The 56,880-nt window shown below is 70.1% G+C and carries 49 protein-coding genes and 1 pseudogene (1 of these 50 cut by a window edge); 30 read left to right on the plus strand and 20 right to left on the minus strand.

Going from position 1 to position 56,880, the window contains the following annotated elements:
- The 6 genes from E6A21_RS13910 to malQ all read right to left on the minus strand — a co-directional run.
- Positions 1-733, minus strand: the 5' portion of a protein-coding gene (locus E6A21_RS13910; protein ID WP_138444761.1) for a 3-oxoacyl-ACP reductase. The gene continues 47 nt to the left of window position 1, outside the view; 733 of the gene's 780 nt are visible here — the first part of the coding sequence; its start codon is at positions 731-733; its stop codon lies beyond the left edge, outside the window.
- 79 nt (positions 734-812) lie between these two features.
- Complete coding sequence (locus E6A21_RS13915; RefSeq protein ID WP_138444762.1) at positions 813-2,207, minus strand: aldehyde dehydrogenase family protein; 1,395 nt, start codon at positions 2,205-2,207, stop codon at positions 813-815.
- Position 2,208: 1 nt separating this feature from the next.
- Positions 2,209-3,591 (minus strand): glutamine synthetase family protein, encoded by a 1,383-nt coding sequence (locus E6A21_RS13920; RefSeq protein ID WP_246036517.1) that lies wholly within the window; start codon positions 3,589-3,591, stop codon positions 2,209-2,211.
- An 11-nt stretch (positions 3,592-3,602) separates the two neighbouring features.
- Entirely contained in the window at positions 3,603-4,331 is a 729-nt protein-coding gene (locus E6A21_RS13925) for a FadR/GntR family transcriptional regulator (RefSeq protein WP_246036518.1), read from the minus strand.
- Between the two features lie 9 nt (positions 4,332-4,340).
- Complete coding sequence (locus tag E6A21_RS13930; RefSeq protein ID WP_138444763.1) at positions 4,341-5,888, minus strand: amino acid permease; 1,548 nt, start codon at positions 5,886-5,888, stop codon at positions 4,341-4,343.
- 152 nt (positions 5,889-6,040) lie between these two features.
- Entirely contained in the window at positions 6,041-8,251 is a 2,211-nt protein-coding gene (gene malQ / locus E6A21_RS13935; RefSeq protein WP_138444764.1) for a 4-alpha-glucanotransferase, read from the minus strand.
- Positions 8,252-8,351: 100 nt separating this feature from the next.
- Here malQ and E6A21_RS13940 point away from each other — a divergent pair, with 100 nt between their 5' ends.
- The 3 genes from E6A21_RS13940 to E6A21_RS13950 all read left to right on the plus strand — a co-directional run bounded on the left by E6A21_RS13940 (position 8,352) and on the right by E6A21_RS13950 (position 11,615).
- Positions 8,352-9,116, plus strand: a complete 765-nt coding sequence (locus tag E6A21_RS13940; RefSeq protein WP_246036519.1) for a dienelactone hydrolase family protein — start codon at positions 8,352-8,354, stop codon at positions 9,114-9,116.
- A 211-nt stretch (positions 9,117-9,327) separates the two neighbouring features.
- Positions 9,328-10,302, plus strand: a complete 975-nt coding sequence (locus E6A21_RS13945) for a C-terminal binding protein (protein ID WP_138444765.1) — start codon at positions 9,328-9,330, stop codon at positions 10,300-10,302.
- A complete protein-coding gene (locus tag E6A21_RS13950; RefSeq protein ID WP_138444766.1) occupies positions 10,299-11,615 on the plus strand; it encodes an alpha-hydroxy acid oxidase in 1,317 nt (438 codons plus the stop codon). Before E6A21_RS13945 ends, E6A21_RS13950 begins: the two co-directional genes overlap by 4 nt.
- A gap of 122 nt (positions 11,616-11,737) precedes the next feature.
- Here the strand turns inward: E6A21_RS13950 and E6A21_RS13955 are convergent, their stop codons facing one another.
- A complete protein-coding gene (locus E6A21_RS13955; protein WP_138444767.1) occupies positions 11,738-12,658 on the minus strand; it encodes a hypothetical protein in 921 nt (306 codons plus the stop codon).
- 249 nt (positions 12,659-12,907) lie between these two features.
- Between E6A21_RS13955 and E6A21_RS13960 the strand changes: the two genes are divergently transcribed.
- Complete coding sequence (locus E6A21_RS13960; RefSeq protein WP_171041412.1) at positions 12,908-13,807, plus strand: SMP-30/gluconolactonase/LRE family protein; 900 nt, start codon at positions 12,908-12,910, stop codon at positions 13,805-13,807.
- Positions 13,808-13,846: 39 nt separating this feature from the next.
- Here the strand turns inward: E6A21_RS13960 and E6A21_RS13965 are convergent, their stop codons facing one another.
- The 3 genes from E6A21_RS13965 to E6A21_RS13975 form a co-directional block, all read right to left on the minus strand.
- On the minus strand, positions 13,847-15,001 hold the full coding sequence (locus E6A21_RS13965) for an MFS transporter (RefSeq protein ID WP_138444825.1): 1,155 nt from the start codon (positions 14,999-15,001) through the stop codon (positions 13,847-13,849).
- A 127-nt stretch (positions 15,002-15,128) separates the two neighbouring features.
- The gene (locus E6A21_RS13970) at positions 15,129-16,814 is read right to left on the minus strand and encodes an ABC1 kinase family protein (RefSeq protein WP_138444768.1); all 1,686 of its coding nucleotides are present in this window, start codon (positions 16,812-16,814) and stop codon (positions 15,129-15,131) included.
- Between the two features lie 3 nt (positions 16,815-16,817).
- Entirely contained in the window at positions 16,818-17,072 is a 255-nt protein-coding gene (locus E6A21_RS13975; RefSeq protein ID WP_138444769.1) for a GntR family transcriptional regulator, read from the minus strand.
- A 1,040-nt stretch (positions 17,073-18,112) separates the two neighbouring features.
- Here E6A21_RS13975 and E6A21_RS13980 point away from each other — a divergent pair.
- The 6 genes from E6A21_RS13980 (at position 18,113) to E6A21_RS14005 (ending at position 25,065) form a co-directional block, all read left to right on the plus strand.
- Positions 18,113-20,623, plus strand: a complete 2,511-nt coding sequence (locus E6A21_RS13980) for a beta-glucosidase family protein (protein ID WP_138444770.1) — start codon at positions 18,113-18,115, stop codon at positions 20,621-20,623.
- Positions 20,624-20,737: 114 nt separating this feature from the next.
- Positions 20,738-22,015: an MFS transporter gene (locus tag E6A21_RS13985; RefSeq protein WP_138444771.1), complete on the plus strand. Its 1,278-nt coding sequence runs from the start codon at positions 20,738-20,740 to the stop codon at positions 22,013-22,015.
- Positions 22,016-22,168: 153 nt separating this feature from the next.
- The gene (locus E6A21_RS13990) at positions 22,169-22,786 is read left to right on the plus strand and encodes a TetR/AcrR family transcriptional regulator (RefSeq protein ID WP_138444772.1); all 618 of its coding nucleotides are present in this window, start codon (positions 22,169-22,171) and stop codon (positions 22,784-22,786) included.
- 75 nt (positions 22,787-22,861) lie between these two features.
- On the plus strand, positions 22,862-23,365 hold the full coding sequence (locus tag E6A21_RS13995; RefSeq protein WP_138444773.1) for a DUF456 domain-containing protein: 504 nt from the start codon (positions 22,862-22,864) through the stop codon (positions 23,363-23,365).
- Positions 23,366-23,388: 23 nt separating this feature from the next.
- Positions 23,389-24,306: a hypothetical protein gene (locus E6A21_RS14000; protein ID WP_138444774.1), complete on the plus strand. Its 918-nt coding sequence runs from the start codon at positions 23,389-23,391 to the stop codon at positions 24,304-24,306.
- A 297-nt stretch (positions 24,307-24,603) separates the two neighbouring features.
- On the plus strand, positions 24,604-25,065 hold the full coding sequence (locus tag E6A21_RS14005) for an Lrp/AsnC family transcriptional regulator (protein WP_171041414.1): 462 nt from the start codon (positions 24,604-24,606) through the stop codon (positions 25,063-25,065).
- A 19-nt stretch (positions 25,066-25,084) separates the two neighbouring features.
- Here the strand turns inward: E6A21_RS14005 and E6A21_RS14010 are convergent, their stop codons facing one another.
- Positions 25,085-25,555 carry a hypothetical protein gene (locus tag E6A21_RS14010; protein WP_138444776.1) on the minus strand — a complete coding sequence of 157 codons (471 nt, stop codon included), beginning with the start codon at positions 25,553-25,555 and terminating at the stop codon, positions 25,085-25,087.
- Between the two features lie 224 nt (positions 25,556-25,779).
- Here E6A21_RS14010 and E6A21_RS14015 point away from each other — a divergent pair, with 224 nt between their 5' ends.
- Together E6A21_RS14015 and E6A21_RS14020 are read left to right on the plus strand one after the other, a co-directional pair.
- Positions 25,780-26,805 (plus strand): LLM class flavin-dependent oxidoreductase, encoded by a 1,026-nt coding sequence (locus tag E6A21_RS14015; protein WP_246036521.1) that lies wholly within the window; start codon positions 25,780-25,782, stop codon positions 26,803-26,805.
- Between the two features lie 47 nt (positions 26,806-26,852).
- Positions 26,853-27,101, plus strand: coding sequence for a hypothetical protein (locus E6A21_RS14020; RefSeq protein WP_138444778.1), 249 nt, complete (start codon positions 26,853-26,855; stop codon positions 27,099-27,101).
- Positions 27,102-27,149: 48 nt separating this feature from the next.
- Here E6A21_RS14020 and E6A21_RS14025 read toward each other — a convergent pair whose 3' ends face one another.
- From E6A21_RS14025 to E6A21_RS14035, 3 genes are read right to left on the minus strand one after another with little or no spacing between them, the layout of a single operon-like run.
- Entirely contained in the window at positions 27,150-27,779 is a 630-nt protein-coding gene (locus E6A21_RS14025) for a hypothetical protein (RefSeq protein ID WP_138444779.1), read from the minus strand.
- The gene (locus E6A21_RS14030) at positions 27,779-28,360 is read right to left on the minus strand and encodes a TerD family protein (protein ID WP_138444780.1); all 582 of its coding nucleotides are present in this window, start codon (positions 28,358-28,360) and stop codon (positions 27,779-27,781) included. Before E6A21_RS14030 ends, E6A21_RS14025 begins: the two co-directional genes overlap by 1 nt.
- Positions 28,360-28,878, minus strand: a complete 519-nt coding sequence (locus tag E6A21_RS14035) for a hypothetical protein (protein ID WP_138444781.1) — start codon at positions 28,876-28,878, stop codon at positions 28,360-28,362. Before E6A21_RS14035 ends, E6A21_RS14030 begins: the two co-directional genes overlap by 1 nt.
- A 95-nt stretch (positions 28,879-28,973) precedes the next feature.
- Here E6A21_RS14035 and E6A21_RS14040 point away from each other — a divergent pair, with 95 nt between their 5' ends.
- The 4 genes from E6A21_RS14040 to E6A21_RS14055 all read left to right on the plus strand — a co-directional run bounded on the left by E6A21_RS14040 (position 28,974) and on the right by E6A21_RS14055 (position 32,750).
- Positions 28,974-29,411: a MarR family winged helix-turn-helix transcriptional regulator gene (locus E6A21_RS14040; RefSeq protein WP_138444782.1), complete on the plus strand. Its 438-nt coding sequence runs from the start codon at positions 28,974-28,976 to the stop codon at positions 29,409-29,411.
- Between the two features lie 49 nt (positions 29,412-29,460).
- The gene (locus E6A21_RS14045) at positions 29,461-30,045 is read left to right on the plus strand and encodes an isochorismatase family protein (RefSeq protein ID WP_138444783.1); all 585 of its coding nucleotides are present in this window, start codon (positions 29,461-29,463) and stop codon (positions 30,043-30,045) included.
- Positions 30,042-31,481: an MFS transporter gene (locus tag E6A21_RS14050; RefSeq protein ID WP_212745945.1), complete on the plus strand. Its 1,440-nt coding sequence runs from the start codon at positions 30,042-30,044 to the stop codon at positions 31,479-31,481. Before E6A21_RS14045 ends, E6A21_RS14050 begins: the two co-directional genes overlap by 4 nt.
- An 81-nt stretch (positions 31,482-31,562) precedes the next feature.
- A complete protein-coding gene (locus tag E6A21_RS14055; protein ID WP_138444784.1) occupies positions 31,563-32,750 on the plus strand; it encodes a hypothetical protein in 1,188 nt (395 codons plus the stop codon).
- Between the two features lie 83 nt (positions 32,751-32,833).
- Here E6A21_RS14055 and E6A21_RS14060 read toward each other — a convergent pair whose 3' ends face one another.
- Positions 32,834-34,033: a toxic anion resistance protein gene (locus tag E6A21_RS14060; RefSeq protein WP_138444785.1), complete on the minus strand. Its 1,200-nt coding sequence runs from the start codon at positions 34,031-34,033 to the stop codon at positions 32,834-32,836.
- A 458-nt stretch (positions 34,034-34,491) separates the two neighbouring features.
- On the opposite strand from E6A21_RS14060, the gene E6A21_RS14065 reads away from it, so the two are divergent.
- The 7 genes from E6A21_RS14065 (at position 34,492) to E6A21_RS14095 (ending at position 44,975) form a co-directional block, all read left to right on the plus strand.
- On the plus strand, positions 34,492-35,241 hold the full coding sequence (locus tag E6A21_RS14065; protein ID WP_138444786.1) for a hypothetical protein: 750 nt from the start codon (positions 34,492-34,494) through the stop codon (positions 35,239-35,241).
- A 219-nt stretch (positions 35,242-35,460) separates the two neighbouring features.
- On the plus strand, positions 35,461-36,963 hold the full coding sequence (locus E6A21_RS14070) for a DUF3375 family protein (RefSeq protein WP_138444827.1): 1,503 nt from the start codon (positions 35,461-35,463) through the stop codon (positions 36,961-36,963).
- Complete coding sequence (locus tag E6A21_RS14075; RefSeq protein ID WP_138444787.1) at positions 36,960-37,805, plus strand: DUF4194 domain-containing protein; 846 nt, start codon at positions 36,960-36,962, stop codon at positions 37,803-37,805. Before E6A21_RS14070 ends, E6A21_RS14075 begins: the two co-directional genes overlap by 4 nt.
- Positions 37,802-41,284, plus strand: coding sequence for an ATP-binding protein (locus E6A21_RS14080; protein ID WP_138444788.1), 3,483 nt, complete (start codon positions 37,802-37,804; stop codon positions 41,282-41,284). The genes E6A21_RS14075 and E6A21_RS14080 overlap by 4 nt, the downstream gene beginning before the upstream one ends.
- Before the next feature lie 106 nt (positions 41,285-41,390).
- Positions 41,391-42,785 (plus strand): LCP family protein, encoded by a 1,395-nt coding sequence (locus tag E6A21_RS14085; RefSeq protein WP_138444789.1) that lies wholly within the window; start codon positions 41,391-41,393, stop codon positions 42,783-42,785.
- A gap of 65 nt (positions 42,786-42,850) precedes the next feature.
- The gene (locus tag E6A21_RS14090; RefSeq protein WP_138444790.1) at positions 42,851-43,690 is read left to right on the plus strand and encodes an SGNH/GDSL hydrolase family protein; all 840 of its coding nucleotides are present in this window, start codon (positions 42,851-42,853) and stop codon (positions 43,688-43,690) included.
- Between the two features lie 64 nt (positions 43,691-43,754).
- On the plus strand, positions 43,755-44,975 hold the full coding sequence (locus tag E6A21_RS14095; RefSeq protein WP_138444791.1) for a multidrug effflux MFS transporter: 1,221 nt from the start codon (positions 43,755-43,757) through the stop codon (positions 44,973-44,975).
- A gap of 30 nt (positions 44,976-45,005) precedes the next feature.
- On the opposite strand, the gene E6A21_RS14100 is transcribed toward E6A21_RS14095, so the two are convergent.
- Entirely contained in the window at positions 45,006-45,365 is a 360-nt protein-coding gene (locus E6A21_RS14100; protein ID WP_138444792.1) for an antibiotic biosynthesis monooxygenase family protein, read from the minus strand.
- A 98-nt stretch (positions 45,366-45,463) separates the two neighbouring features.
- Between E6A21_RS14100 and E6A21_RS14105 the strand changes: the two genes are divergently transcribed.
- The 5 genes from E6A21_RS14105 (at position 45,464) to E6A21_RS14125 (ending at position 51,554) form a co-directional block, all read left to right on the plus strand.
- Complete coding sequence (locus tag E6A21_RS14105) at positions 45,464-46,249, plus strand: nuclease-related domain-containing protein (protein ID WP_138444793.1); 786 nt, start codon at positions 45,464-45,466, stop codon at positions 46,247-46,249.
- Between the two features lie 141 nt (positions 46,250-46,390).
- Positions 46,391-47,764, plus strand: coding sequence for an ATP-binding protein (locus tag E6A21_RS14110; RefSeq protein WP_138444794.1), 1,374 nt, complete (start codon positions 46,391-46,393; stop codon positions 47,762-47,764).
- Between the two features lie 244 nt (positions 47,765-48,008).
- The gene (locus E6A21_RS14115; protein WP_138444795.1) at positions 48,009-49,106 is read left to right on the plus strand and encodes an App1 family protein phosphatidate phosphatase; all 1,098 of its coding nucleotides are present in this window, start codon (positions 48,009-48,011) and stop codon (positions 49,104-49,106) included.
- A 91-nt stretch (positions 49,107-49,197) separates the two neighbouring features.
- On the plus strand, positions 49,198-50,346 hold the full coding sequence (locus E6A21_RS14120) for a type III polyketide synthase (RefSeq protein ID WP_138444796.1): 1,149 nt from the start codon (positions 49,198-49,200) through the stop codon (positions 50,344-50,346).
- Entirely contained in the window at positions 50,343-51,554 is a 1,212-nt protein-coding gene (locus E6A21_RS14125; RefSeq protein WP_138444797.1) for an FAD-dependent oxidoreductase, read from the plus strand. The genes E6A21_RS14120 and E6A21_RS14125 overlap by 4 nt, the downstream gene beginning before the upstream one ends.
- On the opposite strand, the gene gluQRS is transcribed toward E6A21_RS14125, so the two are convergent.
- On the minus strand, positions 51,541-52,440 hold the full coding sequence (gene gluQRS / locus E6A21_RS14130; protein WP_138444798.1) for a tRNA glutamyl-Q(34) synthetase GluQRS: 900 nt from the start codon (positions 52,438-52,440) through the stop codon (positions 51,541-51,543). The two genes, E6A21_RS14125 and gluQRS, sit on opposite strands and share 14 nt — an antisense overlap.
- Positions 52,441-52,523: 83 nt before the next feature.
- On the opposite strand from gluQRS, the pseudogene E6A21_RS14135 reads away from it, so the two are divergent.
- Positions 52,524-52,997, plus strand: a pseudogene (locus E6A21_RS14135) (MarR family winged helix-turn-helix transcriptional regulator); the annotation flags it as partial.
- Between the two features lie 92 nt (positions 52,998-53,089).
- Positions 53,090-53,857: an SGNH/GDSL hydrolase family protein gene (locus E6A21_RS14140; RefSeq protein WP_138444800.1), complete on the plus strand. Its 768-nt coding sequence runs from the start codon at positions 53,090-53,092 to the stop codon at positions 53,855-53,857.
- A gap of 139 nt (positions 53,858-53,996) precedes the next feature.
- On the opposite strand, the gene E6A21_RS14145 is transcribed toward E6A21_RS14140, so the two are convergent.
- Genes E6A21_RS14145 through E6A21_RS14155 form a run of 3 tightly spaced genes read right to left on the minus strand, consistent with a single transcriptional unit; the run spans position 53,997 to position 56,879 of the window.
- A complete protein-coding gene (locus E6A21_RS14145) occupies positions 53,997-54,857 on the minus strand; it encodes an FAD:protein FMN transferase (RefSeq protein ID WP_246036522.1) in 861 nt (286 codons plus the stop codon).
- Positions 54,850-55,452 (minus strand): FMN-binding protein, encoded by a 603-nt coding sequence (locus E6A21_RS14150; RefSeq protein ID WP_138444801.1) that lies wholly within the window; start codon positions 55,450-55,452, stop codon positions 54,850-54,852. The genes E6A21_RS14145 and E6A21_RS14150 overlap by 8 nt, the downstream gene beginning before the upstream one ends.
- Positions 55,449-56,879 carry a ferredoxin reductase family protein gene (locus tag E6A21_RS14155; protein WP_138444802.1) on the minus strand — a complete coding sequence of 477 codons (1,431 nt, stop codon included), beginning with the start codon at positions 56,877-56,879 and terminating at the stop codon, positions 55,449-55,451. The genes E6A21_RS14150 and E6A21_RS14155 overlap by 4 nt, the downstream gene beginning before the upstream one ends.
- Between the last annotated feature and the right edge of the window lies 1 nt (position 56,880).

Here is a 56,880-nt window from a genome sequence, read left to right on the forward strand (position 1 = left end):
CGCCGTCGACGAGGAAGTCCGTGGCGGTGATGAAGCTGGACTCGTCGCTCCCCAGGAAGGCGACCGCATTGGCGATCTCCTCCGGCTCGGCGAAGCGGCCCATGGGGACGTGGACGAGCCGCCGTGCGGCCCGCTCGGGGTCCTTGGCGAAGAGCTCCTGGAGGAGCGGCGTATTGACCGGGCCCGGGCAGAGCGAGTTGACCCGGATTCCCTTGCGCGCGAACTGCACGCCGAGTTCGCGGGTCATGGCGAGCACGCCGCCCTTCGAGGCCGTGTAGGAGATCTGGGAGGTGGCAGCACCCATGATCGCGACGAATGAAGCCGTATTGATGATGGAACCGCTCCCCTGCTCGAGCATGTACGGGAGGACCGCCTTGCAGCAGAGATAGACGCTCGTCAGGTTCACCTCCTGCACCTTGCGCCACGCGTCGATCCCGGTCTTCAGGATCGAATCGTCGTCGGCGGGGGAGATGCCCGCGTTGTTGAAGGCGATGTCAATGCGCCCGTAGGTCTCCTTCGCGTGGGCGAACATCGCGGCGACGTCTTCGGCGTCAGTGACATCCGCCCGCACGAAGGAGCCGTCGATCTCGTCGGCGATCTCCTTGCCCCGGGCCTCGTCGAGGTCGCCGATCACCACTTTCGCGCCCTCGGCCGCGAACTTCCTGACCGTCGCGAGGCCGATCCCGCTGGAACCGCCGGTGATGACGCCGACCTTGCCGTCGAGCTTTCCCATGTCCGTGCCTTTCGTTGAGGAGCTTCTGTCCAATGAGGAGCTTCTGTCCAATGAGGAGCTTTTGAGTGAGGAGCTTTTGTCAGATGTCGGTGGAAATGAAGACGTTCTTCACTTCTGAGAAGGAATCCGGCGCGTCAGGTCCCAGTTCGCGGCCGAGGCCGGACTGCTTGAAGCCCCCGAAAGGGGTCCAATAGCGGACGGAGGAATGCGAATTGACGGACAGGTTTCCGGATTCGACGCTCCGGGCCACGCGCAGCGCCCGCCCCAGGTCCCGGGTGAAGATCGACCCGGAGAGCCCGTACTCCGTGTCGTTGGCCTTGGCGATGGCGTCCGCTTCGTCCGTGAAGGGCAGGACGGCGACGACCGGGCCGAACAACTCGTGCCGCCACACGTCGTCGTCCGTGCCGCGCGGGAGGACGACGCGGGGTGGGAGCCAGAAGCCGGAGGACGCGTCGACCGTCTGGCCAGTGATGGCGACGTCGGCATTCTTGAGGTAGGCGGCGACGGAATCGCGCTGGCGGGCCGAGATCAGCGGGCCCATCTCAGCGTCGGGCCGCGAGGGATCCGTGACCTTGAAGCGCTCGACGGCTGGCTGGAGCAGTTCGAGGAACCGCTCGTACACGGTGTGCTCGACGAGGATCCTGGACCGCGCGCAGCAATCCTGCCCCGCGTTGTCGAAGGCGCCACCAGGGGCACTCGCCGCGGCCTTCTCGAGATCGGCGTCCGCGAAGACGATGTTGGCGCTCTTGCCCCCGAGTTCGAGGGTGAGCCGCTTGACCTGGTCCGCGCAGCCCCGCATGATGCCCTTGCCCACGGCCGTGGACCCCGTGAAGCACACCTTCCGCACGAGCGGATGCGTGACGAAGCGCTCTCCCACCACGGAGCCCTTGCCCGGGATGACGGTGAAGACACCCTCGGGGAGGCCCGCCTCGAGCGCGAGCTCCGCGAGCCGCATCGCCGTGAGGGGGGTGAGCTCGGCGGGCTTGAGGACGACCGTGTTCCCGGCTGCGAGGGCTGGCGCGAACCCCCAGCCGGCGATGGGCATCGGGAAGTTCCACGGCACGATGACCCCGACGACGCCGAGGGCCTCGTGGAACGTGACGTCGATCCCCCCGGGTACGGGAATCTGCTTTCCGAAGTGGCGCTCGGGAGCCGCCGCGTAGTAGTTCAGGACGTCGCGGACGTTGCCGGCCTCCCAGCGGGCATTGCCGATCGTGTGGCCAGCGTTGGCGACCTCGAGCAACGCGAGTTCCTCGAGGTGTTCCTCGACGACGGCGGCAAAGTTCCGCAGGAGCCGGGCGCGGTCGGCGGGGGCGACGGCGCGCCAGGCGGGAAACGCCCTGTGGGCCGCCTCGATCGCGGCGTCGGTCTCGGCGAGGTCGGCGAGGGGCACGTCGGCGATCGGGTCCGCCGTCGCAGGGTTCAGCACGGTGACCGTCCCGCCTGCGCCGAAGGCGGTGGTGGGGATGCGCATGTCAGAGCCTTTCGAAGCCGCGGCGGAGTTCCCAGTCGGTGATCGCGGCGTCGAAGGCTGCCAGCTCGACATCCGCGTAGTTGAGGTAGTGCTTGACGACATCCTCGCCGAACGCCTCGGCGGCGATGGCCGAGGCCGCGAGGGCGTCCCGCGCCTCGCGCATGGTGGAGGGTACCGTGGGCGCGCCTGAGGTGTAGGCGTTCCCGACCGTCTGGGGCTCGAGAGGAAGCTCGTTCTCGATTCCGTAGAGGCCGCCCGCGAGCATGGCCGAGAGCGCGAGGTAGGGGTTCACGTCTCCGCCCGGAAGACGGTTCTCGAGCCGTGCGCTCTGGCCCTGTCCCACAAGGCGGACGGAGCACGTCCGGTTGTCGAGGCCCCACGCGACCGCGGTCGGGGCGAAGGAGCCCTTGACGAAGCGCTTGTAGGAATTGATGTTGGGCGCGTAGAAGAGCGAGAACTCGCGCATCGTGGCGAGGACACCCGCGATGAAGTGGTCGTAGAGCGGTGTCCGCCTGTGCGCCGACTGGTCCCAGAAGACGAGGGAATCGTCGAGGCCCCTGAGCGAGAGGTGGATATGGCAGGAATTTCCTTCTCGCTCGTTGGGCTTCGCCATGAACGTGATGGACTTCCCGGCCTGGTGCGCTATGTCCTTCGCGGCGGTCTTGTAGACGGAATGGTTGTCCGCGGTGGTGATCACGTCGTCGTATTTGAAGGCGATTTCGTGCTGCCCCAAATTGCATTCGCCCTTGGCGGACTCCACGTTCATCCCGGCGCCGTACATCGCATTGCGGATCTCGCGGAGGAGCGGCTCGACCCTCGCCGAGCCCAGGATCGAATAGTCGACGTTGTACTGGTTGGCGGGGGTGAGGCTGCGGTAGCCGCTTGCCCATGCCTCCTCGTAGCTCGTGTCGAAGACGATGAATTCGAGTTCGGTTCCGGCGAGGGCCTTCCAGCCGTGCTCGGCCGCGCGGTCCGCCTGCGCTCGGAGGATCGAACGGGGCGAGACCCGCACCGGCGTTCCGTCCTCGAGGGCGAGGTCGCACTGGATCATGACGCTTCCGGGGCGGTGGGGGAGGCGCCGGATGGTCGCGAGGTCCAGTTCGAAGACCATGTCCCCGTAGCCCTTCTCCCACGACGTGATGTCGTATCCGTCCACCGTGTTCATGTCGACGTCGACGGCAAGAAGGTAGTTGCACCCTTCGGTTCCATGGTCGAGGACCGAATCGAGGAAGAACCGCGCATGCAGGAGCTTGCCCTGCAGCCTGCCCTGCATGTCGGTGAAGGCCAGGGTCACCGTGTCGATCTCGCCGCCTTCGATGGCGGTCCGGAGTTCTTCGACGGTGAGCATGCGCTCGTTGCGTGTGGTGAGAGTGGACAGATTCATGGCGAGGGAACTCATTTCAATAGACCCTTGAGGAGAGCAGCGGTCGCGTCGCAGTGCTCGTGCATCACGAAGCGGGCGCGTTCGGCGTCGCCGTCGAGAATTCCGTGCACGATCGTGTAGTGCTGCTCGTCCGAATTCGCGATGTTCTTCTGGAGGAAGGGGATTTCCGCCAGGAACTGGTGCACCTTGGCCTGGACGAGGCTGCATGCCTTGGACAGTTCGTCGGAGCCGCAGACCGAGGCGATGGCAAGGTGGAGACGGGCATCGGCCTGACGGTAGTCGGCTGGGCTCGTGACCTGGTTGAAATCGTTGAGGCAGTCCGTGAGGAGAGCACGCTGCTCGTGGTCGAGCGGGCTCTTCGCGGCGCGGTAGGCCGCCCCGGGCTCGATCACGGAGCGGAACACGACGATGTCCTCGATCTCGGCGTGCCGTTCGCCGGCCGGATGGGCCCCGCCGGGCCATTCGCTCGCAATCGACTCGACGATGGTTCCGCCCCCGCGTCCGCGGGTGGTCGAGACGAACCCCGCGGCGCGGAGAGCGCTGATGGCCTCGCGGAGCGTCGCGCGGGAGACGTTGAGGCGCTCCGCGAGGTCCCGCTCGTTGGGCAGCTTGGACCCCGGCCTGAAGATTCCCAGCTGGATCGCCGAACCGAGCTGTTCGACGCACGATTCGAAGGCCATGTGGCCCCGAACGGGGTGGAGCATCGCGTCGATGAGGGGTGCATCAGTCGTGCTGGTCATGGCGTCAGGCTATTCCTCGAGGAGCTGCTCGGCTTGGACGGTCAGGTGCGGGGCCTCTTCCGGGCTCATGAAGTGCTTCCGTCCACGGGAGAGCCAGAGGATCCCGGCGAGCGCGGCGACTGCGACGACGGCGATCGGTGCGTAGTTGAACGTGTCGACGGTGATCGGGTACACGGGCGGGAGGACGAACAGCACGACGATGAAGATGACCCAGACGACGGCGATCCAGCCGATGACCGGGCTCCACTTCCCGAGGTTCCACGGCCCCGGCTTGAAGTCCTTGTCGAGGCGCCGGAGCAGGACCGGTGTCACGTAGGCGATGTAGAGGCCGATGACGGCGATGGACGTCACCGCGAGGTACGCCGTGTAGTTGAAGAGGGCCGGTGCCGCGAGGACGATCGAGATGCCGACGCAGAGCCAGATCGAGTTGGTCGGGGCTCCCACACGCGGGTTCACCTTGGCCCAGAGCCGAGAGCCCGGGATGGCGTTGTCGCGCGAGAACGCGTAGCTCATCCGGGAGTTCGCCGTGACGGAGGCCATGCCGCAGAAGAACTGCGCACCGCACACGAGGAAGAGCAGGAACTTCGCGACCGTCGGGTTGTTGAGCGCGTCGAGGAAGACCTGGGCCGGGGGCAGGCCGGTTGCTGTTCCGGCGAGCTTGGTGAGGCCCGCGTCGCTCCCGTCCTGGATGGATGCCGTGATCGAGTACAGCAGGATCCAGCCGCCGATGATCGAGATGAGCACGCTCATCACGATGCCGCGCGGGGCTGCCGTGGACGCGTTCTTGGTCTCCTCGGCGACGTGGGCCGAGGCGTCATAGCCCGTGTAGGTGTACTGCGCCATGAGGAGCCCCATGCAGAAGACGTAGGGGCTGAACGACCAGCCGGTCTGGTTGTGCCACGCCGTGAATGTCCACGCCGCCGACTGATGCGCGGTGGGCAGGATCCAGAGCGCGCCCACGATGACCGCCGCGCCGACGATGTGCCACCAGGCCGAGACGTTGGAGAGGAAGCTCACGAGCTTCACGCCGAAGGTGTTCAGGAGGCCGTGGATCACGATGAGGACGACGAAGAGGACGAACGTGCCGACGGGAGTGGGCTCGACGCCCCAGGTGAGGTTCGCGAACGCCAGCATGGTCACGGCGGCGCCGTAGTAGATGGCCGCCGTCACGGCAACTTCCCCGAGGAAGTTGAACCAGCCGACGAACCAGGCCCACTCTCGCTTGTTCTTCTTCGCGAGCCGGCCAGCCCAGAAGTAGAGGCCTCCGGCCGTGGGGTATTTCGAGCAGACCTCGGCCATCGCAAGGGCCACGCAGAGCACGAAGGCCCCGGCGAGGGGCCAGCCGACATTGATGGCCGCCGGCCCACCGGACGTCAACGCGATTCCGTAGGAGGTCACGCACCCGGCGAGGATCGAGATGATCGAAAACGAAACGGCGAAGTTGGAGAACCCCGACATGCCGCGGTGGAGTTCCTGTTTGTAGCCAAGCTCCGCGAGCACAGCCGCGTCGCCGTCGACAGCGGGCGTGGCGGAAGCGAGGGTTTCTTCTTCTCTCATGGGTCTTGCTGCCTATCTCGAGGAGGGAGCAGAACGCGATGGAGCAATGGTGGTCTGCATCACAGATAAATGTCAATGGCCTGACTCTAGGCCTTTGACCTTTTGCGTCCTCGAGACGGCAGCTGGCCCCTCCTGGGAACCCGGGGGAAGCTCTAGTCCCGGCCTCCTCCCGCTGCTTCTGGGGTCTCCCCGTCGAGCAGCGCGTCGCGCACCGTTCCGAGCAGCGAGGTGAAGCGCTCGTTGCGGGGGAGCTCGTCGAGCAGGATCGCCTCTCCGTCGGGTCCGGCGAGGGGGATCCGCCAGTTCGGGTACTCGGTGTCGGTGCCGGGCTGATTCTGAGTGCGCCGCTCTCCCACGGCGTCCACGAGCGCGACGCCGAGGAGGGCGGAGGGGGTGAGGGCGGTGAACGCGTAGAGCGCCTCGACGGTGCGCTGGACATCATCCCCAGCCACCGAGGCGGCGGCGCCCTGGTTCCCGACGGCTGGCAGGAGGCCGCGCTCGCGGACGCGTTCGAGGACGGACTCCTGCTCCGCCGCGTCCGCGGCGCGCTCCTCCTCGACGGGTCGGCGCAGGAGCCCGAGCGACTCGCGCAGGGTGACGTGTTCGCCGGCCAGATAGCCCGCGGTCGGGGGCAGGTCGTGCGTGTTGACGCTCGTCAGGCACGCCCGCCGGTACCGCTCGGGTTCGAGCGGGCCGTCGTCGTCGCGCTCGAACCACAGGATCGACGTGCCGAAGACGACCCGTTCGGCAAGGTAGTCGCGCACCCACGGCTCGAACACGCCCAGGTCCTCGCCGACGACGATGGCGCCCGCGCGCTGCGCCTCGAGGGCGAGGATCCCGATGAGGGCCTCGTGGTCGTAGTAGACGTACGTGCCCTCCTCGGGGCCGCGGCCCTCGGGGATCCACCACAGGCGGAAGAGGCCGAGGATGTGGTCCACCCGGATCCCGCCCGCGTGCCGGAGGATCGTGCGGAGCATGTCCCGGTACGGCGCGTAGCCCGCCGCGGCGAGGCGCGAGGGGTGCCAGGGCGGCTGATTCCAGTTCTGGCCCTGCTGATTGAACACGTCCGGCGGCGCGCCCACCGTGACGCCCTTGGCCAGGACGTCGGAGAGCATCCAAGCGTCCGCGCCGTCAAGCTTGACCCCCACCGCGAGGTCATGGACGATCCCGATCTCCATGCCGGACTGCTTCGCACTCCGCTGCGCCCGTTCGAGCTGCTCGTCGCAGAGCCACTGGAGCCAGCGGTGGAATTCGATGCGGTCGGCGTGCTCTTCGCGCAGCTCGTCGGCCCGGGGCGAAGAGGGCGACGACGCCGCGGCCCAATCCGGGGAGGACGGAGGCAGGGTCTCGGCGAGCGCGCACCACAGGGCGAAGTCGTCGAGGCCGCGGCCCAGCTCGGCGCGGAACCGCTCGTACTGCAGCTCCCGGGACGGGCTTCTCGGGACAGCGAAGACGAGGCGGAGGGCGGCGAGCTTGGCGTCGAAGGCCGTGGTCCGGTCGAGCAGGTCCGCAACGCGGTTGGCGGCGTGCAGCCTCGCGGCGAGCCGCTCGACCTCCTCGCGGGCCGCGGACTCGAGATAGCCGTATTCGGGGATGTCCTCGATCCGGAGATAGAGCGGATTGAAGAACCGGCGGGTCGCGGGCAGGTAGGGGGAGTCCTCGACGGGAGGCTTGGGCTCGGCCGCGTGCAGCGGGTTGACGAGGACGAAGCTCGCACCCTCGGCCCCCGAGATCGCGGCGAGGTCGTCGAGGTCGGCGAAGTCGCCGATGCCCCACGAGCGCGAGGACCGCACGGAGTAGAGCTGCGCCATGAGGCCCCAGCGGCGGCGGTCCTGGAGCTGCACGGTGGTCGCGAGCCGTGCCGGGGTCACGATGAGCGGGCACTCCGCGACCTTGCCGTCGCTCTCCGCATGCAGGGTGTGCCAGCCGAGCGGGAGCTCGCGGGGGAGGGCAAAGGCTAAGCGGTCCGTCAGGACGCCGTCGACCTCTCGAGGGCGCTCCGGGTCATCCTCCTGCGCGGCGTCGAAATCCCGGCCGTCCTCCGCCGAGATCCAGACGCGGACCCCGCTTGCGTGGGGGACGTGAAGGTGAACGGTGTTCGCCTGGCCTTCGCGTACGACGACGACGGGCGGCAGGATCCGGCGCCACGGCTCGAGGGCGGCTTCGGCCAGGGCGCTCTCGACCTCCTCGGGCGTGTTCGCCTGCACCCCGAGCGCGCCGAGGACTATGCGCAGGGTCCTGGGCGAAACTGCTCGTTCGGCACCGTCGAAGCCATGGAAGGAGGTGGCCACGCGATATGCGGAGGCGAGCTCGCGGAGGAGGGTGTCGGTACGGTCGTCCTGGATCTGCTCTGTTCCGGCCATGGCCCCACTCTAGGCTGCGCGCGCTCCACGGAACGAGGACGACGCAACCGGGACGACGCAACCGGGGGGCGCGCAACTGAGGAGAGTAGCCTGTGCCTCTGTGACTTCCGTGAACAGCATGAAGGCAGAGATCCCCACCGCCGACGGCGTCGCCGACGCCTACTTCACCCATCCGGACGACGGTGCGCCGCACCCGGGCGTCCTCTTCTACATGGACGCGTTCGGGCTTCGGCCGCACCTCGAGGCGATGGCCGATCGGCTCGCCGAGGCGGGCTACGCGGTCCTCGTGCCGAACGTGTTCTACCGCACCGGGCCGAGTCCCGTCTTCGACCTTCCCGAGTTCATCGACATGTCCCAGCGGACGGGCATCTTCGACCAGATCGGCCCCGCCATGCGGGAGCTCACCCCGGAGCGGGCGGTGAGCGACGCCGGGGCGTACCTCGCGTGGCTCGAGTCGCGGCCCGAGGTGGCAGAGGGCCCGGTCGGGGTCACGGGCTACTGCATGGGTGCGCGGCTCTCGCTCCGGACCGCCGGCGCCTTCCCGGAGCGGGTCGCCGCGGCGGCCGGCTTCCACGGCGGCGGACTGGCAACCGAGGATCCCGACAGCCCGCATCTCGTGGCCGACCGTGTCAGGGCCGAGCTCTACTTCGGGCACGCCGACAATGACCACTCGCTTCCGCCGGAGCAGATCGACCGGCTCAACCAGGCGCTCAGCGACGCGGGGGTCCGGTTCCGTGCCGAGGTATACGAGGGTGCAGGCCACGGCTACACCCAGGCTGACACTGCCTCCTACAACCGAGACGCGGCAGAGCGCCACTGGAAGGAGCTCTTCGCCCTCCTCGAGCGGACACTTCCGCAGAGCTAGTCCGCTCCCCCCTTGGTTCGTTCCCTCAATGCACCGCGCACGAGGCCCCGCAACGGAACTCCCTGTTGCGGGGTCTCGTGCTGCCGGGGGCCTTCATTTGCAACGGGCGCAAGGCGGTTCCTATTGGATATAGGATTTATGGGGTTTGGGCTGGACTGTCCGTGCGCCGTCGGACGCGGTAGCAGCCAGCCAAAGAGGGAAGGAATGCTTCGTGGATGGGAAGCCCCGCGTCGTTGTGACCGACTTGGATCAACCGTCGCTCGCCGAGGAAGAAGAGATCAGTGCCGCCGAGGGATTCGAGCTCGTCCGCGCTGAGTGCCGCACCGAGGACGACGTCATCCGTGAGGCCGAGGGTGCGGACGCCCTGATCGTCCAGTACGCACCCATCACGCGCAGTGTCTTCAAAGCGCTGCCGGGCCTCAAGGCTGTGGCCCGCTACGGCGTCGGCGTGGACACGGTCGACCTCGATGCTGCGACGGAGTTCGGCGTCGCCGTCTGCAACGTGCCCGACTACGGCACCGAGGACGTCAGCGACCACGCGATCGCCCTCGCGCTGAGCCTCGCGCGCGGCGTCGTCGGCCTCGACCGCGAGATGCGGGGCGGCAACTACTCGCTCGCCCCGGTCCAGCCGCTGCACCGCATCGCAGGGCGCGTCTTCGGCGTCGTCGGCCTCGGGCTCATCGGCGCTGCAACCGCGCGCAAGGCGCGCGGCGTCGGCTACAAGACCATCGGCTTCGATCCCGTCCACGAGCCCGGCACGACGACCCCCGACGGCACCGAGGTCGTCGGCTTCGACGAGCTGCTCCGCCGCGCAGACGTCGTCTCGCTCCACGTCCCGCTCAACGCCCACACCCGCCACCTCGTCAACGCCGACGTCCTCGCGGCCATGAAGTCCAGCGCGGTGCTCGTCAACACGTGCCGGGGCGGCGTCGTCGACACCGAGGCGCTCGTCGAGGCGCTGCGCTCGGGCCGGCTCCGCGCCGCGGGCCTCGACGTCTTCGAGCAGGAGCCGCTTCCGAAGGACAGCCCCCTGTTCGAGCTGCCCAACACAGTGCTCACCCCGCACGCGGCCTGGTACAGCGAGGAATCGCAGGTCGAGCTCAAGCGACGCACGGCGCAGAACGTCGCGGACGTGCTGGCGGGACGCAAGCCCAGGAACATCGTGAACCCGGAGGTATTGGCATGACGACGATGAGCCCCAACCCGACCCCGACCGCAACCCAGGCCGAGGTGAGCCACAAGCCCGGCAGCGCGCCCGCCTTATCGGCGCCCGACGCGCGGGTGCCCGTGCGGCGCCAGCTGCCCAAGGTCTCCGAGGTGCGCGAGCTCCTCCAGTTCAGGGCGCCCGTCCTCGACCCGGTCCGGCGCCGCCTCGAGGGCGCGCTCACCATCGAGGACCTCCGCAAGATCGGCCGCCGGACCACGCCGCGCGCCGTCTTCGACTACGTCGACGGCGCCGCCGAATTCGAGGTCACCGCCCAGCGCAACCTCGCTGCCTTCCGGAACGTCGAGTTCGTTCCCGAGACGCTCAACTCGGTGGCCGACCCCGACCTCTCGACCGAGCTGTTCGGCGAGCGCATCGCGTTCCCCCTCGTGTTCGCGCCCACTGGCTACACGCGCATGATGCACCACGAGGGCGAGGCCGCCGTCGCCCGCGTCGCCGAGCGGAACGGCCTCCCGTACTCCCTCTCGACGGTCGGCACGACGACCATCGAAGAGGTGCGGGACGCCGCCCCGAACGGGCAGAACTGGTTCCAGCTCTACCTGACGAACAACGAGGCGCTCAACGAGGAGATGGTGGGCCGGGCGCTCGACGCCGGCTGCAAGACGGTCATCCTCACTGTCGATACCGCCGTGGCCGGCGGCCGCCACAAGGACACGCGCAACGGCCTGACCATCCCGCCGTCGCTGACCGTGAAGACGTTCCTCGACATGTCGCGCTTCCCGTACTGGTGGTTCAACAAGCTCACGACGCCGCCGATCAACTTCGCGCTCCTCCGGGACTACCCGGGAACGTCCGCCGACGTCGCCGCAATGCTGTTCGACCCGGGGCTCAACTACGAGGATCTCGAGTGGCTGCGCAAGGCGTGGCCGCACAATCTCCTCGTCAAGGGCATCACCAACCCCAAGGATGCGGCGCGCGTCGTCGAGCTCGGCGCTGACGGCGTCGTCGTCTCGAACCACGGCGGACGCCAGCTCGACCGGACCCCGGCGACCCTCGACGTCCTTCCCGCCGTGCGCGACGCCGTCGGTGCCGAGGCGACGCTTCTGCTCGACAGCGGCGTCCGGAACGGCCAGGACATCGTTGCCGCCATCGCGCGCGGGGCGGACGCCGTGATGATCGGACGGGCCTACCTGTACGGCCTCATGGCCGGGGGCGAGCGAGGCGTCCAGCGGGCCGTCGACATCCTGCGGACCGAGTATCGCCGCGGGCTCCAGCTGCTCGGGCTCAAGGAGACCCGGCAGATCGACGCGCGCCACTTGCGGACGAGGGCCTAGCTGACCTCGAACGGCGGGGCACCCGACGGGCGCCCCGCCCGACCAAACCCCGGCGAAGCGCCGAAACCCCTTGTCAGCGGCGGGGGTTTCGGCAGCTGGCCGGGGTTTCGTCGTCGATAACGTCAGGCGGCGGTCTTGAGGACAGCGGCAATGCGTCTCCGGAGGACCGTCTCGTCGAACAGGTCGCGCCATTCGATCCGCAGTAGTACCCATCCCTCTTCCATGAGCGCCCGTTCGCGCTTTCGTTCCCGCAGGAGCGCCTGTCCGGTCGGCTCGTACGCAAAGTACTTGACGTCGCCGTCGAACTCGAGCCCGACCTTGAGCTTTACCCATGCGAAATCGAGACGGTATCGGCCAAGCCGCGTGGACACCTCGACCTGCTGATCGGGCATCTCGAAAGGCATGAGGCTTAGCAGGTATCGAAGGAGGCTTTCGCCGGGTGATTCGCACAGTTCCGAGGCGAGTTCCCAAGCAGCTCGTGCGGTTCTAATTCCTCTCTTGCCGCCTGCCGAGGCCAGCAGGACGTCGACCGCCTGACGGTCTGCACCGAGTCTGAGCCCGTGATCAAGGAGGATCTGAGCCTGGCCGCCTCGCAGGATGCGGGCGGAATCGACGAGGGTCCGTTCGAGGGTGGTTGCCGGCAGGCCCCGCTGGGTGTGCAGCTCGGAAGGAAGCAGGATCCCGCCGTGGCTCCTCACATCTTCGGCGCGGGCGCTCCGTCCCGGGCACTTGGGCCTGGTGACGTGAATGGCGTCGTCGGCGTTCCACAGGTGGAGTCCATGAAGACGGGCCGCGCTGATGTGGCTGTAGGCGAACACCGGCTCCTGCCGCCGCGCGGCCTCCTCATAATGGGCGGTCAAGACCATGAGGTGTCGGTCGTCCGGCGAGAGGCGGGCCCACGCGGTTGCCTCGTAGTAGGCCCCTCGCCTGATTCGGACCACAGTCCTCGCCTCTAGCAGGCGATCGGCGGCCTTCGAGGAGCCAAAGCGGTCATTCAGCTGCGAGGTCAGCCACGGGCCGGGGTGGGGCAGGACGAGTTCCATGCATCGAATCTCGCAGGCTGGAGGCCCAGGCGGTCGCCGAGAACAGCTCGATGTGGATAACCCGCGAGGCGATCCGTGCCACGTAGCTCACGGGCCACGGTCACGAGCCCTACGGGAACCGCCGAAACCACCTGATAGCGGCGGGGGTTTCGGCGGCCCGCCGGGGTTTCGTCGCAGAGATGCGGATCGGCGTGGGGCGTGGGCTAAGGTCGATGGAAACTGATTCGTTCACTACGGGCAGGGGGAGCTATGCGCGCAGAATCACCCGCCGTCGGGCTCATGGGTCCACTCGAGCTCCTCTTCACAGGCACGGTCTGGGCCGAGGGGCCCGTGTGGGTCCCTTCGTCCCAGACCGTCCGCTGGAGCGACATCCCGAACGATCGGATCCTCGAGTTCGACCCGGCCACGGGGGCGACCCGGGAGTACGCGACGAACGTCGAGTTCACCAACGGCCGCACGCTCGACGTCGACGGGAGCGTCGTGCAGTGCAGCCACGGGCGGCGTCGCGTTGAGCGGGACGACGACGGCGAGGTGAGCGCCGTCGTCGACTCGTTCGAGGGGCGACGCCTCAACTCGCCGAACGACGTCGTCGTCGCCCGAGACGGCACGATCTGGTTCACCGACCCGCCGTACGGCATCCTCCCCGGCACGAACGAGGGCCACGAGGGGGAGCAGGAGTACGGCGGCTGCTACGTGTTCCGCTGCGGGCACGGGGGCGAGGGCCTCACCCCCGTGGTGACTGACCTCGTGCACCCGAACGGCCTCGCGTTCTCGCCGGACGAGTCCCTTCTCTACGTCGCCGACACCGCGGGCCTCCGCCACAGCGTGCCGTTCCGCATCGCCGTCTACGACGTCGTCGAGGGGGCCTGCCGCAACGGCCGGACGTTCGTGGACCTTGACGACGCTCACCCGTCGGACGGATTCAGGGTCGACGTCGAGGGGCGCGTCTGGACCTCGGCGGGGCCGTCGGTGCGTGTCTATTCGCCCGAGGGCGCGCTCCTCGCCGAAACGGAGCTGCCCGAGACGGTCTCCAACGTCTGCTTCGGCGGCCCGGACGGGCAGGACCTGTACATCACCGCCACGTCGGGCCTCTACCGCCTGCGCACCGCCACCCGTGACGCTGCGCAGCGGTCCGGCGCCGGGGCCTGAGCCCTACGGCGGCCGGGGCCGGCGCCGAGTCCGGTCGGCCTAGCCGACGTTGGCGTGCTCGTCGCGGCGAGGCACTAGCGGTATCGCGGCGAGCGGTGCGGCGGCGACGAGGCAGAAGGCGAGCGGGTACCCGAGGGCCGCGACCAGGGCGCCGACAGCCGGTCCCACGCCCGACGCCGCGATGAACTGCCCCGTGTTCTGTGCGCCGAGCGCCTTGCCGGACCAGCGCGGCCCCGCCGCCTCCGCGACTGACGTGAACGCGAGGCCGTTGTCCGCCACGCTGACGACCGTCGCGACCATGAACGCCGCGATCGCCGCGGCACGCAGGGAGGCGAGGTCGGTCGCGGCCGCCAGGGCCATGGTGGCGGCGGCCGCAACCGCGACCCAGCGGAGGAGCCGCACCCGGCTTCCGAGCCGGTCGCTCCACACGCCGACCGCGATCCGCCCGAACGCCCCCACGACCTGTGCGATGCTCACGACCGCCCCGGCGGAGACGCTGTCGAGCCTGACGTCGGCGATGAGCCACACGAGCCCGAAGGTCGAGAGCGTGAACTGGGGAACGACGAGGAGCACCGAGACGGCGTGGATGCGCCACAGAAAGGAGCCCGTCCGGTACGGGTTGGGTGGGTCACCGGGCTCGGTTCGGCCTGAGGGCCGGGGCGGATTCGCGAGGCCCACCGCGCACAGGATGGCGAGCGCGGCGTTGAACACGAGCGGGAGGACGAGGGCCGCACCTGGCCCGTGTGCCGCGGCGATCCATGGCACGGTGAGCGCAGCCACGGTCACGCCGAGCGGCTGGGCCATCTGCCGGATCCCCATCGCCAGCCCGCGGCGGTTCCGCGGGAACCAGCCGACGACGACGCGGCCGCTCGCGGCGTTGCTGCTCGCCGCTGCCGCTCCCCCGAGGAGGCCGAAGACCCCGAGAGCGGTGTAGCCGGGGACGGCGACTGCGCCGACTGCGGCGAGGGCGGTCAGCGCGAGCCCCGCGGAGATCACCCATCGTTCGCCGATGCGGTCCGCGAGGGCGCCCCATGCGATGAGGGTGAGGACCATGCCGACGGTCGGGGCCGCCGCGAGGAGCCCCGCCTGCGCGAGTGGCATGCCGCGTTCGGAGTGGAGCACCGGGATGAGGAAGGCGGGCGCACTCACGAAGGCGGTCCCCGCCGTCTGCGCCCCGACGCCCAGCGCGAGCATGCGCCACGCCGTCGCGTTCGTCGTCGCCCGATCTGCTTTGCTCTCCACGCTGCCGTGCCCCTTCCGTCACGGTCATCGTGCTCCAGAGTCCACGTAGTGAGCACTTTTGTCTCACACAGTGGAACGGTCAGCCGCGGGGCTGGTTGGGCCCCCCACGCCTCCGCCTCGCGGCAGCGCTCCACGCGAGGTAGCCGCCCAGCCCCCCGAGGGCTGTGAGGCCCGTGCGCATGAAGGGGGCCCGCCAGCCGGTCCACCGCTCCCGGTCGAGCGAGACGAGGTCTCCGACCCCGCGGATGAAAGCCGCCGCGATCACTCCCGCGACCACCCGGTCGCCGATCTTCTCGGCACGGATCAGGAGCGGCTCGAGTTCGGCCGCGCGCAGGCGGACCTCGAAACCGCCCGAGTCCACGATCCGCACGAGCCCGTCGACGAGGTGCGGGAGGTCCTCGACGAGGTCCATCGCCCCCAGCCCCGCCTCCTTGAGCCCGTCGAGGATCGCCTGCGGGGAGTGCCTCGCGACGAACAGCTCGACGACGTACGGCTGGAGCGCGTGGCTGAGTCGGAAGCCCGGGTCGAGGACGCGGCCCAGGCCTTCGGCCATGACCACCATCTTCGCGATGACGGCGATCTCCTCGGGCAGCTGCAGCCGGTGCTTCCGGACGACCGCGAGAAGCTGCTGCACGAGCCGGGCCGTGTCCACATCCTGCAGGTCCACGCGGTCGTAGAGCCCGATGAATTCGGCGACGTCGTCGGCCAGCTCCGGGAGATCGGACTCGTGCCGGCCGGAGGACATGTCGAGGAGCGTGCGCGCGAGCCGCCGGGCGTCCTTGCGGGCGAGCGCGAGGAGGAGGCGGCTCAACTGGTCGTGCAGCCGCTCGTCGATCTCGCCGACCATGCCGAAGTCGATGAGCGCGATCGCCCCGTCGCTCTGGACGAACATATTGCCCGGGTGCGGGTCGGCGTGGAAGAAGGCGTCCTTGAAGACCATCTGGGCGAGGGCGCCGGCTGCGTTGAGGGCGAGCTCCGAGCGGTCGAACCCCGCCGCGTCGAGGGCCTCGATGTCGTTGATCTTGAGCCCCTCGACCCGCTCGATCGTGAGCATGCGCGACGTCGTCGTCTCCCAGTAGACCCGAGGGATCCGGATGCTCGCGTTGTCGGCGAAGTTCTCCGCGAAGCGCTCGGCGTTGCGGCCCTCCTGGAGGTAGTCGAGCTCCGCGAGGATCGTGCGGCCGAACTGCTCGACAAGGCCCACGACGTTGTAGTCCGCTGCCGCCGACCACTGTCGGCTCGCCGACGCGGCGAGGTTCCGGAGGATTTCGAGGTCCTCGCGGATCCGGTCCACCGCCCCCGGCTTCCTCACCTTCACCACCACGCGCGTGCCGTCCGCGAGGCGAGCGCCGTGGACCTGACCGATGGACGCGCTCGCGATCGGCTCGTCGTCGAACGTCGCGAAGGCCTCCTCCGAGTCGATGCCCAGTTCTTCGCGGACGACGGCGCGGATCTCCTCGGGCGGGACCGGCGGCACTGCGTCCTGCAGCTTGGCGAGCTCGAGCTGATACGGCTCCGGAAGGAGGTCCGGTCGGGTCGAGAGGATCTGCCCGAGCTTCATGAACGTGGGCCCGAGTTCCTCGAGGGCGAGGCGAAGGTGCTCGGGGCCGCCGGCGGTCGCGTCGATGGTCTCGCCGAGCAGGTTCGCGGGGGACCAGCGCCCGAGCCCCGCCGCGTGGAGAAGGTGGCCGAGGCCGTGGCGGGTCAGGACCTCGCCGATCTGGGCGTAGCGGGCAGCGCGTGCGCCCGAGATTCCGAAGGCCATTCTCTACTCCCGGAGTCTTCCGGCCAGGCCGTCGATGACGGGCTGGCGGCCAAGTTCGACGTGTGCTGCAGCCAATGATTCGGCGAGCTGGGCCCGGCCGGCGAGGATGGCCTCCTTGGCGAGCGTGAGCTGGCGGACGACGGCGCCCCGCCGCGGCGCGGCGACGATGAAGCCGTCCTGCTCGAGCCGGTGCAGGGCGTCGCGCACGGGGATCCGCGACACGCGGTGCTCGGGGGCAGCCTGCACGGGGGTCTCCATGATGGAGACAATACGCGACGGCGCACCTTTGCCACGACGGCGCACCTTTGATGCGGAAGCGGACGACTATGCGCGGTGAAACGTGCGCCCTCGTAGGAAGCTTGCGCCTTCACCTTGTGCGGGGAGGGGCTCCGCGACGAAACCAGTAGCGCTCAGGCATGAAGAACCAGAAGAGGAACACGACGGCTAGGAGCATGAGGCTGAATGGACCTGGCTGAGGACCTGATTCCCCAGTGAGAAGCCAAAGCAGCCATTGAGCCGACCAGAGGCCTCCGACAAAGGCGACGTAGGTAAATGCCCTGCCCGCGATCGTTCGGGGTGTTTTCGCGTCGCGGAGGTGGATAGTCACGATGCGCTCCTTTACCTCCCCTGGGCATCGCGGGCGACCGAGAAGGCCCTGCCTTTGATCGCCTTCACGAAGGCGCGAGCCTGCTCGTCCGTGAGAAGGGCCGCTAGCCCTTCTATTCCCCCGGCTTCTGGCGAACCGGCTTGAGCCGTAAGGAAAGAGGTGAACTCGGGGCTGCCCTTCAGGGTTTTCAATCGACGATTGAATCCTGAGGGGTCATCCCGATTTGCGTCTTGGATGATCTGTTTGATCGGTCGGCCCTCAGGGGCATCGAGTGACTCTTGATCCACAGCCGGGCTGGTGGCAATGCTCGCGCGAGCCACGGTAGTGCTGGTAACAGACCGAATTGCAGATGGCTCAAAGATAAAAGGCACCTTTGGGCCTACGTGGTGGGTTACCGCCGGCTCTGCGTGGGCACGGCACGACACGTGCCCCTCACCTCGGTTCGTCAGCCTCGGGAGGAGATCGGGGCAATGGCGGTGCGAATCATCGAAGAAGAACGCCTCGAGGGAAAGGAACAGCGTCATATCCGCCTCTACCCCGAGCTCGTCATCAGGGCTTCCTCCTGAGGTGAGCGCGGGTGTCCTTGAGCGACTGCGACGAAGCCGGTCGACAAGGCCGGCTTGCCGGTTGTGACCGGCGTCATATCCTAGCTTGGACGAGCAGGTGAGACCCGCGACCGAAAGGCCTTCCCATGACCGACCTCATTGACGAGCGCGAGTCCGAGAACCAGCCCGGCGAGGAAGCCCTCCGGGAGCGCGTGAGCCGCCTGAGCCTCGAGGAGAAGGTCCGCCTCCTCACGGGAAGCTCGTTCTGGTCCATCGAGGCGGAGCCGAAGGTCGGGTTCCGCCGCTTCGTCGTCTCGGATGGACCCGTCGGCGTCCGCGGCGAGACCTGGGACGACCGTGACTGGTCTGCCAACGGGCCCTCGCCCACCGCCATCGCGGCCACGTGGGACCCCGAACTCGTCAGCCGGATCGGCCACGCGATGGGAGCCGAGGCCCGCCGGAAGGGCGTCGACGTCATCCTCGCCCCGACCGTGAACCTGCACCGGACCCCCGTCGGCGGGCGCCACTTCGAGTGCTACTCGGAGGATCCCGTGCTGACGGGGGCAATTGGTGCGGCCTGGGTACGCGGCGTGCAAGCCCAGGGCGTGGGAACGTGCGTCAAGCACTTCGTCGCAAACGACCAGGAGACCGAGCGCATGGGCGTCGACAACGTCGTCGACGAGCGCACTCTCCGCGAGCTCTACCTCGCGCCGTTCGAGGGCATCGAGCGCGAGGCGAAGCCGTGGTCGTACATGGCCGCCTACAACAAGGTCAACGGAACCCCGATGACGGAGTCCCCTCTCCTCGACGAGGTCCTGAAGGGCGAATGGGGCTCGGACGCCGTCGTCATCTCCGACTGGTTCGCCGCCCGCTCGACCGTCGAATCCGCGAACGCCGGCCTCGACCTCGTAATGCCGGGCCCGGACTCGCCCTGGGGGCAGGCCCTTGTCGACGCCGTGCGCGGTGGCGAGGTCGAGGAGTCGAAGATCGACGAGAAGCTCGTCCGCCTCCTGCGCCTCGCCTCGCGGACGGGTGCGCTCGAGGGCTTCGAAGCCCGCGAGGCCGAGCCCGTCGCCGAGGAGCAGATGGACGCGCTCCTCCGCGAAGCGGCAGCGGCCGGCTTTGTGCTCGTGAAGAACGAAAGCGCCGCGGCGGACCGCCCGGGCCGTGACCCCGTCCTCCCGCTTTCCGGCGTGAGCTCGCTCGCCGTCATCGGACCCAACGCGGTGCGCGGCCGGATCGCCGGCGGCGGCTCGGCTTCCGTCATGCCGAAGCACGTCGTCCATCCCGCCGAGGCGCTGGCCGCGGCCCTGCCGGGCGCCACCGTGCGGACGGCCCGCGGCGCCCGGTCCACCGATCGCGTCGGCATCCTCGAGGGGGCCGAGGCCCAGCTCCCCGACGGCTCGGGGAACGGGATGCTCGTCGAGTTCCTCGACGCCGACGGGGCCGTACTGGGAAGCGAGCAGCGGCGCATCGGGCAATTCGTGTGGATGGGCGACTTCGCTCCCGGCATCCCCGCGGACCGGGTAGCCGCGGTGCGGACGACGACGCGCGTCACCGCCGCGGCCTCCGGCACCCACCGGTTGGGCGCGTCCGGGGTCGGTCACATCACCGTCGCCCTCGACGGGGAGGTTGTCGCCGACGAGGAGGTGCGGCTCCGCGAGGGCGCCGACATCGTCGAGGGCCTCATGCTGCCACCGCAGCTCCTCGCCGAGCGCGGCCTCGAGGAGGGTGAGTCCGTCCTCCTGACGACGACGTTCTCCGCCGTCCCGGATCCCGCCACCGGCGCGCACTTCTGGGCCACCCTCGTCAACGCGGATGGCCCCCACGGGACGGACGACGAGGAGATCGCCGCCGCCGTCGAGCTCGCGCGCTCCTCGGATGCCGCCGTCGTCGTCGTCGGTACGACCGAGGAGGTCGAGTCCGAGGGCTACGACCGTGAGTCCCTGGCCCTCCCCGGGCGGCAGGACGAGCTCGTAGAGGCCGTCCTCGAGGCGAATCCGAACACGGTCGTCGTTGTCAACGCGGGTGCGCCCGTCCTGATGCCGTGGCTGGGGAAGGCGAAGGCCGTGCTTCTCGTGTGGTTCCCGGGCCAGCAGATGGGGACCGCGCTCGCGGACGTCCTGACAGGCGCCGTCGAACCTGGCGGCCACGTGCCCACGACGTGGCCCGCCCCAGACGGCGTCGTGCAGCCCGAGAACATCCCGGTGGACGGCACCGTTCGCTACGACGAGGGCCTGAACATCGGCTACAAGGCCTACCTCGAGCACGGGATCGAACCCGCTGTGCCCTTCGGCCACGGCCTCGGCTACACGTCCTGGGCCCTCTCGGAGGCAGAGGTGTCGGGAGACGGAGAGGCAGTGAGCGTGACCGTCGCGAACACGGGCGACCGCACCGGCGCACACGTCGTCCAGGTCTACGTCTCGCGGCCGGACTCCGCCGTGGAACGCCCCGCTGCGTGGCTCGCCGCGTTCGCAAAGGTGACGCTCGGGGCGGGTGAGACGCGGCGCCTCGAGATCCCTCTCCCGCGGCGGGCCTTCGAGCACTGGGACACCGATGCCCACGACTGGGCCGTCGAGCCGGGCGAATTCGTCGTCGAGGCAGGGCCGTCCATCGCCGAGCGGACCCGAGCGGGGGTCGTGGAGCGCGGACGCTAGGGGTCACGGCTGACGCACCGAGGTGCTGGGGCGGGAACCGCGGCATTCTCGGATTACCCTGAGTCCGGATGCCGCCTCCCGCCCGAGGGGGCCACGATCGCCCGGGAGCCACGCATGAGTGCAGACGCCTCGCCCCAGCCTGTTCCCCAGTCCGCGCTCGCCGAGCCCGTCCAGCGCGTCGGCCCGCTCTGGATCACGGGCCTCGTGCTCGTCAACGTCGGGGTCAACGCCGCGTTCTTCGGCCCCATCCAGGTCCTCCTCGGGCTGCAGGCGCAGGCCTTCGACGCGAGCCAGAAGGAAGCAATCCTCGCGCTCGTCACGGGCGCCGGTGCGGCCGTCTCGCTCGTGGCAAACCCGCTCTTCGGTGCGTTCTCAGACCGCACATGGAGCCGCTTCGGCCGGCGTCGCCCGTGGGTCTTCATGGGCGCGCTTCTCGGGGCCATCGCCCTCGTGGCCCTCGCGGGGGCGCCCAACGTCGCTGCGGCAACAGCCCTGTGGTGCCTTGTCCAGGCGGGCTGCAACGGCGCCTACGCCGCGGTCACGGCGGCCATCCCGGACCGGGCGCCCGTCGAGCAGCGCGGCATCGTCGGCGGCCTTGCCGCGATGGGCCAGACGGCGGGGATCCTCCTCGGCGCGGTGATCGCCGCCGTCGTCTCCGGGAGCTTCGCCCTCGGCTACGTGATCTGCGGCGTCGCACTCATAGCGGGGGTCGTCCTCTACCTCACGACGGCGGCCGACGATCCCCTTCCGCGTGCAGCGGTTCCCCCCTTCTCCCTGGGCCGCTTCTTCGCGTCATTCTGGGTCAGCCCCGCACGGTACCCAGACTTCGGGTGGGCCTGGCTCACCCGCCTCCTGGTGAACGTGGGCAACCACATGGTGACGCTCTATCTCCTCTTCTTCCTCGGCGACGCGGTGCGGCTCAAGCAGACGCAGGGCATCGAGCCGGCGACCGGCGTCCTGATCCTCACCGGCCTCTACGCCGTGTTCGTCATCATCACGAGCGTCATCGGCGGGAAGCTCTCCGACCGGCTGGGCCGGCGCAAGCCGCTTGTCATCGGGTCGTCGGTCATCATCGCCATCGCGTCCCTCACGATCGGCTTCTTCCCCGTGTGGCCCGGGGCGATCGTGGGTGCGTGCGTGCTCGGAATCGGCTTCGGCACGTATCTCGCGGTCGACTTCGCGCTCATCACCCAAGTCCTCCCGACGGCCCGCGACCGAGGCAAGGATCTCGGCGTCATCAACATCGCCAACTCGCTCCCGCAGGTCATTGCGCCCCTCATTGCCTACCCGTTCGTCACCTACTGGGGCGGGTACATTTCGCTCTACGTGGCCGCGGCCGTGATCGGGCTGCTGGGGGCCGTGTTCGTGACCCGCATCCGCAGCGTGGACTGACGGGCTCGGCGCAGACCAGACGGCCCGGAGGGCCTCGCCTTCAGGCCGATCGGGCTCGCGCGCTATAGTTGATGAGACCCATCGCGCCACGAGCCAGGGCGCAGCCATGGGTTCGGACCGTGCCGGACAACCGCCGGAAAGAGGCTTCTGCGAGTGCTCGAACTGCCCAAGGACCTGGTGTCGATGGAGGCTCCACCGACCACACCTCGCCTGGCCGAGCGTTACAGCAGACTGCTCGAAGCCGCTGCCGAGTTCGCCCGTCTCGAATATCCAGAGGTGGAGGTGTCCGCGGTCGCCACCCGTGCCGGTGTCTCACTCAGCACGGCCTACCGCTACTTCCCGTCGAGCGCCCATCTCCTGCTCGCGCTGCACCGCCGCCAGCTCCTCGAACTCCGCGAACGCGTCGAGGTCCGGGCCAAGAACGCGCGAGGCCGCGGGCCCGAGGAGCGTTCGAGGCAGCTCGCGGGCGCAGCCATCGAGCTGCTCCAGATGCGGCTCTCGCAGCCGGCGGTCAACAGCTGCCTCGACGAGCTCGTCGTTCCCGCGGACCACGAGCTCGCCCGCATGATCGGCGAGGTCGACGAGCTCTCGTGGTCCGTCCTCGGCCGTCTCGGGGGTGGGGCCGCGCGGGGCAGGAGCATCGTCCTCATGGTGTCCGGGCTCGTCTCGGGAATCCGCACGGGCCGCCTCCTGCCCTACGAGGCGGAGCAGCAGCTCAAGGATGCGTGCGCCCTCCTCGAGTCGAGGCCGTCCGCCGCGCGGCTCGCCTGATCGCGCCTGGGCTCGAGCCGCAGGCTGCGCCCGAGTCTTCGCTGCGGGATCGGGCTCCCGCTAGGCTGGGGTCCCGTGGATGGACCCGCTCTCGCAGCCCTACTGACCGGTCTCGCCCTCGCCGTCGCGGTGGTCGGAACCATCGTGCCGGTCCTTCCCGGAAGCGTGCTGGGGATCCTCGCGCTCCTCGAGTGGGCCCTGTTCGGCCGCTCCGGCTCGGCCGGGTGGATCGTCTTCGCCATCGGCACCGTGCTGTTCGCGGCCGGAATGGCGGCGTCCTACGTCATCACAGGCCGGAAGCTCGCCGCCCGGCAGGTCCCGAACAGCTCGATCCTCGCGGCGGCGGTCGTGGGCGTCGTGGGGATGTTCGTCGTGCCGGTGCTCGGCCTGTTCATCGGCTTCGCCGTGGGGCTCCTCGGGAGCGAATGGGTGCGGACCCGGGACTTCCGGTCCGCGTCGTCGTCCTCGCTCGCGGCCCTGAAGGCCCTCGGCATAGGCCACCTTGTGGAGTTCGCCTGCGCGGCCACGGCTGTCACGATCTGGGTGATTGCCGCTTGGGTCTACTTCTCGTCGCGGTGAGCACCTTCGTTAGCATGGAGGCCATGGCTTCCAGCGAGGTGGACCGCCTGCATTCGTTTCACGACCAGCGTGTCCTCACGCCCTTCCGCGGCGTGAGGGTGTCCACGCCTGTCCACGGGGTCCTGGACCGTTTCTCCCGGCGGCCGGGCAGCCCCCGCCTGAGGAGGTTCCCTCCCAAGACCGAGCGGGCCGTGTTCGACGCCGTCTTCCGCTCCCAGGAGCCCGAGCGGCTCGTGGTCCTGGCCCACTCGCATGCCGGGTGGTCGGGGCTCTGCTACGTCATGGCAGGGCTGCTCGCGTACCGGGAGCATCAGCACGCGCAGGCGGCTGAACTCCTCCAGCGCGGACTCGCGGGCGAGAACGAGCACGCCGCGGCGCAGTTCGCCGCCGACTACCTCGGCGCCTGGTCGCAGTGGGTCGAGCTGTCTGAGGGCGTGAGCGTCGAGGTGCTGTTCAGCGAGGAGGCGGTGTGCCTCGCGCTCGCCCACAGCCTCCGCGAGATCGGCCACCCGGCTGACGCCCTCGGTGCCCTGGCCCCGCTTCCGCCCTCTCTGCCGACCTCGCTCGCGGCCGCCCGGCTCGCCGAGATCCTCGGCCGGCCCGCGGACGTCATCTCATGGACCGAGGGGCTCACGAATCGCGACGACCTCGCCGCCGCCCTCCTCCTGCTGAGGGCAAGGGCTCTCCGTTCCCTCGGCCGCCGGGCGGACGCCCAGGATGCGGTGCGAGAGGTGACGCGCCGCCGTCGTACGTCGGTCCTGCTGCGCCAAGCGGCCCTGACCGAGCGAGCCCTGCTGCTCGTCGGCCTCGGGCGCCGCTCCCCGCTGCGGAAGATGCACGGCGGCGGGCGGCTCCCCGACACGAAGCGGACGCGGGACGAGGAGGTGCGCGAGCTCTGGCTCCGCGACTTCGAGCGGCTCGCGGGGGAGCGCCCGGAATAGCAGCAGCGCCTCCGCAGACGCCGAGGGCCCCTGATCCGACCGCATCGTGCGGTCAGGTCAGGGGCCCTCAGCTGTGTGAACAAGAAGCTGCGAATGCGGCCGGGCCGGTGGGTGCCCGTTGGTCCGGCTCCCTGACGGTGGTGTGCGGCGGGGCCGTAGCCTGGCTCAGCGGTCTCGTGAACCGTCGAGCGGATTGCCAGCATTCCAGCAGTTGAGGAGCACTCCGTGCAATAGTCTCGGGATAGACTGGTCGATCTGACCAATGTCGATGTCCTCGTTGTAGGAGAAGTGATCAGATTGCCGCAGATCGATGCGACCGACCGGAGGATCCTGCTCGCGCTCGACGCCGACCCCCGCATGCCGATCATGGTCCTGGCCCAGCGCCTCGGACTGGCGCGGGGCACGGTTCAGGCCCGGCTCGAGCGCATGACGACGAGCGGCGCCCTCCGCCCGCACAGCACGCGGGTCGATGCGACCGCGCTCGGCCGCGGCGTCTCCGCAGAGGTCGCGGCCGAGCTCGACCAGAGCCACCTCGACGAGGCGATTGCGGCACTGCGCGAGATCCCCGAGGTCCTCGAATGCCTCGCCCCTGCGGGCGACACGGATCTCCTGATCCGCGTCGTCGCGACGAGTCCCGATGATCTGTACCGCGTCTCGGAGGAGATCCGCCTGTGCCCCGGGATCACCAGGACTTCGACCCGGATGATCCTTCGTACCGTCATCCCGTACCGGACGACGGCGCTCCTCGCCGAGGGCTGAGCGGCTGGCAGGCTCGGCGTCAGCCAGCCTTGACGAGGGGCTGGGTACCTGTGCGGGGCGGGGTGCGGTCCGAGAAGGCGAGCGTGAGGCCGCCCTTCTCCGCGACAGCCTTTGCGCGGGCCGCGGGCGACATCTCGGCCTCCGTCGAGGCTGCCCGGCGCATGCGCTCGGCCTCCTCGGCCTTGGCGGCAGCCGCTGCGTGCTCAGCCTGCTGCCGCGAGGCCGCGAGGATCGCGTCCGCCTTGGCGAGCACGGCGTTCCGAACGTGCGCCGGCGTGGTGTCCTCGACCGCCGTCGTCTGCTCGGGCCGGTACACGAACAGGCGCGAGCCGAGCTTGACGAGGGAGATGAAAGTCTGCGCAACCCCCGCGACGAGCATGGTTCCGACGAGCGAGACGAAGATGATGAGCAGCATGAGGCCCCCGATCATGAGCGTGCCGCCATACACGAGGTTTGCCACAACGGTTCCGTCGTCCACGCTGTCTCCCATCCCCAGAGAAGTGTGCAAGGAAAGCCCTGAGTGCCGACCGCGCCCCGGGACAAGATCCATTGTTGCGTACCCCGTCAGGTGGTTTTCAACGGTATGACTGGGATGTTGTGGAAAAGCAATGGAGCCGTTATCCAACGTGACATATGTCTCGCAGGGGAAGTGAAGCCGACCACATTTCCAGTCGAGAGGGGAACAAGACCCGCGGTCCCGCGGTTGCCCAGACTGTGACTGCGCTTTCCGTCCTCGACCTCGCCCCCATCGTCCAAGGCTCCTCCGTCGCGGATGCCCTCTCGAACGCCACGCTCTTCGCGAAGGCCATCGAGGAGGCCGGCTACGAGCGGCTCTGGTACGCGGAGCACCACAATACCGAGGCGCTCGCCTCGAATGCGACGGCCCTGCTCATCGCGAACGCGGCGGCGAACACGCAGACCCTTCGGATCGGCTCGGGCGGGATCATGCTCCCGAACCATTCGCCCCTCGCTGTCGCGGAGGCCTTCGGCACGCTCGCAAACCTCTACGGTCCGCGCATCGACCTCGGACTCGGCCGGGCGCCGGGCACGGATCCGCGGACTGCCGCGATCCTCCGGCGGGGCGCGAGGGACGACGACGAACAGCACTTCGCGCGGAGCATCCAGCTGCTCGCGTGGTACTTCGGGGAACAGGAGGACGATGCCGAGTCCGTCCAGCTCTCCTTCGGCGTGCACGCGGAGGTCGCGCGCAACACCCACGTCCCGCTGTGGGTCCTGGGCAGCTCGACGGCCGGTGCGGCGATCGCGGGCCAGCTCGGCCTCCCCTACGCGGCGGCCAGCCACTTCGCGCCGTTCCAGCTGAGCGAGGCGATCTGGACGTACCGCCAGATGTTCAACCCTTCGGCTCCTACCGCCCAGATCGAGGAGCCCTACGTCATGGCGGGCGCCAACCTCATGGTCGCCCCCACCCACGAAGAGGCCGAATACCTGTTCACGTCGCACCAGCAGATGTTCCTCGGGATCCGCCGCGGCGAGCGCGGGCCCATCAGGCCGCCGGTCCGCGAAATGGACTGGGCGCCCCACGAGCAGCAGATGGCCGAGTCCGCCCTGCGCGTCTCCGCCGTCGGTACCCCCGCCGAGGCGGCCGAGTTCCTCAGGACCTTCGCGGCCTCGTATGGTGTGGACGAGATCATCCTGACGGGCTATTCTCACGACCCCCGCGTGCGTGAGCGGAGCTTCCGCCTTCTCGCCGAGGAGTGGGGAATGGTCCCCGCAGCCTGACCGCTCGGCGTCTTGCGCGGGCCGGACGGCGGCGGTTACCACTAGGGATGCGCGATGAGCAGCTCGCCGTCCCTGCCTACCGGACCATCATGGCCCGCCTCCGGGACCTGCAGCAGCGGGGTTCGCCCCAGCAGCGGGTCGAGGCCGAGATGTGGCAGCCCATCGCGGCGAACCACCGTCCCTCGGGCCAGTACACGGGCCAGCCGTGCAGCAAGTGCGGGGATCCCTGGCCTTGCCTGGCGATCCGCGAGATGGTCGCCGGAGGGTTTGTTCCTCCGATGCGGGCGGAGACCTAGCCCGCTGCGGGTGTGCCGAGGGTTCTGGGCCGGAGGGATTGCGTCGCGTCAGCGACGCCGCACGAGCCCTATCGTCATCGTGAACCCGAACTCGCGCCAGATCTCCCCGTCGTCCCATTCCCCGGGCACCGACTCGGCGCGCAGCTCGAGGACCGAGCCGATCCGCAGGAGCGTCAGCACCGTGCGCTGGCCCTGGGCGAGGGAACCGGCGACGGCGGCAGTCGAGCCGTCGTACGTCTGCACTGCGAGCGCCCCGGAGCCAGCGATGAAGAGCGCCCGCCGCAGCTCCCGCACGTGCCGCAGCGCGACGACAGCGTCCCGGTTCACGTAGCCCACAAGCGGGCGGCCTCCAGCGGTCTGGAGGATCGTCCCGATCTGCTCCCGGTGCACGCTCTGGGCGCCCGTGACGCGCATGTTGTCCTCCCACGCCGTGCCGCGCGACCCCGTGACGAAGAGCGAGCCGATCGCCGACTGCCTCGGGTTCAGTCGGACGACGGCGTCCCTTTCCGTGAGCTGAGGCAGGACGCCGAACCCTGGGGCCGGGTAGAGCCGCGGTTCGGGGGGCATCGAGGCAAAGCCCGCGCCGCCCGCGCGGGGGAGGGTCAGGCCGTCGTCGTGCTGGCCTGGGGGGAGGCGGCGGGTGAGGTACGGGAAGTCGAGGGGGTGCTGTTCGGGCATCACACATCCAGCCCGAACTCGGCGCCGACTCCCGCGAGCCCGTTCTCGTACGTGCGGCCGAGGGCGCGGAACGCCCAGCCGTCCTCGTAGCGGTACAGCTCGCCGCACACCACGGCCTGAGCCTCCTCGGGGTTTGCCGGAGAGGCATCGAAGCGCACGAGCTCCGAGCCGTCCGGACGCACGACGCGCAGGTGCAGCCCCTCGACGCGGGCGAAGGAGCCGCTTCCCCGGACCTCCGGGTCGATGTAGGTGACGAACGCGATGCGGGCGACGTCGGGTGGCACCTGGGAGAAGTCGACGTCCACCTGCTCGGCATCGGCCGGGCGTCCGGCCGCCGCGGCCCCGGAATCGGGGGCGGCGAAAGCGACGCCGGGCGACGCCGTCGTGAGCTGGTTGAAGAACACGAGGTGCTCGGGAGTCAGGGCCCGCCCGTCGTCGCCGCAGAGGATGGCGAGCGGCACCGGCTCCGGCTGCGGTCCCATCGCCGACTCGACCGTCCAGCCCATGGCCACCATGACCCCGGTCAGAGCCGGGTCCTGACCCGTGAGCGCTACGCTCTCCCCGGCCCCCAGCGTTCCCATCAGTGCGCCTCCTTCGCCCCGGGGTGGATGCGGACGCCGTCGACGTCGAACCTGTCCCGCAGGAAGCGGCCGTGGGCGCTCAGCTCCGCGATTGCGCCGGTGCGCACCTGGTGGTCGAGGTCGAGGGCGGTCGCGTAGAGGATGTCGAGCTGTTCGAGGAGCTTCTCCGTCTCGGGGCTCGTGTCTGTCTGCGTCTCGGGCGGGAGGGCTCGGTAGACGCGGAGCGACGTCGGCAGGTAGTCCGAGGCGATCGCGTCGAGGAGAACGCGCTGCTCGGTGGAGGCGCCATGCTCCGCGACGTAGGCGAGGAGGAGGCGCAGGACGTCGTCGATCTGGCGCATGTGCGACGTCGCAAGCGGGGGCAGGAGGGAGCCCGCCCGCCGGATCGAGCTGCGCAGCTCGGCGAGCGCCTCGCGAGTCCGCTCGAGCTCCTGGGCCTGCGTCATGGGGAGGTCATCGTCGAGGGCGCGCTCTGGTTCCCGCCCGTTGCCGAAAAGCGAGCCGAAGAACTTCGCCATGGACTCACGATAGCCTCTCGGCCTGAGTAGTGGCCGTGCCCCAAGACCTGAAGGCAAACTGTGAAGGTTGCCTTCACTTGTGCTTGAATGGAGGGGTGGGAGACGCAGCAGCTGCAGCACAGGTGGCGGTGGATCTGCGCGGAGTGCTCGGCCGGCTCAACCGGCGGCTCCGCCAGCAGGCCGACGTGGGCGACCTCACGCGTTCCCAGCTCAACGTCATCTCCCACCTCGAACGCAAGGGGCCCACGACCGTGAGCGACCTCGCCCGCGCCGAAGGGATGCGCCCCCAGTCGATGGGGGCTACCGTCGCCGCCCTCGAGGACGCAGGTTTCCTACGCCGAGACCCCCACCCCGCCGACCGCCGCAAGACGGCCATCTCGCTCACCGACTCCGCCCGCGAGCAGATCGCCGCGAGCCGCCTGGTCCGCCAGGACTGGCTGCAGCGCGCGTTGAGCCGCGAGCTCACGGACGAGGAGCTCGAGCAAGTCCACAGAGCCGTCGGACTGCTCTCGCGGATAGTGGGCAACCTCTGAATGGCCGACCTCAAGAAGTCAGTTCAAACCCAGCCCGAAGGAGTCCCGCGTGACCATCTCTACCCTCGATGCCCAGACTGCCCTCGTCGTCATCGACCTCCAGAACGGGATCGTCAACAGCCCACAGCCCCCCGCGGACGGCGCGAGTGCCCCTCAGACCGCCGACGTCGTCTCACGCTCGAAGGCGCTCGCTGCCGCGTTCCGCGCCCAGGGCCTGCCCGTCGTCCTCGTGAACGTCGCGGGCTCCCCGGCGGGCCGCAACGAAACACCGCGCCGACTTCCAGCCGACATCCCCGCCGAGTTCTTCGCCCTGGTCGACGGGCTGGCCGAGTCCGAGGACGACATCCTCGTGACGAAGCGCAGCCTCGGCGCGTTCGCCACGACTGACCTCCACGACCGACTCCGCGAGCGAGGCGTGACCCAGCTCGTGTTCACGGGCATCTCCACGAGCGTCGGGGTCGAGTCGAGCGCGCGCCACGCATACGACCTCGGCTACAACGTGGCGTTCGCGGTCGACGCCATGACGGACCGGAGCGCGGCCGCGCACGAGAACTCCGTCAGCACCGTCTTCCCGCGGCTCGGCGAGTCCGGAACCACCGAGGAGATCCTCGGCCTCCTCGCCGACCGGAAGTGACATCCCGAGGCGGCACAGCGAAGGGCGCTGAAGCGAAGGGCGCTGAAGCGAAGGGCGCGACAGCGGATTCCGCAACGGAGGGGAAGGCCTTCGGCTTCCGCTACCTCGGACCGCTCCTGCTCGGATCGACGCTCAACCCGATCAACAGCTCAATGATCGCAACCGGACTGATCGGGATCGGAAGCGAGTTCCGCCTCGGGCCGGGCCAGACGGCGTCGCTCATCTCGGTGCTGTACCTGTTCAGCTCCGTCATGCAGCCCACCATGGGCAAGCTCGCGGGCCTGCTGGGGCCGCGGCGCGTGTTCGTGTCCGGGATCGTGATCCTGCTCGTCGCGGGCCTCGTCGGGGCGCTCGCGCCGTCGTTCGGGTTCCTGCTCGTCTCGCGTGCCCTCATCGGCATCGGCACATCCGCGGCTTATCCCACGGCGATGGCGCTCGTCCGTGCAAGGGCCGACGCCCGCGGCATCGGCGTCCCCAGCCGCGTGCTCGGGGCCTTCTCGATCGCCGCGCAGGTGACGATCGTCGTCGGCCTCCCGCTCGGCGGCATCCTTGTCAGCACGCTCGGGTGGCGTGCCCTGTTCAGCGTGAACATCCCGCTGGCACTCGTGACGCTCGCCGCGACCCTCACAGGTGTCGAGCGCGACGCCGAGCGGCCCCGGGCGTCCCTCAAGGCACTCGTCCATGCGCTCGACCTCCCCGGGATCGCGCTCTTCGGCGGCGCCGTCGTAGCGCTCCTGACGTTCCTCTCGGGGCTCGACAGCCCGCAGTGGTGGCTCGCCACCGTCGCCCTCGCTGTGGCGGCCGCATTCATCTGGCGCGAGCGCCACGCCTCGAGCCCGCTCATCGACGTCCGCGCGCTCGCGAGCAACGGGCCGCTCCAGCGGACGTACTCGCGGCAGCTCCTCGTGGGGCTCGGGATCTACGCGTGCATGTACGGGATGAGCCAGTGGATGGAGGAAGGGCGCGGCCTGGACGCCGCGGCCGTCGGCGCGATCATGATCCCGCTCTCCCTCGTGAGCATCGTGGTCGCGCGGCTCGTGTCGCTCCGGGGCTGGGTCCGCGTGCCGCTGATCCTCGCAGGCGCAGCCCTCGTGGCCACGGCCGCCATGATGGGGACGGCGAACGTCGGGACTTCCGTGGTGCTGCTCGTCGTCATGACGAGCCTCCTCGGCCTCACGAACGGCTTCTCGGGCTTCGCGAACCAGACGGCGCTCTATGTGCAGTCGCCGTCCGAGGGGATCGCGGTCGCGGCCGGCCTGTACCGGACGTTCTCCTACATGGGCGCGATCTTCTCGTCGAGCCTCATCGGCCTCGTGTTCGGGGCACGCGCGACCGAGCCCGGCTTCCACGCGCTCGCGTGGGTCCTCATGGGCATCGGAACGGCCGTGCTCGTCATGACGCTCGTGGACCGCAAGATCCCCCGCACGGCCAACTGACCGGGCTCCCGGGGTGCCGGTGAGCCCCGGGGACCCCACCGCTGGAGGACTCGCGGGCCGCGGCTGGCGTACTCTCGTGCCATGCCCAAGAGCCGCACCCGCAAGCCCAAGAGCCGTTCGACGAACCCGGCCGACCGCAGGCAGCGCCGCGTCGACGGCCTGATCGACAGTCTCGCCGAAGACTACGCGACCTGGGCCGCCAACACCGCCGAGGCCGACGCGACCGACGATGAGGCACGCGCCGACTTCATGGCGTTCGCGCGAGGACAGCTCGAGACGGTCAAATCGCTGTACGTGTTCCTCGGCGCGGGGGAGCGTCCGGTCGCGAACCTGCGGATCGACCCGCGGGCGGTGCCCGACGCGCTCGACGTGCTGCTCGACACGGACGACGTCGACGACCTCCGCTACTACATCGGCACCCTTGTCGACTGGGTCACCTTCCTCGAGGAGACCGGCCGCTGGGAGGGGACCGCCGAGGACCTCGAGGCTGTGACCGAGGTGCTCGACGCGGAAGCCGAGGCGGTCGGCGGGATCGTCGACGTCGATTCGGAGGACGAGGGCGTGCCGCGTCGTGAACCCACCGAAGAGGAGGCCCTCGCCTTCGCTACGTCGTCGCCCCTCGTCCGGTGCGCGCGCGCCCTCCTCGACTGGGTCGGCGAAGGGCGGGCCGTCGCGTCCGACGGCGCGCTGCCGCCGGCTGAGGCAGAGGAGGCCGCCGCGCTCGTCGGCAAGGGCGCCGCCGATCCGGGGCGCCGCCTCTCCCGGCTCTGGGCGAGCCTGCGCCACGCAGAGCTGATTGAAATCGAGGAGGCCGACGCCGCCGACGACAGCGGGAGCACCGCTCGCCTGGGCGAGGACGCGGCACGGCTCGGGACCGGAGACGGGCTCGGCCGGCTCGAGGCCCAGTTCCTCGCAACCGAGTTCGTCATCGCGACCTGCTCGCGAGCCCTCTACACGCCGGAGGGGGACGCCGTGGAGGCCGCCCTCGCGACCCTCCTGACCCGCGCCGTCCTCGAGGAACCCCTGCCGCTCTCCGTTGTCGAGGACCTCGCCACCGATGCGCCCGAGGATGCCGACCCGGCCGAGCTCCAGACCGTCTCGATAGTCCTCATGGACGAGCTCCGCGAGCTCGCCGCCCTCGGCCTCGTCGACCTCAGCGCGGGGCTCGTCGACGTCCCGGCGGCCGCGCTCGACGCCGTGTACGACGCGTTCGAGTCACCCGAGGACGAGGACGACGACGAGGACTGGGAGGACGACACCGCCGACTGACGGCGCCGTCATCCGCTCGGTCTGCGCGAGTCGAGGCCCCGTCAGGGCGACGATCCCGCTCCGCCGCGGAGCGCCGTCGTCCGCTACCTCCCGCCGTCCTCCTGGCGGCGCACGCGCTCGATGTGCGGGCGGGCCTTCTCAAGCCCCTGTTCCAGCGCCTCGACGGTGCTCTCCATGCTCTTCGCCGCCTGGGAACGGAACGTGTCGATGGCGTCCATCGTCTGGTAGAGGTTCGAGAACGCGCGCTCGAGGGTCTCGACCGAGACGCCCGAGCTCGTGGCCTGCTGATGGATGCGGCCCGTCTGCTCCTTGAGCATCTCGGAAGTGCGCAGGATCATCGCATTCGTCGTCGTGTTGATCGCGTCGACCTGGTCGAGGACGAGCTTCTGGTTGGACAGCGCCTGGGCCGTGATGACGGCGGTGCGCAGCGCGGACACCGTGGTGGCCCGGGCCCGGTCGACACCCTTGATCAGCTCGTTGTTGTTCTTCCGGATGACGTCGATCGCAAGGTAGCCCTGCACTGAGACGGCGAGCTGCGTGAGGATGTCCTGGCGCCTCTGGCGCACCGGGAACAGGACGTCCGCCTCCAGCTGCTGCGCATGCTCGGTCTCGCCCTTCGCCCGGACCTCGCCGATCTTCGTGACCGTCGCGCTGTCGAGCTTCTCGGCGAACACCGCGTACTCGGAGAGCTGCTGCATGACCTCCCACAGGTTCTGCTTCTCCTGCGCGAGCGCGGCGTTGTCGCGCAGGAGCTCGTCCTGGCCCGCCATGAGGGCCTTGATGATCTTGTCGAGCTGCGTCTGCGCCGACTCATAGCGCTGGAAGTACTTCGCGACCTTCTTGCTGCCCGGCACGAAGCCCAGGATCTTGCGGCCGGTGCCGAGGTCCGCTCGGTTGGGGGTGAGGCTCTCGACCGTGCTGCGCAGTTCGCCGAGAGTCGTCGCAACGTAGGTCTGGGCGCTGTCGCCGCTCTTCTTCGCGCCGCGCACCGAGGTCGACGCGCGGTCGAGGAGTCGGCCGGACGCGTCCGAGGACGCGATCATCTCTCGGCCCGCGACCTTGTTGATGCCCTCGACCTTCCGCGCGAACTCTGGGCTGCGCGAGTCCATGGCCGCGACTTCGGCGACCCACGACTTGGCCTGTTCGGCAATCTGGGCCTGCCGGTCGGGCGCCACCGGCACCATCCCGGGCGCGTCTTCTTCGCGGACCACCGGAGCTGCGTCGGAGGCCTGCAGCACGAGGGCGTCTTCGCTGGGGTCTGGAGGGGTCAGAGGGGTACTCATCGGGTTCTCCTTGTCACTGACCGGACGAGGTCAGGCTATCTCGCCCAACGGGGAAGCGTGAGGGGAGGTTCCCGGAGCGGACCCTGAGGCATCCCTGAGGCGCGCTGAGGGAGGGCCGGTGCGGGTCGACGCGGTTTCGCGAGGGCGCGGGAAACGGACGACGCCGCAGCTCACCACCTCAGGTTTCGTCAGTTTGCCCTGAGTTCGGTACGCGAACGCTCTCCCTTATCCACATAGGGCCGTGAGCGTCTCTCTGGCTGTGCCGAAACTGAGAGATTCGAACGATGCACCACGACCTTCCGCACCCTGGGCCCTGGCTGGCCGCGGACCTAGCAGACCGGCTCGGCTCACCCAAAGCTGCCGAGCGCCTCGTTCGGACCGGGGTTCTTGTGCGCATCCGTCACGGCTCCTACTACCTGGCCGGAGCGTGGAAGAGTCTCCCACCCGAGGATCAGCACGTGGCCGTACTCTCCGCCCACTACGACAACGCGTCCCGCCGACGTGAGGTCGGATTCGACTACAGCCACCTGAGCGCGGCCAGGCTCCACGGAATCCACCTGTGGAATCCGGACCCCCACGTCCACTTGACGATGCCGCGATCCCCGGGCAGCCGGGGGCGCGCGAGCGATGTCAGGGTTCACTCGGCGATCCTCGGCGAGGACGATCGCAGTTCCATCCGGGGCCTTCCGGCGACTTCGCTCGCGAGAACCCTCGTCGACTGTGCGCGGATTCTCCGGCGTGGCCAAGCACAGATTCTCATGGACCACGGTGTCCGTCTCGGAGCCGACCCCGCCCGGGTCACGGAGCTTTTGGCCGGCGCGCAAGGCAAGAGGGGCGTGCGGATAGCGCGTGCAGCATGGGACATGGCGTCTGGCCTCTGCGAGTCGCCGGGCGAAAGTCTCCTGCGGTATGTGCTCAGCCGGATGCCGTTCGAGTCGCCGGCTCAGCAGGTAGAGGTTCCGACGCGCCTCGGGAAGTACAGGCTCGACTTCGCGTGGGTGAGGATCAAGGTGGGGCTGGAGTTCGACGGAGACGTGAAGTACTTCGCCTACGGTCCCGCTGCCGACGTGCTGCTGCGGGAACGGAAGCGTGAGCGGGCGCTCATCGAGGAAGGGTGGATCCTGCTGAGGGTCGAGTGGAAGGACCTCTTCGACGAGGTTGCGCTTCGTCGGCGGATCGGCAGCGCTCTGACTGCCGCGGGCCTGTGATCCACGGGACTGTGATCCACGGGACTGGGATCCGCCTTCTCGAAATCGCAGGTAACGGACCATGACGCAGGTGACGGACTTCGGTTTGGTCCGTTTGCTCTGGTTTCGCCGACCACGTCCGACCAGCGCGGTGGCGTGCCCCCGGTAGAGTGGTCTGCCGTGCCAGAACCCGTCCCGAGCCGCCGCCCTGCCTCAGGGGCGTCCGCGAGTGCCACCGCGATGCTCGGGCGCCTCGCAGAGCTAGAGGTTCTGACGAAGGGCCCGGCGTGGGCGCTCACACGCTCCGCGCCATGGGTCATCGCGGCCCTCCAGACGGCGTTCACCCGCAACCGCCCGCACGTTGAGCTCGAGGCGTTCCACGACGAGATCGATGATTTCCTCGCCGAGCTTCGGGCCCGAGATGCGTCCCTCGGGCTCCCCAGCACCGCCGGTACCCTCACTGGGCGCCTGGTCGCCGATGACTGGACCCGCCGTCGCTTCCTCGCGCGGCGCGCCCAGGGAGGCCGGATCGTCTACGAGCTGACGGAAGCAGCCGCCCGCGTGCTGGCCTTCTTGGACTCGCTTTCCTCGGACCGCTCCACGCTCACCGGCTCCCGCCTGGGCACCCTCCTCGCCGACGTCGAGAAGCTCGCCCAGGAGACGAATCCGGACACGAGCGCGCGCGTCGAGGCGCTCGAGGCCGAGATCGGGGAGCGGCGCGAGATGATCCAAGGCCTCGAGTCGGGGGAGATCGAGGCGGGACTCGACAGCGACGACGCCGTCGAGGCTGCCGAGAACATCCTCGACCTCGCGGCCGGCCTTCCCGCCGACTTCAAGCGCATGCGCGACCGCATCGAGGAGTCCGTCGGGCAGCTCCGCAACCAGATCATCGAGGAATCGCTCAGCAAGGGCGCCACCATGGCCCAGGTGCTCGAGGCCGACCGGCGGCTGCGCGAGTCGAGCGAAGGGCGGACCTTCCGTTCGTTCACGGCCTTCCTCGAGAACCCCGAGCAGCAGCTCCGATTCCGATCGGCGATCGGCGAGGTCCTCTCCCGGGACTTCGCGGACCGCCTCGGCGCCGAGGAACGGCAGACCCTGCGCCGGCTGGTCGCGGAGCTCCGAGACCAGCACTCCGAGATCCAGGGCATCTACGGCAAGCTCTCTGAGAGCCTCAACACGTACGTCCAGAGCGACGACTACCGCCAGTCCGTGCGCCTCCGCGACGTGATCCGCCGCGCTGAGCAGGCCGTGCGGCGCCTGCCGTACCAGCGGGAGCAGGCTGCGTTCGCGCCCGCGCCCGAGCTGTTCGGGGCCGAATTCGATTCGCTCTCGATGGTGAAGCTCTTCGATCCGGATGAGTACGTCCCCCCTCCGCGCCTGGCCGAGCCGATCGCGTTCGGCGAGGAAGACCGCGTGCGCTCCGCGCGGACGGGCAAAGCGAAGGCCGCGGCCCTGCGCCAGGCGTTCGACGTCGCGCTCGCCGGCGGGGAAGGCCGGGCCACTGCGGCGAGCGTGTGGCGCGAGCTCCCCGGCGAGGAACAGCACATCAATTCGATCCGTGCGCTCCTCGCCGAGCTTCTGCATCGGGGCGCGTCCTTCGCCGCACCGTCCCGCCCAGGCCACGGAGCCGGGTGGGAGGCCCTCGACTTCGAGCAGGTGGACGGCTCGCACCGCCGGGCCTATGTGCCCGCCGTCGAGATCCATGCTGCTGAGCATGCGGCTGATGAGAGGGGAACAGCATGAGCGTGTCGGAGGGGGCCGCGGCCCGCCACAACGGGTCGGAGACAGGGCCCGATGCCGGGCTGGACACGGGGCCGGACGCCGAGGCCATCGGCGAGGCTGCGCCCGCCCCTCGCCGACTTGCGAATGCCGCGGCGCTGTACGACGGCGACACGGGCGTCCTCCCGCTGCGTGTGCGGCAGGTCCTCGTGCGCCTCCTGAGAGGCCCCTACCTCGACGGCGGCCGCGATGAGCGACTGTGGACGACCCTGCTCGACAGCCAGGATGTGCTCCGTTCCCGCCTTTCCGAGCTCTTCCTCAGCCTGCACGTCGACCGGGCTCGGAAGATCGCCGTCGTCCGCCCCGTAGACCCAGAGCTGCTCGGCACGGCGTCGCGCTCCACGATCCTCCGCCAGCAGCGCGCCCTGAGCCGCGTCGAGACGATCCTGCTCCTGCGTCTCCGGCTGCTCCTCGACCGCCACGCGACAGCGCAGACCGAGCCGACTGTCACGCTCGAGGAGCTCTCCGACGTCGTGGCGCACTACCAGCCCTCCGACCAGCGGGACGCGCTGCGGGACGCCGACACGGTCTCGCGCGCCGTCCAGAAGCTGCAGGCGCGCCGGCTGCTCCTGCCCACCGCGCTCGACGACGTGTACCTCATCTCCAACGCGCTCCCGCTAGCGCTGCCGTTCGAGAACATCGGGGACATCGTGCGGCATCTCGAGGCGTTGGCCGAGGCTCCGGACGAGGGGCAGAAAGCCGACGACGACGCGACCCCGACCCTCGACCTCGCCCCCGAGTCCGATGAAGAAACGTCTGACGAAGAAGGCGACGACGTACCCGCGGACGAGGAGGGGATCGAATGAGCATCGCGAGCATGCTCCCGCTCGACGACCAGATCAACCCGGGCCAGTTCCGGCTGGCCCAGGTCCAGATCGTCAACTGGGGTACTTTCCACGGCGCCCACACGATGCACGTCGACCGTGCGGGGACGCTCCTCACCGGCAACTCGGGCGTGGGGAAGTCGACGCTCTTCGACGCGATTGCCCGTGTGTTCGACGCGCGACCGCGCTCGAACGAGGCCGCCGCGGCGCGCACGGGCCAGAGCGAGGACCGGCGCACCACCTTCACCTACATGCGCGGGAAGGTCGGCGACGTAGCCGTCGGGGAGAGCCAGGCCAGCGCTTTCCAGCGCCCGGGCGCAACGTGGAGTGCCGTCGCCCTCACGTTCGACAACGCCGCGGGCACACGCCACACCCTCACCGCACTGTTCGACCTGCCGAAGAACGGCACGGAGTCGAGCCTCGGGCGCTTCTACCTCATCGACTCGGTCCCGCTCGACGTCCACGCGATCGAGGGCATCGCGGACCGGCGTTTCACCCGCGGCGCGCTCGAAGCACTCTTCCCCGGCGCGCAGGTGTTCGACGTCCACAAGACCTTTGCCGAGCGCTTCCGCCGCCTGCTCGGCATCTCCTCCGACCAGGCCCTCCCGCTCCTGCGGGTGATCCAGGCGGGGAAGGGGCTCGGCGGGAGCGTCAACAGCTTCTTCCGTGACCAGGTCCTCGACCCGCCGGAGACGCTCGCGGCCGCGGACCAGGTGGTCGAGGAGTTCAGCAACCTCATGTCCATCCGCCAGCGGCTCGAGGACGTGCGCGAACAGCGCGACCAGCTCGCCCCCGTGCCCGGCCTCAACCAGCAGTACGCGCAGGCACTCCTTGACGCCAACCGCCTCCGCGACCTCTCTGGCGAGGCATTCGAACGGGTCCGCCAGCAGCTCGCCGTGACCGTTCAGGAGCGGATTGCGGCGCGTGCGGCAGCGGCGGCGCAGTCGAAGGCGGCCGAGCTTGCCGCCGAGCGCAAGACCCGGGACGCGCTCGCGAAGGAACTCCGCGCCCTCGAGGCCGAGTACAACAACGCGGGCGGGAACCAGATCGGTGCCCTCGAGCAGCAGACCGAGAACTCGCGGGTTGGCCTGCGTCTGCGGCGCGAGGTCGAGGCCGCGGCGCGTCAGGGCCTGGACGACGCCGGGCTGCAGCTTCCGTGGTCGGCCGAGGGCTGGGCGGCGGCGCACGAGGAGGCCGCCGCCGCGACCGAGTCGCTCGAGGGCGACTCCGCCGCGCTCCGAGAGGCCCGCTTCGAGGCCTTCGACGCCCATGCATCGGCGAAGCGCGACCTCGCCGGAGCCCGCCGTGAGCTCGAGTCGATGGCCGCGCGCAAGAGCCTCCTGCCGCCGTCGTCCGTCGAGAACCGAGCCTCGATTGCGCAGGCGACCGGCGTCCGGGAGGAGGACATGCCGTTCGCGGGGGAGCTCATCGACCTCGCGGACAGCGAGGAGCGGTGGCGGCCGGCGGCCGAGCGGGCCCTCCGCTCGTTCGCGACGACGCTTCTCGTCCCCGGCGAGCACTTCGCCGCCGTGACCCGCTATCTCGACGAGCACGCGATCCGCGGCGCGCTGCGTGCCGTCGACCTTTCGGTGCCCGTGGCGGGCTCTGCCGCGGCGCTCGCCGACGTGCGTGCGGACGACCTGATCACCAAGCTCCAGATCCTCCCCGGCGAGGCCGGAGACTACGTCCGCGCACGCATCGCCACGGAATTCGCCTACCCCTGTGTCGAGGACCCGGACGAACTCGCGCTCCTGGACCGGGGACTGAGCCTGGGCGGCGTCGTGAAGCGGCACCGGGGAACGGTCGAGAAGGACGACCGCTTCGCGTCCCGCCAGGACTGGGTCCTCGGCTTCGACAACGCCGTGAAGGTGGCCGACCTGGGCGCACGGATCGCCGACCTGGAAGCCGCCCTCGTGCTCGCCGCCGAGGCCGCTCAGGCCAGCGAGGACTCCCACCAGGGCGTGGCGCGCCGCCTCGAGGCACTGCGCCGGGTCGCCGCGGACCACCGGCGGTGGGAGGAGGTGTCCGCGGCCGTCGCGGAGGACGAGCTCCGGCGCGCCGAGAAACGCCTCGAAGACGCCCACGCGGCGCAGGCGGACCTCGAGCCGCTGCGCGCGAAGGTCGAGCGGGTGCGGGCGGACCATCAGGCGTCCACCGAGGCGGCCGCCGTCTTCCAGAGCGAGCACCGCCAGCTCGACGCCGCCGCCACCTCGGCCGCCCGCCTCCTCGACGAGGCGAAGGCGCGGCTTGCCGAGAGGTCCGCTTCGCCCGCTGAGTCTCCTGCCGCTTCCGCTGCCCAAGAGTCCTCTGACGTCGCGCTCGCGCCCTACTTCGAAGGCGCCGCAGGGCTCACCGAGCTCCACGAGCTGGACACGCTCGCGGCCGCCGTCCGAGCGCGTCTGCTCGAGGAGCTCCACGCGGCCGAGAGCCGCGCCCAGGCTGCCGCCGAGCGGCTTACCCGGATCTTCGAGTCGTTCGAGCGTGAATGGGGCCCCGGAGTCTCGGCTGACCACGGAGTGACGGTGGCGGCTGCAGGGGCGTTCGAGGCGCGCTACCACGAGATCGTCTCGGAAGGCCTGCCTGCGCAGGAGGCCGAGTTCCGCCGGTTTTTCCAGCAGCGCACCCACGAGTCGTTCAGTACGCTCCTCCACCTCCTCGACGAGGAGCGCCGCGCCATCTCGGCTCGCATCCTGCCGCTCAACAGCATCCTGGGCGACGTCGGGTTCCACGAGGGAAGCTACCTCGAGCTCGACATCAAGCAGACAGTCCCGGCCTCGGCACGGCAGTTCAAGGAGGCGATCGTCTCCGCGCTCAAGGCGAGGCACGCCGTCGACGGCGCAGCGGCCGCTCCCGCGACCGCGGGAGAGGACGCCCTCGCCGCCCGCTACAAGACGCTCGAGACGCTCGTGAAGCGGCTCGCCTCGACCGCCCCCGAGGATCGGCGTTGGCGCGCGGAGGTCCTGGACGTGCGGACCCACGTGTTCATCTCGTGCAAGGAGCACCGTGCCGTTCCGACGGGGGAGGGCAAGCCGGGCGGCGGGCTGCGGGACGAGGTGTTCGTCCATTCCGACACCGGGAGCATGTCCGGGGGCGAGCGGCAGCGCTTCACGGCCTTCATCATGGCCGCGGCGCTCAGCTACCAGCTCGGCATCGCGGAGCAGGGGTTCACGACGTACGGGACGGTCATGATGGACGAGGCCTTCGTGCTTGCGTCCGAGGAGTTCGCCGGCGCCGGCATCTCCGCTCTCCACGAGTTCGGGTTCCAGCTCCTGCTCGCGGCGCCCGAGAACGTCATCGACCTCTCCCGGCACCTCGGCTCGGTGACGGAGATCCTGCGGGACAGGCGCACGAACCGTTCGGGGCTGCTCGAGGGCCTCGGGCAGCTGGGGGGGACGCGCGGCGACGGCCCTGTCTCGCAGGCGAATCCGGTCGACATCGTGCTGCGGGAGGCGATCCCGTGACCTTCCTCTACGGCGAGCCTTCCAGCTTTTACAGAGTTTGCACAGCTACTGTTGCCCCGCGCGCTTCAGCCGGCGCGCGGTCCTGACGCCGATCTAAGGGAGCCGCATGCGGCGCACGCCTGATGCCCAAGGGGCCAGCAGCCAGAACCACGAGCCCTGGCACAACCTCTACGGGCAGCTCATCGACCGCGACCGTCGCCGGAAGTTCCGGCGGCGCAGGACGATCGTCCTTTCGATCGCTCTGGTCCTGGCCCTCGTCGTAGCCGGCGGGGTGTTCGCCCTGACCACCTACATCGGCTTCGAGAACGGGATCCGGCGCTCGCAGGCGCTCAATGGGGGTGCTGGACTCGATCAGGACGTGAACATCCTCGTCATGGGGCTCGACAGCCGGCTCGACGAGAACGGCAACCCGCTGAGCCAGGAGGAGTACGACGCGCTCCATTCGGGCAGTTCGACCGACGGCGGCTACAACAGCAACGTCCTCATGGTCCTGCACGTCCCGAAGGACGGCAGCCAGGCGACCGTCATCTCGATTCCCCGGGACGACTACGTCGACCTCGCGGGTTCCCCGGACGGCGTCGCCCAGGGCAAGGTCAAGCAGGCGTACGGCTACGCGATGGACGAGGCCATGAAGAAGCTCAAGGCGGACCCCCAGGGCAAGAGCGACTCCCAGATCTACCAGGAGGCGCGGGACGACGGCCGGAAGGCCGAGATCCAAACGGTCCAGAACTTCCTCAACATCAAGATCGACCACTTCGTCGAGGTCACGATGGGTGCCTTCCTCGACGTCGCGAAGGCCCTTGCGCCCATCACGGTATGCCTCCAGGAAGCCACCCAGGACACGTACTCGGGGGCGAACTTCAAGGCTGGCGTGCAGCAGCTCAACGCGCAGCAGGCTGTGGCGTTCGTCCGCCAGCGCCGCGACACGTCCGGCTCCGGGGTCGACCTGAGCGACCTCGACCGTGAGCGCAGGCAGCAGGCGTTCATCTCCTCGCTCCTGACGCAGCTCAAGCAGACCAGCACCTTCACGGACCTCAACAAGGTCCAGGGCATCCTCAACGCGGTCAAGGACAAGATGGCCGTGGACCAGTCCCTCAACCTCATCGACTTCGGCTTCAAGGCCAAGCAGCTCACGGCCGGCCACATCCGCTTCGTGACGCTCCCCATCGTGCAGTTCGGCTGGTCCGACACGGGCGAGTCGGTCAACATCGTCGACAAGGCTGCGATCCAGGCGCAGGTCGCGCAGCTGCTCTCACCGCAGCCGACGGCGACTCCGACGCCAACCCCCACCCAGGCCTCGTCCGCGCAGCAGGCGCCCCAGCAGGGCTCGGATTCGGGTTCGCAGCAGGCGCCGGCCCAGCAGGCCCCTGCAGCGGGTTCGGGCGGGCAGGGCTCGGGCGCGGCGCCCGCCGCAGCGCCGTCGCCCTCCTCGACGTCCACGTTCAACGCGGGCGACTGGTCGAGCGTCCTCCAAGGCGGCGGCATCCCCTGCGTCAAGTAGCGGCGTTCACCTGCTCGTCGCCCGCGCGTTGCCTCCGATTGGCCGGGCGTGCCTAGAGTTCCCGCGTGAGCGGTGGCGTTCGACGGCGGTATGTTGCCCTCGGCGATTCCTTCACCGAGGGCGTGGGCGATCGCAACCCCAACCTGCCCAACGGCGTCCGCGGCTGGGCCGACCGCGTCGCGGAGAAGCTCGCGAAGTACGAGAAGGGCTGGGAGTACGCGAACCTCGCGGTCCGCTCCAAGCGCCTCCGCCAGATCATCGACGAACAGCTCGAACCCGCCGTCGCCCTCGACCCCACTCTCGTGACGCTCTATGCGGGCGGCAACGACATCCTCGATCTCGGCACGGACATGGATCGGCTGCTCGAGGACTATTCGGGGCTCGTCGCGCGGTTGGCCGAGACGGGCGCGACCCTCGTCCTGTTCACGGGCTACGACGTCAAGGTGAGTCCCCTCCTCGAGCCGCTCCGCCGCCGCAACTGGCAGTACAACGCTCGGGTGCGCGAGCTCGCCCGCGAGCATGGGGCGGTTCTCGTGGACTACTGGTGCTTCGACGAGTACAACGACAAGCGCATGTGGGACTCCGACCGGCTCCACATGTCCACCGCCGGCCACAAGTACCTCTCGCGGCAGGTCCTCACCCACCTCGGCGTCCCGACGACGTTCAAGCCGACTGACTGGGAGCCCGTCGCGCCGCGGAACAGCCGTGAGTGGGTCGCGGCCCAGCGGCGGTGGATGAACGACTGGGTCGTCCCGCTCATCGGCCGCAAGCTGCGCGGAGTGACGCTCGGCGACTTCCTCCTCCCGCGGTGGCCCGAGCCGGTGAAGGTCCCCCGCAAGGGAGGGCTGCGGCGGTACGCCCTCGAGCATCCCGAGGTCCTGGAAGGCCGCTCGGTCGTCCGCTGATCCCCGGTTCCTGCATGGTGGAACGGAGTGGGGCACGACCGGTGGGGGAAGCTAGTCTGCTGATATGCCGCCGCCTCCCCTGAACCGCTCCGGGACCCTCAGCACGGCCTGGCTCCTGGTCCTGGCGTTCCTCGCGACGACGGCCCCGCTCTCGACCGACCTCTACCTCCCCGGTTTCCCCCGAGTCCAGCAGGACTTCGCGGCGAGTGCCTCCGGAGTCCAGCTCACGCTCACCGGCTTCCTCGTGGGGATGGCGTTCGGCCAGCTCGGCTTCGGTGCCCTTTCAGACAAGCGGGGCCGCATCGTCCCGCTCCTCTGCGGCAACGTCCTGGCCCTCGGGGCCTCCGTGCTCGCAGCGCTCGCCCCGTCGATCGAGGTGCTTGTCGCGGCTCGGCTCCTCCAGGGACTCGGCGGGGCGGCGGGCGTCGTGATCGCCCGTGCCATCATCGTGGACCTGACCCGCGGCTCCGAGTCCGCACGCACCATGAGCCTCATGATGACGGTCGGCGGCATCGCGCCGATCGTCGCGCCGTCGCTCGGCGCAGTCCTGCAGGGGCCGGTCGGCTGGCGCGGCGTCATGTGGACGCTCGCGGGCCTGTTCGCGCTCATGATGTGCGCGGTGTCCCTCGTGTTCCGGGAGACCCGGCCCCCCGAGGCCCGGCACGGCGCGAGCCTCCTCGGCGGCCTCCGCCAAGTGGCTCAGGAGCCCCGCTACCTCCTTTTCGCCGCCCTGTTCGCGACCACGTTCGCCGTCATGATGACGTACATCTCGGCGTCGTCATTCGTGTACCAGAACGTGATGGGCTTCAGCCCGGTCGGGTACGGTATCGCTTTCGGGATCAATGCCGTGGGGCTCATCAGCTCGGGCTACATCTCCTCGCGGCTCGCGCGCACGGTTGGCCCGCTCGCGACGGTCCGTGTCGCCGTTCCGCTGCTGCTCGCGTTCTGCGTCCTGACCCTCGTGGTCGCCCTCCTGCCCGGCCCGCGCTGGCTCCTCGCGGTGCCGATCTGGCTCTCGGTCACGACGGTGGGCTTCATCATGGGCAACTCGACGGCGCTCGCGCTCGACGCCGTGCGGCACGTCTCGGGGAGCGGCTCGGCGGGGCTGGGGTTCGCCCAGTTCGTGTTCGGCGCGATCGTGTCGCCCCTCTCGGGCATCGGCGGCTCGGGCACTGCCTTGCCGATGGCGGTCATCATGACGATTGCCGCGGCCATCGCCACGCTGCTCCTCGCCACGGCCGCGCTGCGCGCGCGGAGGAGGGCGACGGCGTCGTCCGGCCGGTGAAGGCCGCCCGGCGGTGACCGAGGCCCCGGGTTACTCCTGGCCGAGGTCCGCGATCTCGAAGCTCCACAGCTCGGCCGAGACGCCGACGGGCCGCTGGCGCTCCTCCCGGGCGCCCTCGGCGCCCTCGGCACCGCTGGCGGCCTGGGCACCGCCGGGCCGTCCGTGGCCGTGCCCGAACGAAGCCGAGTTCCGCCACGCCTCGTAGCTCTCCTCGTCGGCCCATCGGGTGACGACGAGCCATACGTTCCGGCCGTCGCTCGGCTGGAGGAGCTCGAAGCCCTCGAATCCGGGCTGACCGTCGACGGCGTTCGCGCGGCCCGCGAATCGGCGGGCCAGTTCGTCTCCAGATTCAGCGGGCACGGTGATGGCGTTGATCTTGACGATGCTCATGCGACCCATTCTGGCAGCGCACCACCGACGCCCGGCGAACGTGTTGCGCCGGAAGTCACAGGGCAGACCGCTAACGTTGCGACCGAAGGGGGAGAACCATGGAAGCCAGCGGGCTGAGTGAGAGACGGGCCGGGCATGCCGTCATGGCCGAGGTGCTGCGCCTGCAGGAGTCGAGGCCGCCCCGGCGACGGATGGCCCGAGTCTTCGGAGCGGACCCGCTGGCGCGGGAGGCCCGCAGCTGGTTCTGGGGCGCACTCGGCGAGCAGCGCGTCGCGCGGGTCCTCGCCGGGCTCGGCCCCGGGTGGCATGTCCTGCACTCCATCCCGGTCGGGAAGCGGGGCGCGGACATCGACCACGTCGTCATCGGCCCCGGAGGCGTGTTCACTCTCAACACAAAGCACCATCGCGGCGCCAACGTGTGGGTCGCAGGCAGGACCCTCATGGTCAACGGCCACCGCGTGCCGTACCTGCGGAACTCGGCCCATGAGGCCGCGAGGGCGTCGGCCCTGCTCACGCGCGCCGCGGGGTACCCGGTCGAGGTGCGGGCCGTCGTCGTCCTCGTGGCACCGCGGAAGGTGACGACACGCAGCCGCGCGGAGGGCGCCGTCGTCCTGACCGATGAGAGGCTGCGCCGTTGGCTCGCCCGGCAGCCGCGCACCCAGTCGGACGACGACGCCGCCCGGCTCTCGGCGCTCGCGGCCGAACCCGCGACCTGGGGGGCGAGCGACCTTGCCCCCGATCCGGCCCAGACGCAGGCCTCCTTCGATGACCTCCGAGCCGAGGTGGTGCGCGCCCGGGCGCGCCGGCTCGGATGGCTCCTCGCGGGCTGCGCCGGCGTTGTCGTTGCCGCGCTCGATTCCCTTCCGCACGGCCTCTTCCGCTAGGCGCAGCTCCTCCGGCGCCCTCCCGCCGGGCTGAAATTCACACAACTCCTCGGCTGTGCCCGGCCGCTAAACTCGGCTCAGGCCTCCGGCCCTCGGGCCCCGGCACCAGACTCGGTCATCGCAGCGCAAAGGAGCAACCGCATGACGACGTGGCGGATCCGGGACTTCCACCCCTCGGACCTCGACAGCATCCTCCATCTCTGGAGCGCCATGACCGAGTCGGGCATCGAGCCCGTGTACTCGCTGTCCGAGGTGCTCGCGAGCTGCCAGGCCGACTACGCCGTCGTCGCCGTCCAGGGCGAGGACATCGTCGGTGCGGCGGTCGGCCGGGCGGCGCACGAGCAGGGGTGGATCGTGTTCCTCGCAACGCTCCCCGAGTCCCGCGGGAGGGGCATCGGCACCGGGCTGCTCGCCTCCCTCGAGCAGCGCATGGCGCCGCTCGGCCTCACGAAGCTCTCGGCGCTCATGCCGGACACCGAGACGCGGATCGACGCGTTCCTCAACCGCGGCTTCAAGGACGTCAAGAACCTCCGGTTCTTCGAGCGGCAGATCCCGGTGCAGCGCGCCGAGCTGGGCCCCCTCGCGCAGCTCGGCGGGCGCGTCCTGCCCCGCGACCTGTGGGCGAACGTGGCAGGGATGCAGCGCGAGAAGCAGCTCCTCGAGCGGCGGCTCGTGCTCCCGCTCGCGGAGGCGGAGCTCGCGGACGAATTCGGCGTGGTGCCGCCGCGCGCCGTCGTCCTCTTCGGGCCGCCCGGCACCGGCAAGACGACGTTCGCCAAGGCGATCGCGTCCCGTCTCGAATGGCCGTTCGTGGAGGTCTTCCCGTCTCGGCTTGCCGCCGACCCCGAGGGCCTTGCGGGCGCGCTCCGCCGGACGTTCCTCGAGATCGCCGAGCTCGAGCACGCCGTCGTGTTCCTGGACGAGGTCGAGGAGATCGCGTCGCGCCGAGCAGGCGATCCGCCGAGCCCGACGCAGGGTGTCACGAACGAGCTGCTCAAGATCATCCCCGCCTTCCGCGAGCAGCCGGGGAGGCTCCTCGTGTGCGCGACGAACTTCATCCGCGCGCTCGACCCCGCGTTCCTCCGCCATGGGCGCTTCGACTACGTGATACCGATCGGCCTGCCCGACGCGGAAGCACGGCACGCGATGTGGAACCGCTTCATCCCCGAAGCTGTCGTCGCGAGCGTCGACGTGGCCCTCCTCACGGCCCGCACCGAGGGCTTCTCGCCCGCGGACATCGAGTTCGCGGCGCGCTCGGCATCGCAGCGGGCGCTCGAGAAGGCCGTCTACTCGCCCGCTGCCGTCTCGGCTGCAGGGCCGACCGACGGCGGGCCGTCCGACGGCGGGGCGTCCGGCGGCGGGGCGTCCGACGGCGGGCCGTCCGCGCCGCGGAATGGCCGCCGGGGCCCCACGACCGAGGACTACCTCGAGGCGATCTCCGAGACGAAGACGACGGTGGGCGAGGAGGTCGCTGCGGCCTTCCTCGAGGACATCGAGGATCTGGCTCGCGTGTGATCGCGGCGGGTCTCTGCCCGCCCCGCATGTTTCCGACCTTCTTTGAATCGTGGGAGCGGCGTGTCGCGTGCGACTCGCCGCTCCTGCTCGGTTGCGGCCGCGAGACCCGGTCGGAACCGACGCGCCGCCCCAGCCGGGAGTGGCGCTCGACGGCGCTCGACGGCGCTCGACGGCGCTTGACGGCGCTGCGGATCGCGTCGTCGCCAGTTCTGTGACCGGATGAAGCCGTGGCAGAGTGTTGCGCATGACTGGAGTGCTCCTGAAGGCCGCCCACCGGGTCGGCGATCGCGTCCACGCCGCTCAGACGGTGTGGGCCCGGAGGCTCGGCTTCGTTCCGCAGGTCGTCGCGTACCGAGGCTACGGCACGACGTCCCGCGTGCGGATCCTCGCACGCGTCCTCTACGGGGCGCCCGGTCTGCATCGGATCGGCGCCAACGCGACGACGGCGGCTGACAAGGGCCGGGAGCGCCACCGCGACGTCGGCTGGTACGAGCCGGAGACGCCGAGTGCGTGGACGGGGACGGAAGACGTCCGCGGGTGGCGCGCGTTCACGAGCATCCCGATCGAGTACTCGGCGGTGACGATCGAGGTCGGCGGCCACACGACGACGGTGCGCGCCGACTTCGGGGGCGTCATCGACGCGATGGTCCACGTCGACCTCGAGCCCGGGTGGCACGACGTCAAGATGAGCGCCGAGGACGCGGAGCCGGCCATCGGGCAGGTCCTCGTCGTCGACCCGTCGTCGACGTTCGGCATCGTCTCCGACATCGACGACACCGTCATGGTCACAGCCCTCCCGCGCCCGTTCCTCGCCCTGTGGAACACGTTCGTGCTGAGCGAGCGCGCCCGCACCCCCACCCCCGGGATGTCGGTGCTGCTCGACCGTCTGGCAGCGCACCATCCGACCGCCCCGGTCATGTATCTCTCGACGGGTCCGTGGAACGCGGCGCCGACCCTTGCCCGTTTCCTCGGCCGCAACCTCTATCCGGCCGGTCCGCTCCTGCTCACGGACTGGGGTATGACGGCGGACAGCTGGTTCCGCAGTGGCCGCGAGCACAAGGCCCGCAACCTCGCCCGCCTCGCCGCCGAGTTCCCGGACCTGAAGTGGCTCCTCATCGGCGACAACGGCCAGCACGACGAGTCGATCTACGCCGAGTTCGCGCGGCGCCATCCGGACAGCGTCGCGGCTGTCGCAATCCGGGAGCTCTCGACCGGCGAGGCCGTGTTCTCCGGCGGAACGACCCACGACGGCCGCTCCACCCCGGTGCCGGGCGTCCCCTGGGCTTCCGCGCCGGACGGCGCAGGGCTGGCCGCGCAGCTCGAGAAGTTCGGGCTCCTCTAGCCCTCGCGTTCCGGGGGTTCGGCGCGCCGTCCGGCAAGGATGAGGGCCTCACCCCTTGCCCTCGCCGCCCATCACGTAGTGAGAATGGCCCATGACGGTACTCTTGCGCTCCCTCCAGACCGCTGTCCCTCCGACGGTTCTCAAGCAGGCGGAGGCTCGCGACGTCTTCGCGGCGCAGGAAGGCCTCACAAGGCTGGGGACTCGCCTGGTCCGCACGTGCTTCGACGCGGCGGCCATCGACACGAGACACTCGGCGGTCCCCGAATTCTCGTGGGACCGCCCGGACTCCGCTCCCGACTTCTTCGACGCCTCGAGCGGGCGCATCCTGAACCCGAGCACGAAGACCCGAAACGACGTCTTCGTGCGGGAGGCCACCCCGCTGTTCACCGAGACGGCGCGCGGCGCCCTCGACGCTGCGGACGGAATCGGCCCGGATGACGTCACCCACGTCATCACCGTCTCGTGCACGGGCTTCTTCAATCCCGGCCCGGACTACCGGGTCGTCCGCGAGCTCGGCCTCCGTCCCTCGGTCCAGCGCTTCCACCTCGGCTTCATGGGCTGCTACGCCGCGTTCCCGGCCCTGCGCGCTGCCAAGCTGTTCTGCGAGGCAGACCCGAACGCCGTCGTCCTCGTCGCCATCGTCGAACTCTGCACGCTCCACGTCCGCAGCTCCAACAACCCCGACACGATCCTCGGCGCATCCCTCTTCGCCGACGGGGCGGCGGCCGCCGTCGTCACGGCACGCGACCTCCCGCTCACCCGCCCGGCACTCAGCCTCGACGCGTTCGAGACCACTCTCACCCCAGTGGGCGAGGACACCATGGCATGGAACATCGGCGACCAGGGCTTCGAGATGGTCCTCGGTTCGTACGTTCCGCACATCATCGACGATCACATCACCGGCGCCCTCGAGCCGCTCCTCGCCGCCGACCCCGAGCTCGCGGGGCGGCCGCACAGCGGCATCGAGCACTGGGCGATCCACCCGGGGGGCCGCAGCATCGTGGACAAGGTCGTTGCCCGGCTCGGCCTGAGCGAGGCGCAGGCCGAGCCCGCGCGGGAGACGCTGCGCGAGTTCGGCAACATGAGCAGCGCGACCATCATGTTCGTCTTCGAGCGGATCCTCGGCCTTCCAAGCCCCACGGAGAAGGCGGGAGGCCCCGGCGCGGAGCGGGTGTGCGCGATGGCCTTCGGGCCCGGGCTCACCGTCGAGACGGCGCTGCTCACGCGCGTGAACCCTTGACCCCTGACACCCCGGATCGCGCAACCGCGGACGGCTCGGCCTCCACCAGGGCGGACACCGCGTTCCACGAGGTCGTGATCGTCGGCGGGGGGCCGGTGGGCCTCTGCCTCGGCGTCCTCCTCGCGCGGCGGGGGATCGACGTCGTCGTCCTCGAGGCCCGACCCGAGCGGACGCGGCATTCGCGCGCCATCGGGATCCACCCTCCCGCCCGGCGTGTCCTCGCTGCGGCGGGAGTCGTTGAGACGCTTGCAGCCAGGGGAGTGGAGCTCAGCGAGGGCCGAGCCCGCTTCAGGGGCGAGGACGTGGCGCGGCTCGACTTCGATCCGCCGGTCCTCGCCGTCCCGCAGTGGATCACCGAGCAGACGCTCGAGGCGCGGCTCCTCGAGCTCGCCCCGCGCGCCCTTCGGCGGGGGGTGCGCGCGGTGGGGGTCGAAAGGCGCGGTTCCGGCGCCGTCGTCCGCGCAGTCAGCGGGGGCGCCGAGGTGCGCGTCGCGGGCCGTTGGGTCGTAGCGGCCGACGGCGCCCGCTCGCCCCTGCGCGGAGCCCTCGGCATCCCGGTGCTCGAGCGGCGGTACCCGGACGCGTACCTCATGGGCGACTTCGCCGACACGACCGCCGACGGCACCGCGGCCGTACTGCACCTCGAGTGCGGGGGGATCGTCGAGTCCTTCCCGCTTCCAGGTGGGGTGCGGCGCTGGGTGGTGCACACCGACGCGCTCGAGGCGGACGCGACCCCGGCGCGACTGGCGCGCCTCGTCCAGGAGAGGACAGGCGCCGTCGTCGATCCCGCGAGCAGCACGATGCTCAGCGCGTTCACGGTCCACGAGCGCCTCGCCGACTCAATGCTCCGCGGGCGTGTCGTCCTGATCGGCGACGCGGCGCACGAGGTGAGCCCGATCGGGGGCCAGGGGATGACGCTCGGCTGGCTCGACGCCGAGGCGTTCGCGCCGCTGCTCGCGGACGACGTCCTGGCGGCACGCTACGGCTTCGGCTCCGACGGGGCCACCGTGTGGCCCGCGCTCTGGGCTCGGGTCGCCGACGGGCGACGGCGGGCGGCGGCGCAGGCCGCACGCCATGCAGGGCTGAACATGGCCCTCGGGCGGCCGCTCGCGCCGAGGCTCATGTCGGTGCGCAACGCGGCCTTCCGCGGTCTGTACCGGACCTCAGCCGTGAGGTCGTGGACGTCGCGGCGCTTCACGATGCAGTAGCGGTCCACCGGGAAGGATCGATCACCCAGGGGTCGCGGGGCAGCGCCGCGGGCGAGAAGGCCGCGAGCGCGTCGGGGAGCGTCGGCGGCAGCCCCAGCGAGGCAAGCAGTGAGGCCGTGGCCCGTTCCGCGGGGATGCCCTCGGCCGCGAGGGCAGGCAGGGTCACGGCCCCGTCGCGCTTCGCGAGGCGCCGTCCGGCCCGGTTGAGGACCAGAGGGACATGCGCGTACTCCGGTACCCCGTACCCCATGAGGCCCGCGAGATAGGCCTGCCGCGGGGTCGAGGGCAGGAGATCGTCTCCCCGGACCACCTGGTCCACCCCCTGCACCGCGTCATCCACGACGACCGCGAGGTTGTACGCGACCACGCCGTCGTTGCGCCGGAGCACGAAGTCGTCCACGAGACCGGTGTAGGCGCCGTGCAGCACGTCCGTGACCGGCCATTCGGAGACCCCGGCGCGAAGGCGGATGGCCGCGGGACGCTCGGCGCGCCGTCGTTCACGCTCCGCTTCGGTGAGGTTCCGGCACGTGCCGGGGTAGGCGCCCTGCGGCGCGTGGGGCGCACTCGGTGCCTCCTGGATCTCGCGGCGAGTGCAGTAGCACTCGTAGGTGAGGCCCGCGGCGGCAAGGGCCCGCAGCGCGTCCTCGTAGAGCTCGGTGCGCTCGCTCTGCCTCACGACCGGCTCGTCCCAGTCGATCCCGATCGTGGCCAGGTCGCGGAGCTGGACCACCTCCGCGCCCGCTCGGGCCCGGTCGAGGTCCTCGACACGGACGAGGAACCGGCGCCCCGTCGAGCGGGCGAACAGCCACGCGAGCAGCGCCGTCCGGAGATTCCCGAGGTGGAGTTCGCCGGATGGGCTGGGAGCGAAGCGGCCGGCGGGCATCATGGCCACAAGGTTAGCCCGCTTCTCGCGCCGGGCGACGGCACAAATGAGGGTCGGCTCCCGTCGCACGCCTATGCTTGGTACCCGTGACGGAACCCCGCTGGCTCTCGGCCGAGGAGCGACGCGCGTGGCTGGCCCTCCTGAGCGTGACGACGCTCCTGCCGGCCGCGCTCGACGCCCACCTCGCGTCCCTCGGCAGACTCTCGCTCTTCGACTACAACGTCCTCGCGATGCTCAGCGAGGCCGATGGCCGTTCGCTTCCCATGAAAGAGCTCGCGGCCCGGACTTCGGCCTCGCTCTCGCGGCTCTCCCACGTCGTGACGAAGCTCGAGAACCGAGGCTGGATCGATCGCCAGCCCTCGCCCGATGACGCCCGCGTGACCAACGCCCACCTCACCGACCTCGGCTGGGAGACGATCGTCGACCTGGCGCCGGAGCACGTCGAGCGGGTGCGTGAAATGGTCTTCGACGGCCTCGATGCGGAAGACGCTCGCCGCCTCGGCGACATCGCGGAGAAGATCGTGGCGCAGCTGGACGAGGCGTCCTGGATCTTCCGCGACGGTGGGCGGGACCCGAGCCTCCCCTGCCCCAAGCGGCGCGTGGTGCGCGGAGAAGCCGAAGCTGAAGCGGCGGACGACGGTGGGAGTGCGGCATGAGCGCAGAGTTCACGAAGCGTTGGGTCGCCCTGGGAGACTCGTTCACCGAAGGCGTCGGGGACCCGGACGCGTCGCGGCCGAACGGCGTTCGGGGGTGGGCCGATCGCGCGGCCGAGCAGCTCCAGGCTGTTGACCCCAGTTTCGGGTACGCCAACCTGGCCGTCCGGGGGAAGAAGATGCGCCAGGTGATCGCCGAGCAGCTCGAGCCGGCGCTCGCGCTGCGCCCCACGCTAGTTTCCGTGTACGCGGGCGCGAATGACATCCTCCGCCCCAAGGTCGACATCGACGGCCTGCTCGAGGAGTACGACGCGGCCATCGCCCGCTTCCAGCAGGCAGGGGCACAAGTGCTCCTGTTCACGGGATTCGATGCCGGGACGTCGAAGATCTTCGGCGCCATGCGCGGCCGGACGGCGATCTACAACGAGCAGGTCCGCTGGATTGCGGATCGGCGCGGGGCGAAGCTCGTGGACTACTGGCGCTTCCATGAGTTCCAGGACTGGCGCATGTGGGCCGAGGACCGGATGCACATGTCGGCGCTGGGCCACGCGACCATGGCCAACCGCGTCCTCGGGGTCCTCGAGCACGAGGGCCTCGCGGACCTCCCGGACGTGGCCGAGCTGCCGGTCCTGGGTGTCCGTGAGCGGTTCCGGGCCAACGCGGCGTGGGCCCGCGAGTTCGCGGGGCCGTGGGTGATGCGGAGGCTCACGGGGCGCTCGTCCGGGGACAACCTGAGCCCGAAGTACCCGGAGATCACCCGGCTCTAGGCCTTCGGGCCTTTCGGCGTCTTCGGCCACGTTCTTCCCGCCCACTTCTCGGGCCGCCCTCGGCGTGGCGCTCCCGACACGCCGGCAATCCGTCCCGTCGCCGCCGAGAAACGGGCCGGACGCCCCAGTTTTGCGGTGGTCAGGCCGCCTTCGGGGCGCGGAATCCCGGAGTCGCGAGCAGCCCACCGTCATCTGTGACCGCGAGCACGTCAATGTCCCACTGTGCGGTCGCGAGGTCGAGCATCTCGCGCCCGCCCGAGACGATGGCGGTCGCGAGGACGTCGGCGGTCTCGATGTCGCCGGCCGCGACGCTCACCTGGACGAATTCGGGTCTGCCGCCGCCCAGCGCCCAGATGTGGTCGCCCCGCTCGGCGCTTCCCGAGGTCGCGAGAGCACGCCGGGCCGCACAGCCTGGCGTGCCGCCCAGAGGATAGGCGGCCAGCAGCGTGCGGCGGTCGTCGGGGTCGACGATACCGGCGAGCCAGGGGCGGGGGGCGCCCTCTTCGGGGGCGGACTGTGCGGCGTTCGACGGCGCTGGTGTGCCCGAGACCAGCACATCGCCCCCGGCGTTGAGGCACCAGTCGGTGAGTCCGAGTGCCTCGAGCGAGCGCCCGGCCTCGGCGATGGCCCGGGCTTTGACGATGCCGCTGAGGTCGAGGATGCCGTCGGGCCGTTCAGGGGTGAACGCTCCGTGGGTCCGCCGCCGCCATTCGATGGCGTCGGCATAGACGGCCCGGGTCTCCGCGCTCGCGCTCGCAAGCCGGAGGACGCCCTGCGCGACCGCACTCGCCTCCGACTCCGCCCGGAACAGGCTGAACCGCTCCTCGAGGGCCGCGAAGTCGGCCTCGATCACGCGGACGGCCGCCTCGAGCCGCCGTGAGCCGCTGGCGCCGTCGTCCTGGGGGTCCGTGACGCCGGGGAAGGCAGCGCTCAGGCTCACGACGGTTCCCATGGCGAGGAACGTCCGGGCACCCAGGCCCGTGGGCTGGTTCTCAGGCATGGGCCGAATTCAGGGCAGCTTGGAGGGACGCGAGGTAGCCCTCGGACGTGTAGGTCGCGCCGCTCACCGTGTCGACGTTGGCGGACTGGGCCTGCAGGACCTCGGAGCGGAGGATCGGCGCCGCTTCGGAGTTGATCATGTCGGAGCGCATGTCGTCGCCGGTCAGCTGTGGCGTCTGCACGTCCGTGATCTTGCCGCCGGAGACGACGATCTGCACCTGGATCAGGCCGTAGCGCGTTTGCTCGGTCGCCCCGGTGAACGTGCCGTTCTTGAGTCCGGACGACGCCGACGACTGGCTTCCGCTGCTGGTCGACCCCGAGCCCGAGGTGCTCGAGCCGGTGCTGCCGGTCGATCCGGTGCTCGTGCCTCCCGCCCCGGTCGTGCCCCCCGCTGCGGTCGTGCCGCCGCTCGAGGCGCTCGAGCCGGAGCCCGGCGAGCCAGCCGATCCGCTCGATGCGCTCCCGGCCGTTCCGGTCGCCGAGTTCGTGACACCGACGACTTTCGAGGCCTCGATGCTCTGCGCCCCGGCCTGCCAGCCGAGGGCGAGGATTCCGAAGGACGCGAGGGCGGCTGCGGCCGCTGCCCGGGCCCTCACCAGTCGAACCTCTCGTGATGGAGCTGCTCGTCGGAGAGTCCGGCGGATTTCGCGTCCTGGAGGACCGCGTCAGTCCACTTCTTCGGTCCGCAGACGTACACATCGGAAGCCCTGAGGTTCGGGACGTAGTCGCTGAGTGCGAGCCCCGTCTGGTTCCGGGGCAGCCAGGGGTTGCCGTGGCGTGCGCGCTGGCCTACGAGTTCGTACATGGTCGCTCCTCTCTGCCTGCAGAGCTCGGCGATCTCGTCGCGGAGGTAGAGGGTTTCAGGGGTCGATGCCCGGAGGATCACGGTCGCCTCGCCGGGCTCGAACTCGGCCCGCTCGAGGATGGCGCGGAGCGGGGTGATGCCGATGCCGGAACCCACGAGGACGAGTCCGGGGCGGGTGCGGGCGGCGTGGCCGAACAGGCCGTAGGGGCCCGAGACCGCGACCTTCGTGCCCGGCCTCACGGAGGTCAGCGCGGCGCTGCCCTTGCCGAGGTTCCGGACGGTGATCCGGAGCCTCCCGGCGACGGGATCTGCGGAGAGGCTGAACGGGTGATGGTGCCACCAGAGCCCCGGGGCCAGGAACCGCCAGATGAAGAACCTGCCGCCTGCTCCCGAGAGTTCCTCGAGTCGCAGGCCGGTGAGCTCGATGCTCACGGCGCCGTCGCCCGCTGAGACGACTCGGGTGACGCTCAGCTGGTGGCGGAACGTGAGGGCGATCGGGGCCCAGATCCGGTAGCGGAGCAGGGCGGCGAGCACCACGAGGTAGAACACGATCCAGTACCAGCGCTGCCACTGCCCGGGGGCGAAGAGCTGGCCCTCGCTGAACTGGTGGGGGAGGGCCGTGAGGACCGCCGCGTAGGTGAGGAGGTGGACCACGTACCAGAACTCGTACGGGTACCTCCGCCTGACGGCGACGAGGGACGTGACGACGACGAGGATGAACAGCACGGTCGAGATGAACGCGATCCACATGTCGGGGAGGCTGTTCCACATCGAGACGCCCTCGGCGATCGGGTTGAGCCGGTCCGCGAGGCCGTAGCCGATGAGCAGGAAGACCATGTGCGCGAGGATCAGGTAGAGCGCGGGCTTCCCGAGCTTGCCGTGGATCTCCATGGCGCGGTCGTGGCCGACCGTCCCGTCGATGAGGGGGATCCTCGCTGCGAGGAGCAGCATGACGAGCACCAGGTCGGTGCCCACGAGTCCGGCGATGATGCCGATCGAGGTCGTGGCCGTGGTCAGGTTGTTGAACTGCCCGGCCCCGCCGTCGGCGAGGTACAGTGCCACCGCGGCGGCCCCGGAGGCCCAGGCGAGCACGGTCAGGAAGTCTTCGCGGAGCAGTCGGCGGCGGCCCCGCTGGCGCAGGGTGCGCGCGAGCCCGTTGGCAGTGCGCGGTCGGGGCGGCTGCGCTGGCCGGTCGGCGGATCGGAGGGCTGTCGTCATG

This window comes from Sinomonas susongensis (assembly GCF_005877005.1).
Taxonomy (GTDB): Bacteria; Actinomycetota; Actinomycetes; order Actinomycetales; family Micrococcaceae; genus Sinomonas; species Sinomonas susongensis.

What these genes read in the sequence shown, in the direction of transcription:
- E6A21_RS13915 (WP_138444762.1), bottom strand. Translation starts at nt 2,207, where the DNA reads ATGCGCATCCCCACCACCGCCTTCGGCGCAGGCGGGACGGTCACCGTG.
- E6A21_RS13920 (WP_246036517.1), bottom strand. Translation starts at nt 3,591, where the DNA reads ATGAATCTGTCCACTCTCACCACACGCAACGAGCGCATGCTCACCGTC.
- E6A21_RS13925 (WP_246036518.1), bottom strand. Translation starts at nt 4,331, where the DNA reads ATGACCAGCACGACTGATGCACCCCTCATCGACGCGATGCTCCACCCC.
- E6A21_RS13930 (WP_138444763.1), bottom strand. Translation starts at nt 5,888, where the DNA reads ATGAGAGAAGAAGAAACCCTCGCTTCCGCCACGCCCGCTGTCGACGGC.
- malQ (WP_138444764.1), bottom strand. Translation starts at nt 8,251, where the DNA reads ATGGCCGGAACAGAGCAGATCCAGGACGACCGTACCGACACCCTCCTC.
- E6A21_RS13950 (WP_138444766.1), top strand. Translation starts at nt 10,299, where the DNA reads ATGACGACGATGAGCCCCAACCCGACCCCGACCGCAACCCAGGCCGAG.
- E6A21_RS13955 (WP_138444767.1), bottom strand. Translation starts at nt 12,658, where the DNA reads ATGGAACTCGTCCTGCCCCACCCCGGCCCGTGGCTGACCTCGCAGCTG.
- E6A21_RS13960 (WP_171041412.1), top strand. Translation starts at nt 12,908, where the DNA reads ATGCGCGCAGAATCACCCGCCGTCGGGCTCATGGGTCCACTCGAGCTC.
- E6A21_RS13965 (WP_138444825.1), bottom strand. Translation starts at nt 15,001, where the DNA reads ATGCTCGCGCTGGGCGTCGGGGCGCAGACGGCGGGGACCGCCTTCGTG.
- E6A21_RS13970 (WP_138444768.1), bottom strand. Translation starts at nt 16,814, where the DNA reads ATGGCCTTCGGAATCTCGGGCGCACGCGCTGCCCGCTACGCCCAGATC.
- E6A21_RS13975 (WP_138444769.1), bottom strand. Translation starts at nt 17,072, where the DNA reads ATGGAGACCCCCGTGCAGGCTGCCCCCGAGCACCGCGTGTCGCGGATC.
- E6A21_RS13980 (WP_138444770.1), top strand. Translation starts at nt 18,113, where the DNA reads ATGACCGACCTCATTGACGAGCGCGAGTCCGAGAACCAGCCCGGCGAG.
- E6A21_RS13985 (WP_138444771.1), top strand. Translation starts at nt 20,738, where the DNA reads ATGAGTGCAGACGCCTCGCCCCAGCCTGTTCCCCAGTCCGCGCTCGCC.
- E6A21_RS14000 (WP_138444774.1), top strand. Translation starts at nt 23,389, where the DNA reads ATGGCTTCCAGCGAGGTGGACCGCCTGCATTCGTTTCACGACCAGCGT.
- E6A21_RS14010 (WP_138444776.1), bottom strand. Translation starts at nt 25,555, where the DNA reads ATGGGAGACAGCGTGGACGACGGAACCGTTGTGGCAAACCTCGTGTAT.
- E6A21_RS14020 (WP_138444778.1), top strand. Translation starts at nt 26,853, where the DNA reads ATGCGCGATGAGCAGCTCGCCGTCCCTGCCTACCGGACCATCATGGCC.
- E6A21_RS14025 (WP_138444779.1), bottom strand. Translation starts at nt 27,779, where the DNA reads ATGCCCGAACAGCACCCCCTCGACTTCCCGTACCTCACCCGCCGCCTC.
- E6A21_RS14030 (WP_138444780.1), bottom strand. Translation starts at nt 28,360, where the DNA reads ATGGGAACGCTGGGGGCCGGGGAGAGCGTAGCGCTCACGGGTCAGGAC.
- E6A21_RS14035 (WP_138444781.1), bottom strand. Translation starts at nt 28,878, where the DNA reads ATGGCGAAGTTCTTCGGCTCGCTTTTCGGCAACGGGCGGGAACCAGAG.
- E6A21_RS14055 (WP_138444784.1), top strand. Translation starts at nt 31,563, where the DNA reads ATGCCCAAGAGCCGCACCCGCAAGCCCAAGAGCCGTTCGACGAACCCG.
- E6A21_RS14060 (WP_138444785.1), bottom strand. Translation starts at nt 34,033, where the DNA reads ATGAGTACCCCTCTGACCCCTCCAGACCCCAGCGAAGACGCCCTCGTG.
- E6A21_RS14070 (WP_138444827.1), top strand. Translation starts at nt 35,461, where the DNA reads ATGCTCGGGCGCCTCGCAGAGCTAGAGGTTCTGACGAAGGGCCCGGCG.
- E6A21_RS14075 (WP_138444787.1), top strand. Translation starts at nt 36,960, where the DNA reads ATGAGCGTGTCGGAGGGGGCCGCGGCCCGCCACAACGGGTCGGAGACA.
- E6A21_RS14080 (WP_138444788.1), top strand. Translation starts at nt 37,802, where the DNA reads ATGAGCATCGCGAGCATGCTCCCGCTCGACGACCAGATCAACCCGGGC.
- E6A21_RS14085 (WP_138444789.1), top strand. Translation starts at nt 41,391, where the DNA reads ATGCGGCGCACGCCTGATGCCCAAGGGGCCAGCAGCCAGAACCACGAG.
- E6A21_RS14095 (WP_138444791.1), top strand. Translation starts at nt 43,755, where the DNA reads ATGCCGCCGCCTCCCCTGAACCGCTCCGGGACCCTCAGCACGGCCTGG.
- E6A21_RS14100 (WP_138444792.1), bottom strand. Translation starts at nt 45,365, where the DNA reads ATGAGCATCGTCAAGATCAACGCCATCACCGTGCCCGCTGAATCTGGA.
- E6A21_RS14105 (WP_138444793.1), top strand. Translation starts at nt 45,464, where the DNA reads ATGGAAGCCAGCGGGCTGAGTGAGAGACGGGCCGGGCATGCCGTCATG.
- E6A21_RS14110 (WP_138444794.1), top strand. Translation starts at nt 46,391, where the DNA reads ATGACGACGTGGCGGATCCGGGACTTCCACCCCTCGGACCTCGACAGC.
- E6A21_RS14115 (WP_138444795.1), top strand. Translation starts at nt 48,009, where the DNA reads ATGACTGGAGTGCTCCTGAAGGCCGCCCACCGGGTCGGCGATCGCGTC.
- E6A21_RS14120 (WP_138444796.1), top strand. Translation starts at nt 49,198, where the DNA reads ATGACGGTACTCTTGCGCTCCCTCCAGACCGCTGTCCCTCCGACGGTT.
- gluQRS (WP_138444798.1), bottom strand. Translation starts at nt 52,440, where the DNA reads ATGATGCCCGCCGGCCGCTTCGCTCCCAGCCCATCCGGCGAACTCCAC.
- E6A21_RS14140 (WP_138444800.1), top strand. Translation starts at nt 53,090, where the DNA reads ATGAGCGCAGAGTTCACGAAGCGTTGGGTCGCCCTGGGAGACTCGTTC.
- E6A21_RS14145 (WP_246036522.1), bottom strand. Translation starts at nt 54,857, where the DNA reads ATGCCTGAGAACCAGCCCACGGGCCTGGGTGCCCGGACGTTCCTCGCC.
- E6A21_RS14155 (WP_138444802.1), bottom strand. Translation starts at nt 56,879, where the DNA reads ATGACGACAGCCCTCCGATCCGCCGACCGGCCAGCGCAGCCGCCCCGA.